The organism is Streptomyces sp. NPDC096193, from assembly GCF_040302905.1.
Classification (GTDB): Bacteria; Actinomycetota; Actinomycetes; order Streptomycetales; family Streptomycetaceae; genus Streptomyces.
Genome location: NZ_JBEOSJ010000008.1, coordinates 172439 through 230109, shown reverse-complemented (window position 1 = coordinate 230109; position 57671 = coordinate 172439). Strand labels below are relative to the sequence as shown.

47 protein-coding genes (1 of these 47 cut by a window edge) are annotated in these 57671 nt (G+C 71.9%); 26 read left to right on the top strand and 21 right to left on the bottom strand.

Annotated elements, in window-relative coordinates; genetic code table 11:
• Window positions 1–143: 143 nt before the first annotated feature.
• The gene (locus ABTX78_RS15190; RefSeq protein ID WP_352207250.1) at window positions 144–1157 is read right to left on the bottom strand and encodes a PadR family transcriptional regulator; all 1014 of its coding nucleotides are present in this window, start codon (window positions 1155–1157) and stop codon (window positions 144–146) included.
• A 1-nt stretch (window position 1158) separates the two neighbouring features.
• The gene (locus ABTX78_RS15185; RefSeq protein ID WP_352207249.1) at window positions 1159–2031 is read right to left on the bottom strand and encodes a DUF4097 family beta strand repeat-containing protein; all 873 of its coding nucleotides are present in this window, start codon (window positions 2029–2031) and stop codon (window positions 1159–1161) included.
• Between the two features lie 164 nt (window positions 2032–2195).
• Here ABTX78_RS15185 and ABTX78_RS15180 point away from each other — a divergent pair, with 164 nt between their 5' ends.
• The gene (locus tag ABTX78_RS15180) at window positions 2196–3002 is read left to right on the top strand and encodes a hypothetical protein (protein ID WP_352207248.1); all 807 of its coding nucleotides are present in this window, start codon (window positions 2196–2198) and stop codon (window positions 3000–3002) included.
• Window positions 3003–3086: 84 nt separating this feature from the next.
• On the opposite strand, the gene ABTX78_RS15175 is transcribed toward ABTX78_RS15180, so the two are convergent.
• Complete coding sequence (locus ABTX78_RS15175; protein ID WP_003961784.1) at window positions 3087–3269, bottom strand: DUF6104 family protein; 183 nt, start codon at window positions 3267–3269, stop codon at window positions 3087–3089.
• Window positions 3270–3424: 155 nt separating this feature from the next.
• Between ABTX78_RS15175 and ABTX78_RS15170 the strand changes: the two genes are divergently transcribed.
• From ABTX78_RS15170 to ABTX78_RS15155, 4 genes are all read left to right on the top strand, one after another.
• Window positions 3425–3970: a CU044_2847 family protein gene (locus ABTX78_RS15170; RefSeq protein ID WP_352207247.1), complete on the top strand. Its 546-nt coding sequence runs from the start codon at window positions 3425–3427 to the stop codon at window positions 3968–3970.
• Window positions 3963–5975 carry a VMAP-C domain-containing protein gene (locus ABTX78_RS15165; RefSeq protein WP_352207246.1) on the top strand — a complete coding sequence of 671 codons (2013 nt, stop codon included), beginning with the start codon at window positions 3963–3965 and terminating at the stop codon, window positions 5973–5975. The genes ABTX78_RS15170 and ABTX78_RS15165 overlap by 8 nt, the downstream gene beginning before the upstream one ends.
• 94 nt (window positions 5976–6069) lie before the next feature.
• Window positions 6070–7071, top strand: a complete 1002-nt coding sequence (locus ABTX78_RS15160; RefSeq protein WP_352207245.1) for an AAA family ATPase — start codon at window positions 6070–6072, stop codon at window positions 7069–7071.
• A gap of 4 nt (window positions 7072–7075) precedes the next feature.
• Entirely contained in the window at window positions 7076–10330 is a 3255-nt protein-coding gene (locus ABTX78_RS15155) for an SAV_2336 N-terminal domain-related protein (protein ID WP_352207244.1), read from the top strand.
• A 78-nt stretch (window positions 10331–10408) separates the two neighbouring features.
• Here the strand turns inward: ABTX78_RS15155 and ABTX78_RS15150 are convergent, their stop codons facing one another.
• The 4 genes from ABTX78_RS15150 to ABTX78_RS15135 all read right to left on the bottom strand — a co-directional run bounded on the left by ABTX78_RS15150 (window position 10409) and on the right by ABTX78_RS15135 (window position 17225).
• The gene (locus tag ABTX78_RS15150) at window positions 10409–14308 is read right to left on the bottom strand and encodes a multifunctional oxoglutarate decarboxylase/oxoglutarate dehydrogenase thiamine pyrophosphate-binding subunit/dihydrolipoyllysine-residue succinyltransferase subunit (RefSeq protein WP_352207243.1); all 3900 of its coding nucleotides are present in this window, start codon (window positions 14306–14308) and stop codon (window positions 10409–10411) included.
• A gap of 280 nt (window positions 14309–14588) precedes the next feature.
• Window positions 14589–15710 (bottom strand): HAMP domain-containing sensor histidine kinase, encoded by a 1122-nt coding sequence (locus ABTX78_RS15145; RefSeq protein ID WP_352207242.1) that lies wholly within the window; start codon window positions 15708–15710, stop codon window positions 14589–14591.
• Window positions 15707–16444 (bottom strand): response regulator transcription factor, encoded by a 738-nt coding sequence (locus ABTX78_RS15140; protein WP_352207241.1) that lies wholly within the window; start codon window positions 16442–16444, stop codon window positions 15707–15709. Before ABTX78_RS15140 ends, ABTX78_RS15145 begins: the two co-directional genes overlap by 4 nt.
• 91 nt (window positions 16445–16535) lie before the next feature.
• Window positions 16536–17225, bottom strand: a complete 690-nt coding sequence (locus ABTX78_RS15135) for a spermine/spermidine synthase domain-containing protein (protein ID WP_352207240.1) — start codon at window positions 17223–17225, stop codon at window positions 16536–16538.
• A 299-nt stretch (window positions 17226–17524) separates the two neighbouring features.
• On the opposite strand from ABTX78_RS15135, the gene ABTX78_RS15130 reads away from it, so the two are divergent.
• Window positions 17525–18400 carry a rhomboid-like protein gene (locus ABTX78_RS15130; RefSeq protein ID WP_352207239.1) on the top strand — a complete coding sequence of 292 codons (876 nt, stop codon included), beginning with the start codon at window positions 17525–17527 and terminating at the stop codon, window positions 18398–18400.
• Window positions 18401–18689: 289 nt separating this feature from the next.
• Entirely contained in the window at window positions 18690–21095 is a 2406-nt protein-coding gene (gene lon / locus ABTX78_RS15125) for an endopeptidase La (protein ID WP_352207238.1), read from the top strand.
• Window positions 21096–21177: 82 nt separating this feature from the next.
• Here the strand turns inward: lon and ABTX78_RS15120 are convergent, their stop codons facing one another.
• Window positions 21178–21996, bottom strand: a complete 819-nt coding sequence (locus tag ABTX78_RS15120; RefSeq protein WP_352207237.1) for a trypsin-like serine peptidase — start codon at window positions 21994–21996, stop codon at window positions 21178–21180.
• Between the two features lie 109 nt (window positions 21997–22105).
• Window positions 22106–23113 carry a helix-turn-helix domain-containing protein gene (locus ABTX78_RS15115; protein ID WP_352207236.1) on the bottom strand — a complete coding sequence of 336 codons (1008 nt, stop codon included), beginning with the start codon at window positions 23111–23113 and terminating at the stop codon, window positions 22106–22108.
• A 151-nt stretch (window positions 23114–23264) separates the two neighbouring features.
• Here ABTX78_RS15115 and ABTX78_RS15110 point away from each other — a divergent pair, with 151 nt between their 5' ends.
• Complete coding sequence (locus tag ABTX78_RS15110) at window positions 23265–26105, top strand: M4 family metallopeptidase (RefSeq protein WP_352207235.1); 2841 nt, start codon at window positions 23265–23267, stop codon at window positions 26103–26105.
• An 85-nt stretch (window positions 26106–26190) separates the two neighbouring features.
• Window positions 26191–27015: a pentapeptide repeat-containing protein gene (locus ABTX78_RS15105; protein WP_352207234.1), complete on the top strand. Its 825-nt coding sequence runs from the start codon at window positions 26191–26193 to the stop codon at window positions 27013–27015.
• A gap of 67 nt (window positions 27016–27082) precedes the next feature.
• Here ABTX78_RS15105 and ABTX78_RS15100 read toward each other — a convergent pair whose 3' ends face one another.
• A complete protein-coding gene (locus tag ABTX78_RS15100) occupies window positions 27083–27934 on the bottom strand; it encodes a lysozyme (protein WP_502993873.1) in 852 nt (283 codons plus the stop codon).
• 233 nt (window positions 27935–28167) lie between these two features.
• Between ABTX78_RS15100 and ABTX78_RS15095 the strand changes: the two genes are divergently transcribed.
• Entirely contained in the window at window positions 28168–28650 is a 483-nt protein-coding gene (locus ABTX78_RS15095) for a MarR family winged helix-turn-helix transcriptional regulator (protein ID WP_352207232.1), read from the top strand.
• A gap of 612 nt (window positions 28651–29262) precedes the next feature.
• Here ABTX78_RS15095 and ABTX78_RS15090 read toward each other — a convergent pair.
• Window positions 29263–30051: a protein phosphatase 2C domain-containing protein gene (locus tag ABTX78_RS15090; RefSeq protein ID WP_352207231.1), complete on the bottom strand. Its 789-nt coding sequence runs from the start codon at window positions 30049–30051 to the stop codon at window positions 29263–29265.
• Between the two features lie 365 nt (window positions 30052–30416).
• On the opposite strand from ABTX78_RS15090, the gene ABTX78_RS15085 reads away from it, so the two are divergent.
• The 5 genes from ABTX78_RS15085 to ABTX78_RS15065 are packed head-to-tail and all read left to right on the top strand — an operon-like array spanning window position 30417 to window position 35997.
• Window positions 30417–33197 (top strand): sensor histidine kinase, encoded by a 2781-nt coding sequence (locus ABTX78_RS15085; protein ID WP_352207230.1) that lies wholly within the window; start codon window positions 30417–30419, stop codon window positions 33195–33197.
• A complete protein-coding gene (locus tag ABTX78_RS15080; protein ID WP_352207229.1) occupies window positions 33194–33676 on the top strand; it encodes a roadblock/LC7 domain-containing protein in 483 nt (160 codons plus the stop codon). The genes ABTX78_RS15085 and ABTX78_RS15080 overlap by 4 nt, the downstream gene beginning before the upstream one ends.
• Window positions 33673–34074, top strand: coding sequence for a DUF742 domain-containing protein (locus ABTX78_RS15075; RefSeq protein WP_327680338.1), 402 nt, complete (start codon window positions 33673–33675; stop codon window positions 34072–34074). The genes ABTX78_RS15080 and ABTX78_RS15075 overlap by 4 nt, the downstream gene beginning before the upstream one ends.
• Window positions 34055–34720, top strand: a complete 666-nt coding sequence (locus ABTX78_RS15070; RefSeq protein WP_352207228.1) for a GTP-binding protein — start codon at window positions 34055–34057, stop codon at window positions 34718–34720. Before ABTX78_RS15075 ends, ABTX78_RS15070 begins: the two co-directional genes overlap by 20 nt.
• 20 nt (window positions 34721–34740) lie before the next feature.
• On the top strand, window positions 34741–35997 hold the full coding sequence (locus ABTX78_RS15065; RefSeq protein ID WP_352207227.1) for a styrene monooxygenase/indole monooxygenase family protein: 1257 nt from the start codon (window positions 34741–34743) through the stop codon (window positions 35995–35997).
• On the opposite strand, the gene ABTX78_RS15060 is transcribed toward ABTX78_RS15065, so the two are convergent.
• A complete protein-coding gene (locus ABTX78_RS15060) occupies window positions 35949–37241 on the bottom strand; it encodes a C40 family peptidase (RefSeq protein ID WP_352207226.1) in 1293 nt (430 codons plus the stop codon). The genes ABTX78_RS15065 and ABTX78_RS15060 overlap by 49 nt on opposite strands.
• A 129-nt stretch (window positions 37242–37370) precedes the next feature.
• Window positions 37371–37655 (bottom strand): DUF8847 domain-containing protein, encoded by a 285-nt coding sequence (locus ABTX78_RS15055; RefSeq protein ID WP_352207225.1) that lies wholly within the window; start codon window positions 37653–37655, stop codon window positions 37371–37373.
• A 229-nt stretch (window positions 37656–37884) separates the two neighbouring features.
• Here ABTX78_RS15055 and ABTX78_RS15050 point away from each other — a divergent pair, with 229 nt between their 5' ends.
• Genes ABTX78_RS15050 through ABTX78_RS15025 form a run of 6 tightly spaced genes read left to right on the top strand, consistent with a single transcriptional unit; the run spans window position 37885 to window position 43516 of the window.
• On the top strand, window positions 37885–39147 hold the full coding sequence (locus ABTX78_RS15050) for an ABC transporter substrate-binding protein (protein ID WP_352207224.1): 1263 nt from the start codon (window positions 37885–37887) through the stop codon (window positions 39145–39147).
• Window positions 39144–40091, top strand: coding sequence for a carbohydrate ABC transporter permease (locus ABTX78_RS15045; RefSeq protein ID WP_502993872.1), 948 nt, complete (start codon window positions 39144–39146; stop codon window positions 40089–40091). Before ABTX78_RS15050 ends, ABTX78_RS15045 begins: the two co-directional genes overlap by 4 nt.
• Window positions 40091–40894, top strand: coding sequence for a carbohydrate ABC transporter permease (locus ABTX78_RS15040; protein ID WP_352207223.1), 804 nt, complete (start codon window positions 40091–40093; stop codon window positions 40892–40894). Before ABTX78_RS15045 ends, ABTX78_RS15040 begins: the two co-directional genes overlap by 1 nt.
• Window positions 40891–41592, top strand: a complete 702-nt coding sequence (locus tag ABTX78_RS15035) for an amidohydrolase family protein (RefSeq protein ID WP_352207222.1) — start codon at window positions 40891–40893, stop codon at window positions 41590–41592. Before ABTX78_RS15040 ends, ABTX78_RS15035 begins: the two co-directional genes overlap by 4 nt.
• The gene (locus ABTX78_RS15030) at window positions 41589–42341 is read left to right on the top strand and encodes an amidohydrolase family protein (protein WP_352207221.1); all 753 of its coding nucleotides are present in this window, start codon (window positions 41589–41591) and stop codon (window positions 42339–42341) included. The genes ABTX78_RS15035 and ABTX78_RS15030 overlap by 4 nt, the downstream gene beginning before the upstream one ends.
• Window positions 42338–43516 (top strand): DegT/DnrJ/EryC1/StrS family aminotransferase, encoded by a 1179-nt coding sequence (locus ABTX78_RS15025; RefSeq protein ID WP_352207220.1) that lies wholly within the window; start codon window positions 42338–42340, stop codon window positions 43514–43516. The genes ABTX78_RS15030 and ABTX78_RS15025 overlap by 4 nt, the downstream gene beginning before the upstream one ends.
• An 84-nt stretch (window positions 43517–43600) precedes the next feature.
• Here the strand turns inward: ABTX78_RS15025 and ABTX78_RS15020 are convergent, their stop codons facing one another.
• Entirely contained in the window at window positions 43601–44599 is a 999-nt protein-coding gene (locus tag ABTX78_RS15020) for an LLM class flavin-dependent oxidoreductase (protein WP_352207219.1), read from the bottom strand.
• A gap of 81 nt (window positions 44600–44680) precedes the next feature.
• Here ABTX78_RS15020 and ABTX78_RS15015 point away from each other — a divergent pair, with 81 nt between their 5' ends.
• Entirely contained in the window at window positions 44681–45649 is a 969-nt protein-coding gene (locus tag ABTX78_RS15015) for a dihydrodipicolinate synthase family protein (RefSeq protein ID WP_352207218.1), read from the top strand.
• A gap of 97 nt (window positions 45650–45746) precedes the next feature.
• Here ABTX78_RS15015 and ABTX78_RS15010 read toward each other — a convergent pair whose 3' ends face one another.
• Genes ABTX78_RS15010 through ABTX78_RS15000 form a run of 3 tightly spaced genes read right to left on the bottom strand, consistent with a single transcriptional unit; the run spans window position 45747 to window position 48375 of the window.
• Entirely contained in the window at window positions 45747–46502 is a 756-nt protein-coding gene (locus tag ABTX78_RS15010) for an amidohydrolase family protein (protein WP_352207217.1), read from the bottom strand.
• Entirely contained in the window at window positions 46502–47254 is a 753-nt protein-coding gene (locus tag ABTX78_RS15005) for an amidohydrolase family protein (RefSeq protein ID WP_352207216.1), read from the bottom strand. The genes ABTX78_RS15010 and ABTX78_RS15005 overlap by 1 nt, the downstream gene beginning before the upstream one ends.
• On the bottom strand, window positions 47251–48375 hold the full coding sequence (locus ABTX78_RS15000) for a DegT/DnrJ/EryC1/StrS family aminotransferase (protein WP_352207215.1): 1125 nt from the start codon (window positions 48373–48375) through the stop codon (window positions 47251–47253). Before ABTX78_RS15000 ends, ABTX78_RS15005 begins: the two co-directional genes overlap by 4 nt.
• Before the next feature lie 133 nt (window positions 48376–48508).
• Here ABTX78_RS15000 and ABTX78_RS14995 point away from each other — a divergent pair, with 133 nt between their 5' ends.
• Complete coding sequence (locus ABTX78_RS14995) at window positions 48509–49741, top strand: hypothetical protein (RefSeq protein ID WP_352207214.1); 1233 nt, start codon at window positions 48509–48511, stop codon at window positions 49739–49741.
• Between the two features lie 42 nt (window positions 49742–49783).
• Window positions 49784–50860, top strand: a complete 1077-nt coding sequence (locus tag ABTX78_RS14990) for a mandelate racemase/muconate lactonizing enzyme family protein (RefSeq protein WP_352207213.1) — start codon at window positions 49784–49786, stop codon at window positions 50858–50860.
• Between the two features lie 56 nt (window positions 50861–50916).
• Here ABTX78_RS14990 and ABTX78_RS14985 read toward each other — a convergent pair whose 3' ends face one another.
• Window positions 50917–51645: a TetR/AcrR family transcriptional regulator gene (locus ABTX78_RS14985; RefSeq protein ID WP_352207212.1), complete on the bottom strand. Its 729-nt coding sequence runs from the start codon at window positions 51643–51645 to the stop codon at window positions 50917–50919.
• A gap of 215 nt (window positions 51646–51860) precedes the next feature.
• Window positions 51861–52796, bottom strand: coding sequence for an AurF N-oxygenase family protein (locus tag ABTX78_RS14980; RefSeq protein ID WP_313944130.1), 936 nt, complete (start codon window positions 52794–52796; stop codon window positions 51861–51863).
• A 130-nt stretch (window positions 52797–52926) separates the two neighbouring features.
• Between ABTX78_RS14980 and ABTX78_RS14975 the strand changes: the two genes are divergently transcribed.
• Window positions 52927–54045 carry a ferritin-like domain-containing protein gene (locus ABTX78_RS14975; RefSeq protein ID WP_352207211.1) on the top strand — a complete coding sequence of 373 codons (1119 nt, stop codon included), beginning with the start codon at window positions 52927–52929 and terminating at the stop codon, window positions 54043–54045.
• A 167-nt stretch (window positions 54046–54212) separates the two neighbouring features.
• Entirely contained in the window at window positions 54213–56237 is a 2025-nt protein-coding gene (locus tag ABTX78_RS14970) for an LTA synthase family protein (RefSeq protein WP_352207210.1), read from the top strand.
• A 42-nt stretch (window positions 56238–56279) separates the two neighbouring features.
• On the opposite strand, the gene ABTX78_RS14965 is transcribed toward ABTX78_RS14970, so the two are convergent.
• Together ABTX78_RS14965 and ABTX78_RS14960 are read right to left on the bottom strand one after the other, a co-directional pair.
• On the bottom strand, window positions 56280–57377 hold the full coding sequence (locus tag ABTX78_RS14965) for an amidase family protein (protein ID WP_352207209.1): 1098 nt from the start codon (window positions 57375–57377) through the stop codon (window positions 56280–56282).
• Window positions 57378–57381: 4 nt separating this feature from the next.
• A protein-coding gene (locus tag ABTX78_RS14960) for a penicillin-binding transpeptidase domain-containing protein (RefSeq protein ID WP_352207208.1) crosses the window boundary here: on the bottom strand, window positions 57382–57671 show its 3' portion. The gene runs 1168 nt beyond the window's last position; the window shows 290 of its 1458 coding nt (coding positions 1169–1458); its start codon lies beyond the right edge, outside the window — the gene reads right to left on this strand; its stop codon occupies window positions 57382–57384.

The following is a 57671-nucleotide window of genomic DNA, read 5'->3' as shown; positions in this document are numbered from 1 at the left end:
GGGGGTGTCCGGACTGCTTTCTCACCGCGCTTCGCGCGAGTTGCTGAAGCTTTGACGTCCGGACACCCCCCTCCGGAGAACCCGGCCCCCGCACCCACCCACACGCGGGGCGCAGCCGCACAAACAACAGGGGCGCACCGCCGTCACTTCCGCCGCAGCACCGCCGCCACATGCGCCGCCGCCGTCGACAAGTGACGCCGTGCCTCCCGCAGTTGCGCGTCCGTCACCCCGTTGTCCCGCGCCGCGTCCCGGATGTCGTCGCGGAAGCGGTCCAACAGGCGGTCCAGGTCACGGGCCGGTTCGCCCGTCGTCTCCGTCCCCGACGGCCACTCGGGATCGACCTGCACACCCTCGGTCCGCACATCTTCGGCCGGCACACGTTCGACCCGTACCCCCTCGGCCGGCGGAGCATCATCCGGCACCGGCTCGCGTTCCGGCTTCCCGTACGGCCACCCGCCCCCGCGCGCCAGCCCGCCGAGTTGCGTCGTGAGCTCCGAGAGCCCTTCCCGTACACCCGTCGGCCAGTCGCCCCGCGTGAAGTGGTCCTGCATCTGGTCCTGGACCTGCTTGGCGATCCGCTGCATCTCCCGGCGGGCGGTCTCCTGCGCCTCCTTGGCCTGGCGCCGTGCCTGCTGGGCGTCCTCGCGGGCCCGGCGCGACTCGTCCTTTGCCCGGCGGGCCTGCTCCTGCCACTCGTGGGTGACCTTGCGCAGTTCTTCCTTCGCCGAGCGCCAGGCGGCCGCGTCGCCCTTCTCCGTACCGGCGGACTGGCGCGTCTGGGACGCCGCCGCGCGCATCTCGCTGCGCAGCTTCCCCGCAGCGCCGCGTACGTCGTCGCGGATCTCCGCCGCCAGTTCGGACACGGACTCGCGGATCTCCAGCTCCAGGTCGGCCAGTTCGCCGCTGCGGCCGGCCAGTTCCTCGCGGCCCGCGTCGGTGATCGAGTAGACCTTGCGGCCGCCTTCGGTGGCGTGGGTGACCAGGCCCTCGGCCTCCAGTTTGGCGAGCCGGGGGTACACGGTGCCCGCCGAGGGCGCGTAGAGGCCCTGGAAGCGCTCCTCGAGGAGACGGATCACCTCGTAGCCGTGGCGCGGGGCCTCGTCCAGGAGCTTCAGCAGGTACAGGCGCAGACGGCCGTGGGCGAAGACAGGCGGCATGTCAGAGCACCTTTCCGGTCGGGGCGGCCTCGTGCGGTTCGTCGTCCTCGGGTGGCCGCCGCAGCAGGGCGATGGAGCCGGAGACGGTCGTCGCGCGGAGCGTGCCGGTGCCCGCCCCCAGCGTGCCGGTGATCTTCTTCGCACCCCACTGCCCGCTCACCCGGAGGTCGTCGAAGGCGTTGGACACGGCGCCGCTCGCCGTGTTGGCCTCGACCTGGGCGTCCGTGGGGTGTGGCAGCCGGATGGCGACCTCGCCGGAGACGGTCGTGAGCTTGATGTCGGTCGGCTTCGGCACTCCGTCCGCGTCGAGCACGGTGAGGTCGACGACCATGTCGCCGCTGACGGACTCGGCGCGGACGGAGGAGCCCGCGCCCTCGATGACCGTCAGATCGCCGGACACGGAGTTGTAGCGGAGTCCGCCGGTCACCGAGTGGGCCTCCAGGTTCCCGGAGACGCTCTCGGCGTGGACGTCTCCGGAGAGCCGCACCAGTGTGGTGTCTCCGCTGACGCCCCGAACCGAGGTCGCTCCCTTGATGCCGGAGACGACCGCTCCCGCGCCGACGACGCCGACCTCGACCCGTGCCCGGGAGGGAACGGCGAGGGAGACGACCGCCTTGCGGTGCCAGCCCTTGGGGTCGAGCCATTTGAGGAAGCCCTTCCAGGGCAGATCCTCGTACGCCACCGTGAGGGTGGAGCCCTCTCGGGTCACGATCAGCGGAGGGCCTTCGATCTCGCTGACCTCGAGGCGGGCGGAACCTTCGTCCGTGCCCACGACGTTCACCGTTCCGTTGACGATGCGCACATTGAGCGCCGTCACGGGCTCGTCGAAGGTGAGCTTCCTCGGCTCGGAGACTGCCCACGTCGACTCTGTCATGACCTGACCTCCCAGGGCGGTCCGCGACGCAACATATCGCGTCTTCTGGTCGATACGATATATCGCGAGATCGGGATGTCAAGCGTCTGTGCGAAGCCCACTGGAGGCCCACCTGACGGGACATGAGACGCCAAAAGCGGGCAAAGTGCCCTAGCGTGAGTCGCATGAACGCGACATCCCTGGGGGCGCTGCTGCTGTGCCGGACCGACCCCTCCGCCGTACGGCCGGCCGCCCAGTTGTTGCGTGAGCAGCAGCTTCTCGTCCCGGCCGGTGACGACTGGAGCGTCCTCGTCCCCGACGGAACACCCTGGCAGGAGGCCGGCGAGCCGGTCGACCAGGTGCTCGGCGGCTGGGCCTCGGCCGTCGCGATCGGCACGAACCGGCCGGCCCTCGCCGTGTGGTGGGACGGCGACCACGCCGGATTCACGCTCGCGTCCGGTTTCCGCAGGCCCGTGGGGTACGTCTGGCTCGCGGACGGGACACCGGTCGGCGAGGACGAGGCGATGCGGACCTTCGCCGCGCGGCTCGGGCTGGATCCCGTCCTCGATGTGCAGGCGCTGGAGCCGCTGACCCTGCCGGACCCCGTCGCGGACGCCAGGTCCCGGCTGCTCGGCCTGCTCGCCGTTCTGGCCAGGGCGGGTCTCGATCTGCCCGAGGGGCTCGCGCCGGGTGAGGCCGCCGGGCGGCTGCGGTCCGTCGCGCAGGCGATCGGCGCGGAGACCGTGGAGTGGTCGGGCTGGCGCGACGCGGTACGGGCGGAGTTCCACGCGGTCGAGGAGGGCGCGGGCGGCCCCCGGCGGCCGGGTCCGACGGTGCGTGTGGTGGGCCTGGTCGAGATGACGGCGGGCCTGCCGCTCGTGGCGTGGGGGCTGCGGCGCGGGAGCGGCGGCTGGCTGGTGGCCGGGGCCGTGCTGATCGTGCACGGGGCACTGGCGCTGACGTACGACCGTATCCGCGAGCAGCCGCGGTAGCCGCGGGCCCCCCGGAAACCGCGCACCCCGCCCCGTACCGCCCGGTCTGTGCAAGCCCTGCGGGGCGTCGTCACGCCCGTCCGGCTACTCGTCCTCGTCCTCGTCGTCCAGGCGCGCCAGCCACGTCGCCAGGCGCTCCACCGGGACCTCGAAGTCGGGGTTGAGGTCGACGAACGTACGCAACTGCTCGGCGAGCCACTCGAAGGTGACCTCCTCCTCGCCGCGCCGCTTCTCCAGCTCCTCGATACCGCGATCGGTGAAGTACAAGACATGCTCCTGGGACGGATGGGGGACTACCTCCTCAGATTACGGCGACTTCCCGCTCTCCCCCGCAACCGGACGGGCCGGTAACGTCGTCGCCCTTCGCACAGCGCTCAACTGCACCGGGACAGGGCCGAGTCGGCCGTCAGAACGGGGGAGCCGTGAACGGACGCATCCAGCGCATCGAACTTCCCGGGGGAGCCGTCGTGCTCGCCCGGCTCTCCACCGCGGGCGGGGGCTACGGCGAGGACGACGAGGACGTCGGCTTCGTGGAGAACGCCACCGCCAAGGTGCGGCAGCTCCGCGAGCTGATCACCGAGGTCGGGGCGTCCGTCCTGGAAGCCGCGGCGGCGGCCCGCCCCGACGAGGCGAGCGTCTCCTTCGGCGTCGAGCTGACCGCCAAGTCCGGCGTCGCGCTCGCCGTGCTCGCCGCGGGGGAGGCCAAGGCATCCGTGCAGGTCACGCTCACCTGGCAGCTCAAGGACCAGCCCGCACCGCCCGCCCCGGTCACGGCTCCCGCCGGTTCGCACGTGCCCGCGCCCGCCCCGCCCACGGCTCCCGCCGGTGCACACGTGCCCGCGCCCGCCCCGCCCACGGCTCCCGCCGGTGCACACGTGCCCGCGCCCGCCCCGCCCACGGCTCCCGCCGGCGCACACCCACCCGCCCCCACCACCCCGCCGCCCCCGCCCCCGGTACCGCATGAGTGACACCGACTCCGACTCCGTCATCGACGCCCTCACCCGCGCCGCCACCGTCCACTTCTCCTCCGCGCGCGAGGGCGAGACCGCCATGTGGGGCAGCGGCTTCTTCGTCGCGCCCGGCTGGGTGCTGACCTGCGCGCATGTGCTCGCGCCGCATCTGCGCGGCGACCGCGAACGCGTCTTCCTGCTCGGCGGCAGCGAGGTCAACGACGGCGAACCGCTGGAGGCCCGGCTCGACCGCTGGCTCCTCGACGGCGAGCCGCGCTCCGAGCAGCGGGTGCCCGTCGAGCAGGACCTCGCCCTCGTCCGGCTGCTGGACCCGGACGTCGAGCACGAGTGCGTCTGGCTCACCGACCGCACGGACTATCCCGGCGGGCAGGGTGTCGTCCAGGGCTACCGACCGGAGACCCAGGAGGAAGGGTCCGCCCCCCTCGTACGCAGGGCCGCGCGCTGGAAGGCGACCGCCAGGATCAACGGCTTCGACGACGACTACGGCATGCGCTTCCGGCCCGAGGCGGAGTTCCCGAAGGGTGGTTCCGGGTCGCCGGTGCTCGACGCCCACACGGGCGCCGTCGTCGGCGTCCTGAAGTCCCGCCGTGCCGGGCGGGACGGCGGGATGGCCATCGCGGCCACCGCCCTGCGCCGGTTCGGTCCGGCCTATCAGTCGCTGATGGCCGCGCACGACCGCTGGCACGGCCAGTCGCCGAAGATCGGGGGGCACAACTGGATCGAGCGGCAGCACCAGTTGCCCGGCGCGGGCGTGCACACCGGCGGCGACCAGTGGAGCCCCCGCGACCGGCGTGAGGCGCTGTCCCTCCTGTCGGGGGTGCGCCCGCCCGACGGCATCCGGCCCGTCGTCGAACTCGCCAAGAAGGCACGCGGCGGTGTCGCCGGGCCGCCCGGCCAACTGCTCCCGCACGCCTGGCGCGACGGACACGGCCTGCTGTACGAGGCGGGGCAGCCCGTCGCCGCCATCGCCGCGCTGCACTACCTCCAGCTGGTCGTGGAGTACGAACGCAGCCGCGGCGGTGACCCCGCGCCGCTCGCCGACTGGGTGGTGAACCGGCTCCAGGACGTCCCGCGGATCGTGCACACCGTCGTCACCCAGGCCACGCTGCCGCCCCGGCTGGTCCCTGCCCCGGGCCCGGACGGCCGGGACCGGGCCGTGGTCCGCTACCCGAGACCCGGCGACGGCTCGACCGTCGTCATCGTCGAGCTGGAACCCGTGTGCGACGCCCCGACGACCCGGTTCTACTGGCGCATCCGCGTCGACGACGGCCAGGACGTCAACGAGCCGCTGCACGAGGAGCAGACCGGCGAGGGTGTCCCGCCCGAACAGCTCGTACGCCGGCTGCGCGGACCGCTGGACGAGGTCTTCGCCTCGGTGGACGCCCCCGGCGCGCCCGCCCCGCTCGAAGTCGCCCTGCCCGTCGACCATTTCGACACCGCGGTGCACCGCTGGCAGCTCACCGAGATGGCGCGGCTGCACCATCCCGCGTATGTCGGTGTACGGCGGATGGTGGTGCTGCGTGACCTTCTGAGACGAGGCAGACCGGACGACACCTGGCTGGAGCGCTGGCAGGCGACGGTGGCCGCCGGGGCGCTGGCCGCCGTCCGTACGCCACCGCCTCGGCAGGTTCCACGGGCCCGCCACTTCGCGGACATGCCGCCGTCCGCGGTGCCCGTCCTGTGCAGACCCGCAGGCAGCGGCGTCGGACGCCGCGCGATCGGGCTCGCGCTGGACGCCGGGCACGGCGTCGCGCTCTGGCACACCGACGGTCATCCCGAGCACGGCTGCACCGATTTCTGCGAGGAGATGCACGACGGGGCGGCCGCGCTCCTCGCGCAGACGGCGGGCGTCCTGGAACTGCCCGACCGGTTGCGCCGAATCAGGGACGACATCAGCGGATCGAGGAACGGCGGACACTGGGCGGAGGGGGTGGCCATGCTGTACGACGACCCGACCCGGCCGCTGCCCGCTGACGACAACGGACCGGTGGACTCCCCATGAGGAGTGGCACCGGAGCAATGGGACGGCGGGTCGCTGGGTACATACCCGGCGTGGTCCGCCACGGTGCCCACCGGCCGCCGACGAGGAGCGAGCGATGGACGACTGGCTGATCTACCGAGGTGTCGGTGCACCGGATCCCGACCGGATCCGCAGGTTGCCGCCGCCCCCGCCCTGGCGCGCCTTCTCCGGCGAGCCGCTGCCCGATCCGCCGCCCCCCGTGGACAGTTCGTCCACTCGGCGGCTCGGCGCACGTGTCGAGGCGCCGGGCGCCCAGGACGCCGAAGCGCTCGAACTGATCAACGCCGCCCTCTACTTGCGCCGGCCGCTGCTCGTCACCGGTGAGCCCGGCTCCGGCAAGTCCACGCTCGCGCACTCCGTCGCGTACGAACTGGGCCTCGGCCGCGTGCTCCAGTGGCCCGTCGTCAGCCGCACCGAGCTCAGGGACGGCCTCTACACCTACGACGCCATCGGCCGGCTCCACGACGCCCAGCTCGCCGAGCGCCAGTCCGACGACATCGGCCGGTACATCAGGCTCGGGCCGCTCGGCACCGCGCTGCTGCCGTCCGAGCGGCCGCGGGTGCTGCTCATCGACGAGCTCGACAAGAGTGACATCGACCTGCCGAACGATCTGCTGAACGTGGTGGAGGAAGGCGAGTTCGCCCTTCCGGAGCTGGAGCGGATGGCCGACCGGCCGGGTCACGGCGAGGTCCGGGTGCTCACCGACGACGGCCGCAGGGTGCCCGTCCGGGACGGCCGGGTGCGCTGCGCCGCCTTCCCGTTCGTGGTGATGACCAGCAACGGCGAGCGCGACTTCCCCGCCCCGCTGCTGCGCCGCTGCATCCATCTGCACCTCGACCCGCCGCGTGACGAGCGGCTCGCCGCCATGGTGCAGGCCCACTTCGGAGCCGGCGCCGACGAGCGGAACCTCGATCTGATCGGCCGGTTCACCCGCGAGGACGGGGACGGCGAACTGCGCCCCACCGACCAGCTGCTCAACGCGATCTACCTCACCCAGCACGCCGTGCAGGCAGAGCCCGGGCGGCGGGACGAGGTCGCCGAACTGCTGATACGCCCGCTCGACATCCGGCAGCGGTGAAGCCGTGCACTCCGCGGCCCTGACCGCGCTCGTCGCGCGGCTGCGCGAGGCGGAACTGAAGCCGACCGCCGAGGAACTGGCGGACGCGCTGTGGTTGTCGCGGTACGTGCCCGCGGCCCGCGCCGGTACGACCGAAGCATCAGCCCCTGTCCTGCCACCCGGCCCGGCGGACCGGCCGTCCGCCGGGCCCCCGGAGCAGCCCGCCGTCTCCACACCCGGAGTCCGCCCTTCGTCGCGGCCCGGCACCGGTCTCTACGGGCCCGCCCAGCCGGACACCGTCGGCGGGTCCCTGCCGGACGGCGCCACGCGCAGCGTCCCGGTCCCGGCTCCCACGGCGCTGCCCGACACCCTCGACCTCCAGCGCTCCCTGCGGCCTCTCCAGCACTACCGACCGCCCATGCGGCTGGTGCGCAGGGAACTCGACGAGATCGCGACCGCGGACCGGGCCGCCGAGACGGGTCTGGTGGTGCCCGTGCTCCGCACGGTCCGGCGGCGTCAGGCCCGGCTCGCCCTCGTGATGGACGAGTCGTCGTCGAACGTCGTGTGGAGCACCGCGCTCGAAGAGCTGCGGGAGATCTGCGAACGTGCGGGGGCCTTCCGCGAGGTGGCCGTGCACCGCCTCGACGAGCACCGGCCCGTACCGGCCCAGCTCGGCGATCCCACCGGGCGGCAGCTGACCGTGGTGCTCAGCGACTGCGCGGGTCCGCTGTGGCGCAGCGGCCGGATGCAGCGGCTGCTGCACATCTGGGCGTCGACCGCGCCCGTCGCGGTCGTGCAGCCGCTGCCGCAGCGGATGTGGGGGCGCACGCATCTGCCCGCACGGCCGGGACTGCTGCAACGCCGCGAAGGACCCGCCGGGCGGTTGGAGTTCACTCCGCGGCTCGGTGCGCCCGGCCCGGCGGACGGTATCCCCGTCCCCGTTCTCGCGCTGCGCCGCTCCTCCTTCGAGGCCTGGACCCGGCTGATCGCGGGTGCGACCGGGCAGTCCATGAACGCCGCGGCCGCGCTGGTCCTGCCGAGGCACGAACCCGCCTCCGTCCGCCCACGCGCGGCCCGGCGCATCGAGCCGGCCGAACGGGTGCGGGCCTTCCGCCGAACCGCGTCGCCCGCCGCCGCGCAGCTCGCCGTCTATCTGTCGGCGGTTCCCCTGGTGCTGCCGGTGATGCAGCTCGTGCAGCGCGCGATGCTCGTCCGCAGCGGTCCGGACGTCCTGGCCGAGGTGCTCCTCAGCGGGCTGCTGCGAAGGGATCCCGACGACACCACGGGCCCTCGGGAGGGGGGTCCGGCGTACGCCTTCCTCGACGGCGTCCGCGAAGAGCTGCTCGGCCAACTGGGCGCCAGCAGCGCGTCGCTCGTGCTCAAGCATTGCTCGGAGTACGTCGCCTCCCGCTACGGACGCACCGTGCGCAACTTCCCGGCGATGGCCTCCGCCTTCCTCGCCGGATCGGTGGATCCGCACCCGCCGGCCCCGGCCACCGGAGACAACCGCGGACTGTGGGCCTTCGCCCAGGTCTCCACCCAGGTCCTGCGCCGCCTCGGCGGCCCCCAGCCCGCCGTGACACCGGGGCTGACGACGGAGGGCCCCGCCGCACTCGTCGCGAAGGCCCGCAGCTGTCTGGCGCACTTCGGCCAGTACGGCACCGTACGCGACCTGGACGCGGCCATCCGACTCCTCGGCTCGGCGACCCAGGCGGAGCGGCGGTCCGGTGAACGGGCCGCGCTCTACGGCGAACTGGCCGAAGCGCTGCTGCGGCGCTGGCTGGTACGCCCGCTGCCGGAGGATCTGCCCGAGGCACTGGAGGCGGCCCAGAACGCGATCTCCGGCGGGGCGCGGGCCTACCTCACGCTGGCGCGGGTTCTGGAGGCCATGGCGGAGGAGGTGTCCGCCGGGCGGCTCAGCCCCAAGCTGATGCCCGAGTGGGTGTGGGTGCAGGCGGGCCCGGCCGGTGACGACACCGATCTGGTGGCCGCCGTGCTGTTGTCGACCGCCGACAGCAGCCTCGCCGAACTCACCGGCGACCCGCCGCCGTGGGACACGCCGGCCGCTCTCGTGCAGGCGGCCGCGTCCGCCAGGATCCGGGTGCTGCGACGGCTGGCGGTGACCGGCGCGCCCTACGGACTGCGCGGACCGATCGGGCCCGCGGGCTTCTTCACCGAGACGCTGCACACCGCGCTCGGCGTCGTGGAACTGCTGCTGGACGGAGAGCGCCGGGAGTCGGCCCTGCTGCTGCGCGGTGGGCTCCTCCTCGACCTGGCCCGCCACCACCGCGGCGAGGGCCCTGTCCCGAGGGCCGTCGGCGACCACGACCTCGCCGCCTCACGGACCTTCGCGGAACAGGCGGACGAGGACCTGCACGAGGGCATCGACGCCATCGACTGGGAGACCGCCGAGCAGAGCGACCTGTGCCGCGCCTGGCTGGACTACGCCGACGCCATCGAGTTCGCCCACGAACACCTCGACGACGACGCCAGGCTCCGTATCCTCCAGGCCCTCGACCAGGCACGCCGGCACACCGGCCGCGACGAGGAGACCCAGGCCGACATCCTGCTGCGGATGGCCCGGGTGCTGGAGCAGCGGTACGTGTCCACCGGCGGCTGGGCCCACCGCGACTCCGCGGTCGCGGCCTGGACCGAGGCGCTGCCCCTGCTGCCGTGGCGGGACCCGAGCCGCGCGCTCGTCCTCACCTCCCTCGGCCGGCAGTTGACCGAGCGGGGAGTGGACAAGGACGCCCGGGCCGACATCCAGGCCGCCGTACGGGCACTGCGCGGCGCGATCGAGGAGACCCGGCCCACCGACCCCGAACTCCCGCGCCGGCGCGCCCTGCTGGGCCTCGCCTACATCGAGCGGTTCCGGGCCGAGGGCACGGTCGCCGACCTCCACGAGGCGGACTGGGCGCTCGGCGCGGCGGCCCGGGCGGCGACCGACGCCGAACTCGCCGCACACGCCTGGTGGCACCGCGCGGTGGCGGCCGCCCTGCTGTCCGGTCTCCGCGAGGGCCCGGCGTCCGCGCACCCACTCCACCGCGACGCCGTCGCCCACGGCCGCCGGGCCCTCGCGGAGGCCGGCCCGGTCCTCTTCGACCGGTTGGTCAACGCCCAGTGGCTGCGGACGGGCCGGCTGGAACGCACCGCCGGTCCCGAGCGCGCCCTGGAGGAACACCGGGCGGTGGCGGCGATGCTGGCGCGGGTCCGGCCGGCGGACGCGCCGGGTGTGGAGCCGTTCCTGCGGGAGATCGAGCGGCTCGAAGACGGTGGGTGAAACGCCGGAGGGCCCGGTCCGCGTCGAGTGACGCGGACCGGGCCCTCCGGTCGGAACCGGGCCCGAGAGGCCTTGCGACTAGGCGTCGAAGACCTCGTCGACCAGCTGCTGCTGCTCCGCCTGGTGGCGCTTGGCCGAGCCGACCGCCGGGGACGAGCCGTGCGGACGCGAGATGCGGCGCAGACGCTCGCCGTGCGGGATGTCCGCACCGACGGCCAGGTCCAGGTGGTCGATCAGGTTCAGCGCGATGAACGGCCACGCACCCTGGTTCGCCGGCTCCTCCTGCGCCCAGAGGTACTTCTCGGCGTTCGGGAACTTGGCGATCTCGGCCTGGAGCTCCTTGCCCGGCAGCGGGTACAGCCGCTCCAGACGCAGGATCGCGGTGTCGGTGACGCCGCGCTTGACCCGCTCGGCCTCCAGGTCGTAGTAGACCTTGCCGGAGCAGAAGACGACCTTGCGGACCGCGTTCGGGTCCACCGACTCGTCGCCGATCACCGGGCGGAAGCCACCGTTGACGAACTCCTCCGCCTTCGACGCCGCGGCCTTCAGACGCAGCATCGACTTCGGCGTGAAGACGATCAGCGGCTTGTGGTGCGGGTTGTGCACCTGCCAGCGCAGCAGGTGGAAGTAGTTCGACGGCAGGGTCGGCATCGCGACCGTCATGTTGTTCTGCGCGCACATCTGGAGGAAGCGCTCGGGTCGCGCGGAGCTGTGGTCCGGGCCCTGGCCCTCGTAGCCGTGCGGCAGCAGCAGCGTGACGCCGGAGGTCTGGCCCCACTTCTGCTCGGCGGAGGAGATGAACTCGTCGACGACGGTCTGGGCGCCGTTGACGAAGTCACCGAACTGCGCCTCCCACATGACCAGCGCGTCCGGCCGGGCGAGGGAGTAGCCGTACTCGAAGCCCATCGCCGCGTACTCGCTGAGCAGCGAGTCGTAGACGTTGTAGCGGGCCTGGTCCTCGGCGAGGTACAGCAGCGGGGTGTAGTCCTCGCCGGTCTCCTGGTCCACCAGCACCGCGTGGCGCTGGCCGAACGTGCCGCGGCGGGTGTCCTGACCGGACAGCCGGACCGTGGTGCCCTCCATCAGCAGCGAGCCGATGGCGAGCGTCTCGCCCATGCCCCAGTCGATCGTGCCGTCCTCGACCGATGCCGCACGACGCTGCATCTGCGGCATCAGCCGCGGGTGCACGGTGACGTGGTCGGGGATGTTGACCTGGGACTCGGCGATCCGCTTCACGACCTCCTGGGAGACCGCGGTGGTGACGGCCACCGGGAACTCGGCCTGCGCGTCCGGGACATGCGCCGGGGCCGGCAGGCTGGTCGCCTCGCGGACCTCCGCGAAGACCTTCTCCAGCTGGCCCTGGAAGTCCTGGAGCGCCTGCTCCGCCTCTTCCAGCGTGATGTCGCCCCGGCCGATCAGCGACTCGGTGTAGAGCTTGCGCACCGAACGCTTCTTGTCGATCAGGTTGTACATCTGCGGGTTGGTGAACTGCGGGTTGTCGCCCTCGTTGTGACCGCGGCGGCGGTAGCAGATGAGGTCGATCACGACGTCCTTGTTGAACGTCTGGCGGAACTCGAAGGCCAGCCGCGCGACGCGGACCACGGCCTCCGGGTCGTCGCCGTTCACGTGGAAGATCGGCGCCTCGATCATGCGGGCCACGTCGGTCGCGTACATCGACGAACGCGACGACTCCGGGGAGGCGGTGAAGCCGACCTGGTTGTTGATGACGATGTGGACCGTGCCGCCGGTGCGGTAGCCGCGCAGCTGCGACATGTTCAGCGTCTCGGCGACGACACCCTGGCCGGCGAAGGCCGCGTCACCGTGCAGGGCGACCGGCAGGACCGTGAAGTCCGTGCCGCCCTTGTTGATGACGTCCTGCTTGGCGCGGGCGACACCCTCCAGCACCGGGTCGACCGCCTCCAGGTGGGAGGGGTTGGCGACCAGCGAGACCTTGATCTGCTCGCCGTCCAGGCCGGTGAAGGTGCCGTTGGCGCCCAGGTGGTACTTCACGTCGCCGGAGCCGTGCATCGACTTCGGGTCGAGGTTGCCCTCGAACTCCCGGAAGATCTGCGCGTACGACTTGCCGACGATGTTCGCCAGCACGTTCAGCCGGCCGCGGTGGGCCATGCCGATGACGACCTCGTCCAGCCGGGACTCGGCGGCGGAGTCGATGACCGCGTCGAGCAGCGGGATGACGGACTCGCCGCCCTCCAGCGAGAACCGCTTCTGACCGACGTACTTGGTCTGCAGGAAGGTCTCGAACGCCTCGGCGGCGTTGAGCCGGCGCAGGATGCGCAGCTGCTCCTCGCGCTCGGGCTTGGTGTGCCCGCGCTCGACGCGGTCCTGGATCCACTTGCGCTGCTTCGGGTCCTGGATGTGCATGAACTCGATGCCGGTGGTGCGGCAGTACGAGTCGCGCAGGACGCCGAGGATGTCGCGCAGCTTCATCATCGACTTGCCGGAGAAGCCGCCGACGGCGAACTCGCGCTCCAGGTCCCACAGCGTGAGCCCGTGCTCGGTGATGTCCAGGTCCGGGTGCTTGCGCTGGCGGTACTCCAGCGGGTCGGTGTCGGCCATGACGTGGCCGCGGACCCGGTAGGAGTGGATCAGCTCGAAGACCCGGGCGGCCTTGGTGACGTCGTCGTCGTGGCTGGCGTCGATGTCCTTGAACCAGCGGACCGGCTCGTAGGGGATCCGCAGCGCCTGGAAGATGTCGTCGTAGAAGCCCTGCTCGCCGAGCAGGAAGTTGGCCACGACCCGAAGGAACTCGCCGGAGGCGGCGCCCTGGATGACCCGGTGGTCGTACGTGCTGGTGAGGGTCATCACCTTGGAGATGCCCAGGCGGTTCAGGGTGTCCTGGGAGGTGCCCTGGAACTCGGCCGGGTAGTCCATGGAGCCGACGCCCATGATGACCGACTGTCCGGGCATCAGACGCGGCACCGAGTGGACGGTGCCCAGGCCGCCGGGGTTGGTCAGCGAGACGGTGACGCCGGTGAAGTCGTCCATCGTCAGCTTGTTGTTCCGGGCGCGGCGGACGATGTCCTCGTAGGCCTGCCAGAACTCGAAGAAGTTGAGCGTCTCGGCCTTCTTGATGGCCGCGACGACCAGCTGGCGGTCGCCGTTCGGCTTCACCAGGTCGATGGCGAGACCGAAGTTCACGTGCTCCGGCTTGACCAGGGTGGGCTTGCCGTCCTTCTCCGCGAAGGAGTAGTTCATCGACGGCATGGCCTTGAGGGCCTGCACCATCGCGTACCCGATGAGGTGGGTGAAGGAGACCTTCCCGCCCCGGGCGCGCTTGAGGTGGTTGTTGATGACGATGCGGTTGTCGAAGAGCAGCTTCACCGGGACCGCGCGCACGGAGGTGGCCGTCGGCAGTTCCAGCGAGGCGTTCATGTTCTTCGCGACAGCGGCCGAGGGGCCGCGCAGCGTCACGTACTCGGGACCCGAGGGGGCCTCGGTGTCCGGTGCGGCCTTCGCCGGCTCGGCCTTGGCGGGCGCGGCCTTCGCCGGCTCGGCCTTGGCCGGAGCCGGCTGTGCCGCCTTGGCCTCGGGCGCGGCGGCCGGGGCCGCCTTCGCCGCGGGAGCGGCCTGGGCCGGTGCGGCGGGCTGGGCGGCCGGGGCCTTCGCGGCCGGTGCGCTCTGCGGAGCGGCGTTCACGCCGTTCGCGGTGGCACTGCCGGTCTGACCGGCGGTACCCGCAGCCCCCGCGGCTGCGGTACCGGGCTGCGCGGGGGCAGCGTCCGCGGCCGTGCTTCCGTCGGAGGGCTTCGCCGCCGTGGCGGCGGAGCTGCCGCCGCCCGGCTTGTAGTCGGCGAAGAAGTCCCACCAGGCGCGGTCGACGGAATTGGGGTCCTGGAGGTACTGCTGATAGATCTCGTCGACGAGCCACTCATTGGGCCCGAATGCGGCGGCAGGGTTCTTGCCCTGCGCGCCTTGGTCGGTCGAGATGCTCGAGTTACTGGGGGACTGAGACGACACGGCGGCAACCGCCCTCTTCCGCTTCACAAGGTGATGGACAGCGGGAATCAAGGCTACGCCTCCCCGGCCGGGAGATGCAGGCGGGGCTGGTCATCGTCGCGCAAGTCACACCGAAAGGCGGGTTTCGGGGCTGACAATGGCGGGAAACAAGCACGGTTCGACCCCACCACGGGTCGGCGACACCGCGGCCATGGCCCTCCGGCCCGCCTCGTGAGCGGCCGCGCGGGCCCGTCCTCACGGATCACCACGCAGAACGGCCGCTTCCGGTTCGAACCCTACGTCAACCGCGGGGTGACGGAATTCCCGGAAGAGTGACCCGGATCCGGCAGCCGCGGGCGGATTCGGCCACGCCGATGCGCCCGCCGTGCAGATCCACCGCCCAGCGAGCGATGGCCAGGCCCAGACCCGTACCGCCGTCGCTGCCCTTGCCGTGCGGGGCCAGGATGCTGCCCCGGTTGAACCGCTCGAAGACCCGGTGGCGCTCCTGCTCGGGAATGCCCGGGCCCTCGTCGACCACTTCCAGGTCCAACGACTCCGGCTGGGTGCCGCGGCGCGCCCGTACCGTCACCCGGCCGTGCGGCGGCGAGTGCTTCACCGCGTTGTCGATCAGATTGGCGACCACTTGGTGCAGCCGCTCGGCGTCCGCGTGCGCGGTCAGCTCGGGCGGCGAGACATCCAGATGGAGATGCACGTCGGTACGGGTGTGGTTGCCCGAGCCCGAGGCCACACGGCGCTGGGCGGCGGCCAGATTGGCCTCCTTCAGCACCCCGGAGAGATACGGCCACACCTCGAAGCGCCGGGCCCGCAGCGGCACGACCCCGTTGTCCAGCCGGGACAGGTCCAGCAGCGTCTCGACCAGCCGGCCCAGCCGCTCGGTCTGCTTCAGCGCCGTGCGCATCGTCTCGGGATCGGCGGCGGAGACCCCGTCGACCACGTTCTCCAGGACCGCGCGCAGCGCGGCGATGGGGGTCCGCAGCTCGTGCGAGACATTGGCGACCAGCTCCTTGCGGTGCCGGTCCACCGCCTCCAGGTCGTCCGCCATGCGGTTGATCGTCGAGGCGAGGTCGCCGAGCTCGTCACGGCGGTCGGCGCCGCTCACCCGGCGGGTGTAGTCGCCGTGCGATATGCCCTTGGCCACGGTGTTCATCTCGTCCAGCGGCGCGGTCAGGCCGTGCGCCACGAACTGGGTGATCAGCAACGTGGCTATCACCGAGAAGACCGTGATGAAACGCAGCTCGGTCTCCGTGCGCAGGGCGACGACGAGCAGCCCCGTGGTGATGAAGACCGAGACGACGACGAGCGCGCCGAGTTTGGTCTTGATCGAGATCGACAGGGAGGCGGAGCGCAGCCTGTTCAGCCGGTCGGGGCGGCCGGGCGGCTCGTCCCGGAGGCGGCGCCTCATGGGGCAGGCGTCTCCAGGGCGTATCCGACGCCGTGCACCGTACGGATCCGCTCGGCGCCGATCTTCCGGCGCAGCGCCTTGATGTGGCTGTCGACGGTGCGGGTACCCGAGGCGTCGGCCCAGTCCCACACCTCCGCGAGCAGCTGCTCGCGGGACAGGACGGCGCGCGGGGTGTTCGCCAGGCACACCAGCAGATCGAACTCGGTGGGCGTCAGGTGCACGTCGTCGCCGCGGACGCGTACCCGGCGCTGGGCGTGGTCGACCTCCAGCTCGCCGAGACGCAGGATCCCGCTGCGCGGCGTCACCGCGGCGAGCGCGGCCCGCTCCACCCGGCGCAGCAGCACATGCACCCGGGCCGCCAGCTCGCGCATCGAGAACGGCTTCGTCATGTAGTCGTCGGCGCCGACGCCCAGCCCGACGAGCATGTCGGTCTCGTCGTCGCGGGCCGTGAGCATCAGCACCGGGACCGGGCGCTGCGCCTGGACCCGGCGGCAGACCTCGAGACCGTCGAAGCCCGGAAGCATCACGTCGAGGACCATCAGGTCGGGCTGCCAGGCCTCGGCCGCGTCGACGGCGGCGGGGCCGTCGGTGGCCGTCTGGACGAGAAAGCCCTCAGCCCGCAGTCTGGCGGCGATGGCGTCCACGATGGTCGAGTCGTCCTCGACGACCAGCACCCGGCGCTGAGCGCCTGGCGTGGCCGCGACGCCGTTGTGCGTGGTGTGTGTCTGCTCCATCGCCCGCCCCTGTACGCGTTCTCGCGAGTTGCATCTGGTTATTTGATCCGGTGTGTAGGTGAGCAGCGTAAAGGCAGTCGCGGCGTCCCGGCTACGCAGGGCTAACGGCGAGATGGACCACGTCAGGTACGCCTCGGGCAAGGCGGATCTCTTCGGTTCTTACCCCGCTGAATCCGGCATTCCGCAACGCATCCTCAAAAGCCGGGGAAGGCTGGGCCGACCACACGGCCAGAACTCCGCCGGGCGTCAACCGGTCCTGGCAGGCGGCGAGTCCGTCCGGGGAGTAGAGGCTTTCGTTGTCGTCCGTGACGGTCCAGTCGGGCCCGTTGTCGATGTCGAGGCACAGGGCGTCGTAGTGGTCGGCGGACTCACGCAGATGCGTGAGGAGGTCCGTGTGCAGGATCACGCAACGGGGGTCGCCGAGCGCCTCACCGGAGATCCGGGCGAGCGGTCCCGAGCGGTGCCAGTCGATGACCGCCTGCTCGCGCTCGACCACCGTGATCCGGCGCCAGCGGGGGTCGGCGGCGGCGTGGGCCAGCGAGAAGCCGACCCCGAGTCCGCCGATGAGCAGGGCGGACGGGTGTTTGCCGCTGGCCGTGAGCGCCTCGCTCGCCGCGTCCACCAGCAGCCGTTCGGAGCGCCCGTCGGAGGTGTCCATCAGGAAGCATCCGTTGGCGATGATCTCGTGGTGCTCACCGCGCTGCCGCAGCACGATCTCTCCGTAGGGTCCCTCGCGCCGGTCGAGGGTGACGGGAGTTTCGGCGTCGGCGTGCAGCGGCATGGCAGTACCTCCGGATGGCTGGCCGTCGATGGCGTCGACCATGCTTGCGGGACGGCGCGACCGGGACAAACCGATATTCCGGAGCGCGGGCCCGATGGGCTCCTGCCCCGGGGCGGCGTCCGCACGCGTGCCGTGTTCGCGCCGACGGCGAACACGCGGGGCGCGGACGGCGGGGTGCGCGGCCCGCGACGTACGGGCGAGGACGCAGGTTGCCTCGTGTGGCGTACGTCATGGACGCGGGTCACGCTGATCGCTTGGGTGGGGTTTGTTCGGGGGCTTGGCGAAAGGGGCCTCACGCCGTGCACCAGCACCCGAAGGGCGACCGGACCAGGCGCGACCGGACCACCGCGGGCGACGGAGTTCAGCGCACCATGCCGGAGCGGGCTCAGGAAGGCCGTCCCGACGAGGTGCTCGGGGAGCAGGCCGCGCTCACGGAGCTGCTTCCCGCCATTCCGGCGCAGCGGACCGGGCCCGTACGCGCCGGACAGCCTCCCGCCGTGCCCTTCCCGGCCGCCGACCCGCTGCGGACGCCCCGGTGGCGGCAGGCTCTGCGGCTGCTGCCCACTCCGACCGGTGCCCCCTTCACCTTCGGGTACCTCCTCGTTCTGCTCGCGACCTCCCTGTTCGCCCGCTACGCGGACCCCGCCACTGTCTCCGCGCTGCTGCACGGATCCAGCACCGATGTCGCCCATCTGGCGGACAGGCCGCTGCTGGTTCTCGGTGCGAGCGCCCTGTGGATCGCCGGCGGTCCGGCGTCCCCGTACGCCATCGCCTTCGTCGTCGTGCTGACCGCGCTGGAACGCCGCATCGGCGGTTTGCGCACCGCTTTCGTCTTTCTCGTCGGCCATGTCGGGGCGACCCTGGCGACCGAGGTCCCGGTCGGTGTATCCGTGGCGGTCGGCCATCTGCCCGCCACCTCGCTGCACCGGCTCGACTACGGCATCAGCTTCGGGCTGATGGCGAGCGTCGGCGCACTTGCCGGACTGCTGAGCCCCGTCCTGCGGGTCACGGTGCTGGGCTTCGTCGCGATGACGCTCCTGCGGGACCTGCTCGCCTTCACGGACCCGCTCACCGACTGGGGCCATCCGCTGGCTCTGCTCGCCGGTCTCGCCTGCCTGCCCGTCGTCCGCCGCTGGGCGGGACGCTCGGGCGGCCGTACGCCGGTGCCTGCCTGATCCGTGAACGTGTACGGCCCGGGGGCCGGTCCTGCCGCTCTGGCGGGGCCGCGATCACCTCGCGCAGCCTCGGCACCTCGGCGGTGTCGTCCGTCGTGACCGTGTGACCGGCGTGGGTTCCGGTGGGTGATTCCGTCCACGCCGTGCTGCGGAGGGTGCGCGGCGGGCGGCGGTGAGGGCTGCGGAGGGGGAGGGGCTGATCGCTGAGAGCGAACAAGAGGCGGGGAACATCTGCGGCGCCCCAATCATTGAGTCCACATAGCTCAACTTCACTGCCTAAGGGGAGATCATGGCTTTGTCGTCCACACCACTCACCCTGCCCGTGCTGCCGCTCGATGACGAGGTCGTGCTGCCCGGAATGGTGGTGCCTCTGGACCTTTCCGACACCGATGTACGAGCCGCGGTGGAGGCCGCACAGGCCGCTGCCCGTTCCAGTGGGGCAAGCAAGCCACAGGTGCTTCTTGTTCCTCGGGTCGACGGCCAGTACGCCGCCACCGGCGTGCTCGGCACGGTCGAACAGGTCGGCCGGCTCTCCGACGGCGACCCCGGTGCCCTGATCCGCGGCCGCGGCCGCGTGCAGATCGGCGCGGGCACCACCGGCCCCGGCGCCGCTCTGTGGATCGAGGGCACCCAAATCGAGGAGACCGTTCCCGACCCGCTGCCCGGACAGGTCGCCGACCTGGTCAAGGAGTACAAGGCGCTCGCCACCGACTGGCTGAAGAAGCGCGGGGCCTGGCAGGTCGTGGACCGTGTCCAGCAGATCGACGACGTCTCGCAGCTCGCTGACAATTCCGGCTACTCACCTTTCCTGACCACGGCCCAGAAGATCGAACTGCTCGACACCGCCGACCCGGTGGCCCGCCTCAAGCTCGCCACCGAGCAGCTGCGGGAGCATCTGGCCGAGCAGAATGTCGCGGAGTCCATCGCCAAGGACGTCCAGGAGGGCGTCGACAAGCAGCAGCGCGAGTTCCTGCTGCGCCGACAGCTCGAAGCCGTGCGCAAGGAGCTGCGCGAGCTCGACGGCGACGGCGCCGAGGATGAGTCCGACGACTACCGGGCCCGTGTCGAGGCCGCCGACCTGCCCGAGAAGGTCCGCGCAGCGGCCCTCAAGGAGGTCGAGAAGCTCGAGCGGTCCAGCGACCAGAGCCCTGAGGGCTCCTGGATCCGGACCTGGCTCGACACCGTGCTCGAACTGCCGTGGAACGAGACGACCGAGGACGCCTACGACATCCAGGGCGCCAAGGCGATCCTGGACGCCGAGCACGCGGGCCTGCAGGACGTCAAGGAGCGGATCACCGAGTACCTGGCGGTGCGCAAGCGCCGTGCCGACCGAGGACTCGGAGTGGTCGGCGGACGGCGCGGGGGCGCGGTGCTGGCACTCGTCGGCCCGCCGGGCGTCGGCAAGACCTCGCTCGGCGAGTCCGTCGCGCACGCGATGGGACGCAAGTTCGTCCGGGTCGCGCTCGGCGGCGTACGGGACGAGGCGGAGATCCGCGGCCACCGGCGCACCTACGTGGGCGCGCTGCCCGGCCGGATCGTCCGTGCCATCAAGGAAGCCGGGTCGATGAACCCGGTGGTCCTGTTGGACGAGATCGACAAGGTCGGCTCGGACTTCCGGGGCGACCCGGCGGCCGCGCTGCTCGAAGTCCTGGACCCGGCGCAGAACCACACGTTCCGCGACCACTACCTGGAGGTCGAACTCGACCTGTCCGACGTGGTGTTCCTCGCCACGGCGAACGTCCTGGAGGCCATCCCGGAGGCCCTGCTCGACCGTATGGAGCTGGTCCGGCTGGACGGCTACACCGAGGACGAGAAGGTCGTCATCGCCAGGGACCACCTGCTGCCGCGCCAGCTGGAGCGGGCGGGCCTGCAGCCCGGCGAGGTCGTCCTGGAGGACTCGGCACTGCGCAAGCTGGCCGCCGAGTACACCCGTGAGGCGGGCGTGCGGAACCTGGAGCGTTCGGTCGCCAGGCTGCTGCGCAAGGTGGCGGCCCAGCACGAACTGGGCGAGCGGGAACTGCCGCTCACCGTCGGTTCCGAGCAGCTGCGCGCCCTGGTCGGACGGCCGCACCACGTGCCCGAGTCCGCGCAGGACCCGGCCGAGCGCCGTACCGCGGTGCCCGGTGTCGCCACCGGCCTCGCCGTCACCGGCGCGGGCGGCGACGTGCTCTTCGTCGAGGCGTCGCTGGCCGACCCGGAGACGGGCGGCTCCGGACTGACCCTGACCGGTCAGCTCGGTGACGTGATGAAGGAGTCGGCGCAGATCGCGCTGAGCTTCCTCCGCTCGCACGGCGCCGAACTGGAGCTGCCGGTCGCCGACCTGAAGGACCGGGGTGTGCACATCCACTTCCCGGCGGGCGCGGTCCCCAAGGACGGCCCGAGTGCCGGTATCACGATGACGACGGCGCTGGCGTCGCTGCTCTCCGGACGGCTGGTTCGTACGGACGTGGCGATGACCGGTGAGGTGTCGCTGACCGGCCGGGTGCTCCCGATCGGCGGTCTGAAGCAGAAGCTGCTGGCCGCCCACCGGGCGGGTACCACGACGGTCGTGATCCCGAAGCGGAACGAGGCCGACCTGGACGACGTCCCGGCCGAGATCCTCGAGAAGCTGGAGGTGCACCCGGTGACGGATGTCCGCCAGGTGCTGGAGATCGCGCTGGCCCCGGCGGAGGTCGCCGTGCCCGCGGCGGCCTGACGGAAGTCCGGTGACGCGAGAGCCCCGGGCGGAGGGAACACCCCTCCGCCCGGGGCTCCGTGCTGTCCGCCCGCCCCCGGCTCTAGCCCTTCGCCGCCTTGTCGTACAGCCTGCGCGCATCCGCGCCGAAGCGGACCGCCGTCGACTCGCGGTCCGTCTGTCCGCCGCTGGTCACGCCGATGATCCGGCCCGGGTGCTCGGCGTCGCGGTAGTCCGCGAGCCAGGGACCGCCGCTCGTGCCGTCCCAGAAACCGGCGCACTCCATCCGCAGTGACACCGCCGGCTCCGGGTCCTGCCGGGTGTCGGTGGTGCAGGAGATGGGCCGGTTCTGCGGGTTGTGGTCCGCGTTGGGGTGGCCGACGACGGTCACCCGGCGTTCGGCCGGGGAGGCCCAGTCCGCGGGGGTGCCGCCCACGACGTCCTGCACGGCACGGCCCTTCGCATCGGGTTCGAGCGTGAGGAAGGCGTAGTCGACGGCATCCGAGACGTCGGTGTTCCTGCGCCAGCGGTCGTCGACCTGGATGGCGCGGACCTTCCACCGTCCGTAGGGCGCCTTGCCGTTGCCCGGGCCGGTGAAGCCGGGGGCGAAGGTGACGTTCTCCATGTAGCTGCCGTACTCGAAGACGCAGTGGGCCGCGGTGGCGACGACATTGCCCCGCGGGCTGTCCACGACGCTCGCGGAGCAGTAGTGCACGCCGTCCTCGTCGAGCAGCACCCCGGCGGAGGCCGGCCCGGCGAACGGTGCCGCCGACGACTGCGGCGAGGGTCCCGGCGGCAGGGGCGACGGGCCGTCACCCGCGTCGGGATCGGCCGAGACCGGACCTCCGCACGCCGTGACGGCCGTGAGCAGCGCGAGGGCCGGCCACCTCGGCAGCCTCTTCGGGAGAGCGAACCACGTCATCCGGCCATCTTGCCCGCCGTCGGGGAGGAGTCCAGTGATCTCGGCAGAGCCGGTGATCACACTCCACGAACGCCTCTCAACGCGACGGTCCGCGCCGGCCCCGGCTCCGTCAGTGGAGCCAGCCCCGCAACGTCGCCTGCGCGCCCGCCTGGAAGCGGGTCTCCGCGCCCAGCGTCTGCAGTAAATGGCTGATTCTGCGGCGGGCGGTGTGCACATGGACCCCGAGCCGGCGGGCGATCGCCTCGTCCTTGAGGCCGGCCGCGAGCAGCCCGAGGAGTTCCTTCTGCGCCTTCGGGAGCGTGCGGTCCTCGCCGTCCGGGCCGCCGAGGGGTGTGGCGCGTTCCCAGACCGTCTCGAAGAGGGGGACCAGCGCGTTGTGCAGAAGGGCGTCACCGATGACCAGGGCGGTTGCCCTCGGATCCGCCGCGTCGGTCGGCGGGAGCAGGGTGATCCGGCGGTCCACGCAGATCAGTTTGGTGGGGACGGCGGTCGCGACCCGGGCCCGCAGCCCCCGTTCGACCAGACCGCTCACCGAGCCCATCCGGCCCGGAGTCGCCAGTCCGTCCCGGTCCAGGACGGTCCGCACCTCGATCTCGCGGTCGAGGAGCGCTTCGATACCGAGCCCGGCCTGCCCGGCACTGCCGTCGCGCGGGCCCTTCACATACGGCGGGCGGTCGAGGATCGCGACCTCGCGTTCCGCCGCCGCCAGCAGGTACTCCGCCCGTTCGCCGATCGCCCGCGGTCCCGTCACCACCTCGATCCCGCCCTCCGGGGCGGTGGGTGAGCCGGACATCAGCCGCCCGGCGATCCGGTCCGCGGTCATGCGTAATCGCTCCAGCTCGGCCGAGCGCAGATGCAGTTCGGCCTGGCGGCGGTGGATGAGCGTACGGATCGCGGCGGCGGGCGCCGCGGGATGCGGCAGCGCGCCGTCCCCGTCGCCCGGGACGGCCAGCCCGTGTTCGACGAGGTGCCCGAGCGCCAGGTCGAGACGGTCGCGCGGCAGTCCCAGGAGACGGGCCAGCTCCTCCGCTTCGAGCGCCCGTTCCTTGAGCAGTGCTTCGTAGGTGCGTTCCTCGGCGGCCCCCAGGCCGAGGGTCCGCAGTTCCCCCTCGCTCATGCCCGGGATTCTCACCTTGTCTTCACGGGCCACACAAGTGTGCGTGTCCACTTGTCAACGCGTCGGCCACATTGTTCGGTTGGCGCCTCACGGGTTTGCATGGCCATGACCACCTTTACGGCTTGACCAGCACGTGGGAGGGGTACGAACTGTGCGCAAGGCCAGAACAAGCACACGGAGACCGGGAGTTGCCAGGGGGACCGGTCTCGCCGCGCTGCTCGGCGCGGCAGGGTTGCTGCTGACGGCGGTACCGGCTCAGGCGGCCACCCCGCCGGCGGCCGCACCGCCCGCCGACGTCCTGCCGGGGGCAGGAACGGCCACCCCGTCGCTCGTCGACGGCATCAGGGAAGCGGCGGACGCCGGGGCGAGCCCCGCGGACGCGGCCCGTGGCCATCTGGACGCCAAGGAGAGCCGCTACCGGATCGCCGACGCCCGGCGCGACCTCGCTCCGCTCGCGACCGTCGAGCGTGGCAAGGAAGAAACCGTACGGCTCCAGCAGAAGCACCACGGGATAACGGTGTTCGGCGGGCAGTACGTGGTCCGCATGGAGCACCAGGGCGGCAAGCGGGTCGTCACCGGCACCTCCGGCAAGTACTTCACCGGTCTGAAGACCGGCACCACGGCCACGGTGAGCAACGAGACCGCGGTGCGACGGGCGGTCGCCGCGACGGCGGCCCAGCTCGGCGGCAAGACGCTGAGCAAGGCGGACGTCATCCGCGCCAAGGGCGCCGAGTCCGCCCGCGCGGCCGCGCTCACCGGCTCGGTCGCGGGCCTCGTGGTGATACCCCGGGGCGAGGGCGTCCTGGCCCACCAGGTGACCGTGCGCGGCGCGAACCCCGCCACCGGTGAACCCGTGCTCCAGCAGGTCTTCATCGACGCCCGCGCCGGCTATCCCGTCCTTCGGTTCAGCGGCATCAAGACGCTGGCCGAGCAGCGCAACGGCGCGTCCGGCGAGGCCCCCAAGGCGGCCGCGCGAGGAGCGGGCTCCGCCACGGCGGACGCGATCCCCGGCACCGAGGGCACGGGCGTCAAGCTGGACGGGACCAGGGTCGGCCTGAATCTCGTCTTCGACGGGAACGCCGCCACGTACCTGATGAGCGACACCGAGCGCATGGCGGCCGGCAGCAAGAACACGCTGACCACCTGGGACGCGCGGCAACTGGACGTCAATGACGTCCTGGGCGTGTGGCCCGGCGGCATCAAGGAGTTCGCCGACCCGTCGAAGGACGTCGGCAAGGACGCCACGGACGCCGGCGCGGTCGACGCGCACTGGGCCGCCGGCCGGGTCTACGACTACTACCGCGACGCCCACGGCCGCGACAGCCTCGACGCCCGCGGGATGACGGTCAACTCCCTCGTCGGCGTCACCAGTTTCGGCTTCCCGTACGTCAACGCCTTCTGGGACGGCCAGAAGATGGTCTACGGCGGCGGCGACGAGGAGTACAAGCCGCTCTCCGCCGACCTCGACGTGGTCGGCCACGAGATGACCCACGGCGTCGTGGAGAACACCGCCAACCTGGTCTACGCGGGCCAGTCCGGCGCCCTCAACGAGGCCGTCGCCGACTACTTCGGCAACGCCATCGACCTGGCCGCCTCCGGCGCCTCCATGGACGACCCGGACTCGGGTCTGATCGGCGAGGACCTCTGCCGTACGGCGGCGCCCCGCGCCTGTGCGCTGCGCGACCTCAACGACGGTGCGAGCACCTCGAAGAACTTCCTCGGGGTCACCTACTCCACCGACAACGGCGGAGTGCACCTCAACTCCACGATCTTCTCCGGCGCGCTCTGGGACCTGCGCCAGGACGTGGGCGGCGAACTCACCGACCGGATCGTCTACAAGGCGCTCGCGGAGTACCTGACCCCCCTCGACGGCTTCACCGACGGCCGCAACGCCGTCCTGGCCGCCGCCAAGGACCTGGGTGCCGACGCCAAGCAACTGAACGCCGTGAAGCGGTCGTTCAACGCCCACGGCATCGTGGCCGGCTGGGAGGACGCCCTCGGCGTCGACTCCGACCAGCTGCTTGGCAAGATCAACACCACCGGCACCGGCGCCCAGGCGGGCGGCGGCCAATGGGTCGTCTCGCAGTCCGACGACGAGGGCTCCGAGCCGTACTCCGTCTACACGGGCCGCACCGACGGCAGGGGCGCGGTGAAGCCGGTCAGCCCGAACGACGGCCGCTACCACGTCTACCCGGCCACCGACGGCAAGACCGTCGTATGGGCGGCGTACGGCACCACCAGCCTGGACATCCTGTCCCGGCCGGTCGCCGGCGGCCGGATCAAGAAGCTCTACACCTCGTTCAGCGACATCAGCGGACTGCGGGTGGAGAACGGTGTGGTCGTCTTCGAGACGTCCGGCATCTTCGGCGACCGCCATGTCGGCTATCTGCGTCCCGGTGACACCCGGCCCACGCTCGTCGACGGCGGCGGCTTCGACATCCTGACCGCACTGCCGGCCATCAGGAACGGCAAGCTCTCCTACGCCAAGCTCTATCCGACCCCGGACGACTACAAGCTCGGCGTCGAGATCCTCGACCTGAAGACCGGCAAGGCGGCCCTGGCCCAGCAGCTCGGCGAGCCGCAGGTACTCGGTCAGACCGGGGTGAACGCGACCCACGCCTTCTGGCTCGTGGACGAGAACCTGAACGACGACGGCCGGATGGGCATCCGCAGGTCGGCGCTGGACGGCACCGGCACGGTCGACATCAGCTCGGAGCGCAAGCCGAAGGCGCTGGTCTCCTTCGACCTCACGGTCTCCGACACCGCCGTCACGGTCAACAGTCAGGTGCCCGACCTGGCGCTGCGCAACGAGACGCTGCCGAAGATCTGGCAGCTGACCACCGACGGCTCGCGCCAGGAGCGGCTGTCCTGCAACCGCGGCGAGCAGATCTCCCCGGCCGCGGTCTCCGGCCGTCAGGTGGTCTGGATCGACGGCACCACCGGCTGGACCGACCTGGTCACCCGGGACCGTCCCGCGGGTCAGTGCGGCTGACCTGCTCGCACGGATGACGTGACCGACAGAGGGACCCCCGGCGCCCGTGCGCCGGGGGTCCCGTCCGGTCCGCCACAATAGAGTGATGAACACGACGCCCCGGCAGGCCGGGAACGGCGAGCTGCGGGCGGACTGCGGGAACTGCTTCGGGCTGTGCTGTGTGGCCCTGCCCTTCACCCGGTCCGCGGACTTCGCGCTCGACAAGGACGCCGGCACCCCCTGCCCCAACCTCGCCGCCGACTTCCGCTGCGGCATCCACACCCGACTGCGGCCGAGCGGCTTCACCGGCTGCACGGTCTACGACTGCTTCGGCGCCGGGCAGAAGGTCTCGCAGGCCATCTTCGGCGGCAAGGACTGGCGGGCGGCCCCCGACACGGCCGCACAGATGTTCGCGGTGTTTCCCGTCGTCCGTCAGCTCCACGAGCTGCTCCGGTATCTGAACGAGGCGCTCACCCTGGAGCCGGCCCGCTCCCTGCACGGCGAGATCCGGGGCCTGTTGACCGAGACCGAGGCCCTCACCGAGCTCGGACCCGACGCCCTCGTGGAACTGGACGTGGCGGCGCACCGGCAGCGGGTCAACATGGTCCTGCTGCGGACCAGCGAGCTGGTACGGGCCGGAGCGGGCCGCGGGAGGAAGGACCGCAGGGGAGCGGACCTGCTGGGCGCCCGGCTGAGGGGTGCGGACCTGCGGGGCGCCAGCCTGCGCGGCGCGTATCTCATCGCCGCCGACCTCGGCGGCGCCGATCTGCGCCTCGCCGACCTCATCGGAGCGGACCTGCGGGACGCGGACCTGTCGGGGGCGGACCTCAGCGGCAGCTTCTTCCTCACCCAGCCGCAGCTGAACGCGGCCCGGGGGGACGCCTCCACCAGGCTGCCGGGAACACTGGACCGCCCCGCGCACTGGTCCTGAGACCGGGGGAGACGCGGGGCGGTGAGGGTCGCAGGGCCGTTCCGGCGGTTGCCGGACGGTACCGGGGTCAGCCGTTCGCGAGGGCCACGACCCGGTCGTAGGCACCGTTGAACCGGTCGTGGTCGCCCACGGTCGGTCCGGACGAGGTGTACTGCCACATGGTGTGGGTGCCCCAGCCGGCGGGGAGAGGGCCGGGAGTGGTGTCGTAGCGCGCGATCCACAGCGGATTGCTCGTGCCGAAGCCGGCGTAGTTGCCGGTGCACTGGGTCCACCAGGTGGTGGCCGTGTAGATCACCGCGTCCCGGCCGGTCAGGACCTTGTAGCGATTCAGGAAGTCCCGGATCCAGGTCACCATGCCTGTCGGGGACTTGCCGTAGCAGGCGTCGCCGTAGGGATTCCACTCGATGTCCAGCGCGCCGGGGAGGGTGCGGCCGTCCTGGGACCACCCGCCTCCGTTACTGACGAAGTAGTCGGCCTGGGCGGCACCGGTCGTCGTGTCGGGCGTGGCGAAGTGGTACGTGCCGCGGATCATCCCGATGTCGTACGAGCCGCCGTACTGCTGGGTGAAGTAGGGGTTCCGGTAGTAGGTGCCCTCGGTGGCCTTGACGTAGGCCCACTGCACACCGCTGCTCCAGAGCGTCGGCCAGTCGACGTTGCCCTGGTGGCTGGAGACGTCGACGCCTTCCGACTGGGCGGCGCGGCTGCTGCGCGGCACTCCTCCCTGGCCGTCGTGCGCGATGACGCCCATGCCCAGATAGGCGGAGCCCCGAGGGGGGACGTCGTCGGCGCCGGCGGTGCCGGGGAGGGTGAAGAGGAGGGAAAGGACAGCGAGGAGTGCGCCGGACACTGCGATGAGGGAGCGGCGGGATCTCCTCGCGGGGCGGAGGGGAACGGTCGTTCCGGATCTTTGCACGGGCACAAGCGTGCCTCCGAAGATCTCGGCGGGGGGACCTGAGGACGCGCCGCCAGGCGGCCGTCCCAGGCATATGATGTGGACATGACACGCGGCAGGCCGCGCACGTGGGGCGGCCCGGAGGAAGAGGGGCGGGGAGCTGCCATCGGTCTACACCTGCGAAATACTGGTGGAGCGGCGAAGGTGTGAATCGTTGACAGAAGAAACCGGGATCGGGAAAGCGCGCGAGGGGTGCTGACGTGCACAAAAGCGGTACGAGCGGGGAAGCGGGCCCACAGGCCGAGAACGGCGTGGACCACGAATTCCTGGCTCTGGAAAGGGAGTTGGCTGTCTTTCTGCGTCGGGCGAGGGCGTCGTCCGGCGAGATGGCACGTGAGGTCCACCCCGAACTGGAGCCCGCTGCCTACGGCCTGCTCGTCCGGCTCGACGAGACGGGACCGCAGCGCGCCACCGACCTCGCGGTGTACTTCGGCGTCGGCAAGGCGACCATGAGCCGGCAGTTGCACGCCCTGGAGGAGCTCGGTCTGGTGACCCGCGAGCCCGATCCCGCCGACGGCCGCGCGTCACTCGTCCGGCTCACCGAAGAAGGTCTCGCGCGATTCCGCCGAGTGAGGGACGCCCGCCGTGACCGCTACGTCCGCAAGCTCGCGGGCTGGGACCGCGGCGAGATCGCGGAGCTGGCGAGGCTGCTCCATCAGCTGAACGCGCGGGCGGAGAGCTAGATTTCACCCCCGGCCGCTCGCCCGGTGGGATGACCGCTGACGCCGAACGAGTGGCCGCGCCCGCGAGTCCGCGCACGGCCGGGGTCTGTCGCCTGCCGCCGCCGAGCGGGTGGCCGGGGCCGTGGTGCCTGCCTGCGTCGTACGGATGGACTGCTGCCGCTGCCGCCGCCGCTGCTGCTTCCGCGGCCGGACGGGCGGCCGGTCCCGGGTTGCTCTCGGAGCGGCGCTGTTATGGGGATGTTCGGCATCTTCGAGGGCGGGATTCCGTTCGCTGCCGCCCGGCCCGCGCAGGTGATACCGGCGAACATGCTCGGTGGTGCGGTGGCCGGCGCGATCGCCGGTGTCGCCTCCGTCGAGGACGCCGTACCGATCGCACGCCGGACGGGTGGTCGTCCTCGGTTGCTCTCGGACGTCGGACGGCCGGTCCCGGGTTGCTCTCGGACGTCGGACGGGTGGCCGTCCTCGGTCGCTTCCCGACGTCGAACGGGTCGCGGACCCGGCTCCCCGACGCGGCCGAACGAGTGGCGGGCGCCGCTGATCGGACCGGCGGGCCCGCCCCCGTTCATCGGACCGGCTTGCCCCCGCTCATCAGACCGGCGGGCCCGCCCCCGCTCAGAGCTCCGCGAAAACCACCGCCGCGTCGTCGTGCAGCTTCCAGCGGATCACTTCCGTACGCTCCTCCGCCTCCGCCTCGACCGCCCGGACCCGGTCGATCAGGCCCTGCGGCCCCTCCTTGCGCAGCAGCGCCACGCACTCGGCCCAGGTCCCCTCGGCGAACATGTCGACCCACCGGGAGGCGCCGTCCGTCAGTGCGGCCACCGCGCGGACCTCGGCCCGGGGTGTCCGGCCGGTCACCGCACGGGCCGCCACGGCCGGGTCGGCCGCGGCGGTGAAGAACCCGCCCTCCGCATTGCGCAGGAGATCCGCCGTGGCGTGCGTCCGCAGCTGATCCCGCGGCAGCCGGTCGATGCGGTCGTCCAGCACCGCCCGCACCTCCCCGTCGGGCGACTCCAGCAGCAGCGCCGAGTCGGAGAGCACCAGATGCTCCACGTCGTCCTGCGGGCCGCCCCAGCGCACCATCACCACGGTGGCCTGCGGCGTGCGCACGTGAGAAAGGTCACAGGTGTCGCGGTGGGCGTCGGCGGTGCGCCGGATTGCCGCCGAGAGGGCATCGGCCAGTGTCATATCCCGGAGTGAACCGGACAGTTCGATCAGCGCGCCGCCGAGCCGTGCGGTGAACCACGGCACCCCGTGCACACATCCGAAATCCGACACCGGGGGGGTCACGCCGTCCAGTACTACCAGCGTTCCCCCCTGACCCGAGGCGGGAAGGGCGACCGACGCCCAGTCCTCGTTGGGGCGTTCGGGCGAGCCGGGTGCGGTCGCGAGTTCGATACGCATGATGCCCAGTCTGCACGACTCGTTCACGATGCCTGCACCACTGTCGAAATGCCCCGTACCGGCAGGTCAGGGCATGTTTCTGGGGGACGGGCCGCCCGGCGGCGAAGCTGCGGGCGCGCATCTTGCCAAAGCCCGGCCGGAAGATCCAGCCGACCGCCCGGAGAGGGCCGATCCGCGGACGGGCGCGAGTTGTTTGCCAACTCCCGATTGCTGTTCACTCGTTCAGGTGGCGGAGCGGCCGATGCGCGCCTCCCTCCCAGGAGCACTGCAATGGTCTGAAGCCGTGCAGGGGGCGGGAACTCGCGTGTGACCGGTCGTCATCTCTGCTGCAAGGGCGGACAAGTCAAGCAGGATTGCGAGCACCGGTGCAGAAGAAGCGGCCTCAGGCCCCCCTGGTCCCTGAGACGTTCCCGGCACAGGAGACCTCGCCGGATCCCGCCGCGCGCGGCCGCACGAAGCGGGTGCGCAGCCGGCTGGTCGCGGGCGTCGCCGTCGTCGGCCTCGTCGTCATCGCCGCGGGAACCCCGGGCATCCTCAACGCCTCCGCCGAACTGAACGAGTCCCAGCGCCTCGTCACTCTCGCCGGACTCAACCGCCAGGCCGTCACCCTCGCCCACTCGCTCGCCGACGAGCGCGATGAGGTCACCTCGTACATCGCGGCCGGACGCGAGGACCAGGAGGGCGAGGAGAAGGACCGGCGGGTCATCTCCGACAGCACGAGCGCCCGCGTCGACCGGCAGATCGACGAGATCGGCAGCCTCATCTCCGGCGACCACGCCGGACTGGGGCGCGAACTGGCCGCCGTGCCCTCCGTGCGCCGCACCGCCCTGACGGGCAAGGGCACCGCCACCGAGGCCCACCGGGCGTACTCCGCCGTCATCGCCCATCTGCACGCGGTCGCCGACGAACTCACCGAGAAGACCCCGCCGCGGGCCTGGGGCGAGTCCCGGAGCGCGTCGGGTGGCGACACCCGCGCGCCCGCCGAACTCGGGCTCGCCGTCGAGCAGGCATCCGCCACCCGCGGGCTGCTGCTCGCCGCGCTCGCCGTGCCGGGCAAGGGCACCACCGAGACCATCGACCCGATCACCGGCTTGCCCGTCCAGGAGGAGGAGGCCGACGCGCCGGGCGACGCCCTGCGTAACGGCCTGAGCGGCGCGGCCCAGCAGGCCCGCGTACGCGAACTCGCCGCGCTGGCCGACTTCGACCAGGCCGCGGGCAAGGGCGCCCGCGACTCGCTGGCGGCCACCGTCACCGGACCCGAGATCAAGACCGCCGAGAGCTATCTCGCCCGTCTGACGGACCAGCCCGTGCTCTCCAAGGGCGAGCGCAAGTCCGACCACGAGAAGGTCGAGGCCTCGCTGACCGCCCGCATCGAGCAGATGCGCAGCGTCGAGTCCTCTCTCGCCTCCGGCCGGATCACCAGCTTCGAGAAGCTGCGGGACGACGACGTCACCGCCCTGGAACTCCAGATCGCCCTCGTCGGCGGTCTGCTGATCCTCGCCATCGGCGTCTCCTCGGCCGTCGCGCGGACCCTCACCCGTCCGCTCGCCGTCCTGCGCATCGGCGCGGCCCGCCTCGCGGCGGCCCCCGAGGTGGAGGAGCCCGTACGCTTCACCGGCCGCAACGACGAGTTCGCCCAGGTCGTGCGGTCGCTCAACACCCTGCACGGCAAGCTGCGCGAGCTCTCCCTGCGCGCCGAGCGGCTGGAGGGCGACCGCGGCGACCTGGCCGGTGCCCGTGACGAACTGGCCGCCGAACTCGCCACCGGCCGCGCCGAACTGCAGCACCGCACCGAGCAGCTGACCGCCGAGCTCACCCGGCTGCGCACGACGATCGACCACACCTTCGTCAACCTCTCGCTGCGCACCCTCGGCCTCGTGGAACGTCAGCTCGGCGTCATCGAGAAGCTGGAGGACCGCGAGCAGGACCCGGAGCGGCTCGCCACGCTCTTCAAGCTCGACCACATGGCCACCGTCATGCGCCGGCACAGCGAGAACCTCCTGGTCCTCGCCGGCGCCGAGCACGGCCACGCGAACCCCGGTCCCGTGCCCCTCGTCGACGTGCTGCGCGCGGCCGTCAGCGAGATCGAGCGGTACGAGCGGGTCGTCATCCAGTCGCTGCCGCCGCACGCCCAGGTCGCCGGCTTCGCCGCCGACGACCTCAGCCACCTGATCGCCGAACTGCTGGAGAACGCCACCTCGTTCTCCCCGCCGGACGCCCAGGTCGAGCTCTCGGGCTGGCTGCTGGAGAGCGGCGAGGTGATGCTCTCCGTGCAGGACAGCGGCATAGGGATGACCGGTGGCCGGCTCGCCGAACTCAACGAGCGGCTGGAGAACCCCGAGGGGTACGAGACCCGTCCGGACAAGGACGGCGACGGCCTCGGGCTCCGGGTCGCCGGTCTGCTGGCCGCACGCCACGGCGTACGGGTCCAGCTGCGGGAGCAGAAGCAGGGCGGCATCACCGCGGTGATCGTGCTGTCCAGGGGCCTGCTGCCCAAGGAGCCGCCGGCCGAGCAGCACACCGCGAGGACGGCGGACGCCACGCCCGCGGTCCAGCAGCCGGGCTCCGTCGCCGAGGCCAACTCCAACGCCCTGCCCAGCAGTCCGCGACAGCTCGCCCACTCCGCCGACCCGCTGGTGGCGGCCGCCGAGGCCTCCGTCCGGGCGGCCGAGGCGGACGCGGAGGCGGAGAGGCACGAGCGCACGCCCGACGGTGAGCCGGAGACCGTCGGGACGGACCAGGCGACGTTCGAGATGCGTCTGCCGGAGACGGCGGAGCCGGCGCCGCAGGCACCCTCCCCGGTTCCCGCCCAGGCCCCTGCCGAGACTCAGGACTGGACCCAGGCGCTGCCCGCCGAGCCCGAGTCCCGGCCGCGGCCGGAGCCCGTCGGCGACCGGCCCGCGCCCGTCTGGGACCGCGTCACCGACAAGGGCCTGCCCAAGCGGACGCCCAAGGTCGTCCAACCCGCCACCACGCCCGGCGAGCGCACCGGCAGCATCGATGCCGACGCCCTGCGCCGCAGGCTCGGCGGCTTTCAGCAGGCGGCCGAGGAGGGCCGCCGCGATGCGCAGTCGGAGATCGAGCGCACCGCACCACAGACAACAACAGAAGATGCGGGGGACACAGTCGAGGAGGCACGCAGTTGACTGCGACCGGGACGTTCGGCCTGAGCAGTGAAGCCCGCAATCTGCACTGGTTGCTGGGCAATCTCGTGGAAGAGGTGCCGGGCGTGCGCTCGGTCGCCGTCGTCTCGTCGGACGGACTGCTGCTCCTGTCCTCCGACCCGGCACAGAACGCCGCCCCCGCCGAGGCCCCCCGCCGGGAGGGCCCGCGGGGCTCCAGCGCCGACCTCGCCACCATCGTGTCCGGCATCGGCAGCCTCACCGTGGGCGCCGCCCGGCTGATGGACGGCGGCGGTGTGAAACAGACGATGGTCGCCATGGAGGAGGCCAGCGTCTTCGTCATGTCGATCAGCGACGGCTCGCTGCTCGGCGTCCAGGCCGACGCCGACTGCGACATGTCCGTCGTCGCCTACCACATGGGCATGTTCGTCGGCCGCGCCGGACACGTCCTCACCCCCGAACTCCGCAACGAACTGCGCCAGTCGTTGGAGGGCTCCCAGTGACGTCCGCCCGCAAACTTCCGGTGCGCGGCGAGAACCGCCGCCCCGCCCGCGTACGCCCGTACTCCCTCACCGGAGGCCGCACCCGCTTCGGCCATGTGCTGCTCGTCGAGACCTTCGTCGCGGCGCTGGAGGCGCCCGCCGAACGCAGACAGCTGCCCCAGGGCGACCTGTCCTCGCGGGTCATGCCCGAGCTCCAGGCCATCGTCGAGCTGTGCCGCCGTATGCGTACCGTCGCCGAGATCTCGGCGATCCTCAAGATGCCACTGGGCGTCGTCAGGGTCCTTCTCAGTGACCTCGCCGACCAGGGAAAGATCCGTGTGTACGGCACCGGGCACGGGCCCGGACGGCCCGAACGCGCACTGCTCGAAAGGGTGCTGAGTGGACTCCGCCGCCTCTGACACGCTTCCCGTCCGGCCCGCCCCGGAGCCGGAGACCGGCCCGCCGCCGGCCGCCGACGAGGGACTCAAGGACTGGCAGCTCGACCACACCCGTGCCCCCACCGCCACCAAGGTCGTGGTCGCGGGCGGCTTCGGTGTGGGCAAGACGACCTTCGTCGGCGCGGTCTCCGAGATCACACCGCTCCAGACCGAGGCGCTGATGACGACGGCGAGCGAGGAGACCGACGACCTCACCTCGACGCCCGACAAGACGACCACCACCGTCGCCATGGACTTCGGCCGGATCACGCTGGACGACGACCTCGTCCTGTACGTGTTCGGGACACCCGGCCAGCAGCGCTTCTGGTTCATGTGGGACGACCTGGTGCGCGGTGCGATCGGGGCGATCGTCCTCGCCGACACCCGAAGGCTCCAGGACTGCTTCCCGGCGCTCGACTACTTCGAGAGCAGCGGGCTGCCGTACATCGTGGCCGTCAACCACTTCGAGGGGTCCGAGCTGTTCGAGGCCGAGGACGTGCGGGAGGCCCTGACGGTACCCCTGCACGTGCCGGTTGTGATCATGGACGCACGCAGCCGGATCACCGTGATCGAATCGCTGCTCGCGCTGGTCGCCCACGCGCTCGAAGCAACCCCCGAACAGTCCTGACAGACGAAAGAGACTCCCCGATGCGGAAGATACTCATAGTCGGAGCCGGCCAGTCCGGTCTCCAGCTCGCCCTCGGCCTGCAGTCGCAGGGCTACGAGGTCACCCTGATGTCCAACCGCACGGCCGACGAGATCCGCTCCGGCCGGGTCATGTCGACGCAGTGCATGTTCCACACCGCGCTCCAGCACGAGCGTGACCTGGGCATCAACTTCTGGGAGTCCCAGGCCCCGCGCATCGAGGGCCTCGGCGTCTCCGTCGCGGGACCCGAGTCCCAGAGAGTGATCGACTGGGTGGGCAAGCTGGACGGCATCGCCCAGTCCGTCGACCAGCGGGTGAAGATGGCCGGCTGGATGGAGACGTTCGCCCAGCGCGGCGGACAGCTCGTCATCCATGGTGCGGCCGTCTCCGACCTGGACTTCTTCTCGCGCACGTACGACCTGGTGCTCGTCTCCGCGGGCAAGGGCGAACTGGTCTCCATGTTCGGCCGGGACGCCTCCCGTTCCCCGTACGACGCCCCGCAGCGCGCGCTCGCCGTCGCCTATGTGCACGGCCTCGGCCCGCGCCCGGAGCACCCCGACTTCGACGCGGTGCGCTGCAATCTGATCCCCGGTGTCGGCGAGCTCTTCGTGATGCCGAGCTTCACCAACAGCGGACGGGCGGACATCCTGTTCTGGGAGGGCATCCCCGGCGGACCGCTCGACGCCTTCCAGGGCATCAAGGACCCGGCCGAGCACCTCTCCCTGACGCTCGAACTCATGGAGAGGTTCACGCCCTGGGAGTACGCGCGGGCCACGAAGGTCGAACTGACCGACGCGGGCGGCACGCTCTCCGGCCGCTACGCCCCGACCGTACGCAATCCGATCGGCCGGCTGCCCGGCGGCGGCCTGGTCCTCGGTGTCGCGGACGTCGTCGTCGCCAACGACCCGATCACCGGCCAGGGCTCGAACTCGGCGTCCAAGTGCGCCGCCGCGTACCTCTCCTCGATCGTCGAGCACGGTGACAAGCCGTTCGACGAGACCTGGATGCAGTCCACGTTCGACCGCTACTGGGACACGGCCCGGCACGTCACCAAGTGGACGAACGCCATGCTCGGCGTCCCGCCGGAGCACGTGCTCAACCTGATCGGCGCCGGCGGGCAGTTCCAGCCCGTGGCCGACCGCTTCGCCAACGGCTTCAACGACCCCGCGGACTTCGAGAACTTCTTCTTCGACCCCGCGCTCACCGAGGCCTATCTGGCCGAGGTCGCCGGAGCCTCCGGGGCCCCCGCCTCCGAGTAACCGGTGTCCGGCCCCGCCGTGGCGCCCTCAGGGAGCCGCGGCGGGGTGTACTCCTCCAGAGGGCTGCCCTTCGGGTCGGGCCGCACCGCGCCGATCAGCGGGTTCGCCGCGATGGGGGAGACCTTCACCGTCGCCCCGGGACGCGGTGCCTGGATCACCATGCCGTCGCCCAGATAGAGGGCCACATGGGTGGCCCCGGCAAAGTAGACCACCAGGTCACCCGGGCGCAGTGAGCGCAGAGGGACCTTGGGAAGCTTCTCCCACTGGGACTGGCTGGTGCGCGGAATCGTGCGTCCCGCCGCCGCCCAGGCCTCGGAGGTCAGCCCCGAGCAGTCGTACGAAACGGGACCCTCCGCGCCCCACAGATACGGCTTGCCGATCTGCTCCACCGCGTACCGCAGCGCCTTCTCGCCCTCCTCGGTCGGCATCCGCTCCCCGTCGAGCACCCCCGAGGCGAGGATCTTCTCCTGCGCCTCGGCGGTGTCCGACTCCTCCAGCGCGGTCAGTGCGGCGATCTCCTCGGGGGAGAGCGAGGCGAGCATCTCCTCGACGGCCTTCAGCCGGACGGCCGCCGTGTCACGGGCCCGCTTCTGCCGGGCGGCGAGCGTCTGCTCCTTGTCGAGCGCCGCACGGGAGGCCGCCGCGAGCGCGGACGCCCGCCGGGCGCCCTTCTCCAGCCGGTCGGTGGTCGCCAGCCGGTCGGCCGCCGCACGCTCCATCAGATGGTCCTCGTCCAGGGCGTGCTGGGGGTCGCGGGCGAGGAGGAGCCGCACGTAGGCGGAGAGTTCGGAGCGGCCCTGGTACTGCTGGCGGGCGAGCCGTCCGGCGTCGCCGCGGCTGTCGGCGAGCGCGTTGCGGGCCCTGGCGAGCTCGCGGCCGACGGCGGCGGTCCGGGCCTGCTGGGCCTTGAGCTGCTCCTCGGTGGCGTTGTACGCCTCGCCGGCCTCCTCGGCCTGCTGGTACAGCGTCCGGAGCCGGGTGAGCATCTGGGGGACCGTGGTGGGCAGGGCACCCGCCGCGCCCTCCGCGGTGTCGTCGCCGCCGGTCCCCGGCCCTTCGGTCTCCGGCCCCGCGGTCTCGTCCGCCGGCTCGTCACCGGTCTCGTCCCCCTGCCCGGTGACCGTCCCGGCCGCGTGCCCGGCCGGTGGTTCCGGTACGGGTTCCGCCGCGGCCGGTACCGCCGCGATCACCGTCGCCGCGGCCAGGGCCGCCGTACAGACCGTGCGCAGCAACCTGCCTGACACCTCATCACCTCCGGCTGACGGGCGGGCACTCCGCCCCACAGCCGATCGTGGGAGCCCGCAAGCCAGAGCGCGCCGCGAGTGGTCGATTCAGCGCAATGCCGTCATCCGTCGAGGGGGAGTGCGCGCGACCTACGGCGTGTCGGGGCGGCGGCCGGGCTTCGACCAGGGCCACTTCAGTTCACGGCGTTCCTTGCCGCCCGGTGCGTACTCGTACTTCCAGCCCCGCTGCAGACCGAGCCGCTTGGTGTAGCCGGAGGGGACACGCCGGTACGTGTGCACCGCCGGCGGGGCGCCGTCGTCGTCGGGCACGGGGACCTGGTACCACTTCGGCGGATGTCCGGTCGGTCCCACCAGGACCGGCAGTACCCGCCCGTCCAGCGGCCCGCCCACGAAGGGGGTGTTCTCACTTCTCACCCGGTCAGTGTCTCCCGTCCCTCCGGCCCGTCCGTCACCGGGCGCGCCGCGGCGCGCCCCGCACCCGCGGGAGCGCGGCCGGGCCGTACGGCGGACACCGAGCACTGTTTCGAACGGATCCCCGTACCTGACTCATTGACAGGCCAAATCCCCCGCGACTACTTTCGGCCCAGGCCGAAACAGCCGGGCTCCCGTCGCTCCCTTCTCAGCAGGCCTTCCGGAGGCCCCCATGAAGACAGGCTTCACGCGCGCCACCGCTCCTCTCGCTCTGTTCATGCTCGCCGCCTCGCTCTCCGCGTGCGGGGGCGGCGGATCGGGCTCCGACTCGGACGGCGTCACCGTCTGGATGTACCCGGTGATCGCCGACCCCAAGGCCAACGCGGCCTACTGGGACGGAATCGAGAAGGCCTTCGAGAAATCGGCACCGGGCACCGAGCTCACCGTCGAGCAGCAGCCGTGGGACAACCGCGACCAGAAGATCGCCACCGCGTTCGGCGGCGGCAAGGGCCCGGACGTCGTCCTGCTCACACCGGACCAGATCCCGCAGTTCTCCGCCGGCGGCGCCATCACGCCCGTGGACGCGGCGCTGAAGAACAGCGCCGACAAGTTCCTGCCCGCGACCCTGGCCGCGATGAAGCAGGACGGGAAGATCTACGGCGCCCCGATCTACCAGACCGTCACCACCACGGTCTACAACAGGAAACTGCTCACCTCGGCGGGGATCGCCACACCGCCCGGCACCTGGGACGAGATCAAGGCGGCTGCCCCCAAGCTCAAGCAGAAGGGCGTCGCCATACTGGACTACTCGGCGAGCCCCGAGGCCTCGCTGAACCTCAACTTCTACCCGCTGCTGTGGCAGGCGGGCGGCACCGTGTTCGACGAGTCCGGCAAGAAGGCGGCGTTCAACAGCCCCGCCGGTGTCGAGGCGCTCACCTTCCTCACCGACCTCTGGAAGGCCGGCTCGGTCCCGAGGTCCGCGATGACGAACACCAACCTCCTCGCCGATCACGCGCTCGGCAAGCAGGAGGCGGCCATGGGCTTCTCGGTCGTCCTCGCCGACGCCGAACTGGCCGCGAAGACCTGGGGAGCGGACAACGTCGTGGTGGGCGCCCCGCTCAAGGGCCCGGCCAAGGAGATCGCCTTCGGCATCCCGGGCGCTCTCAGCGTCAACGCCAAGTCGAAGAACGTGGCCGGTGCGCAGAAGTTCCTGGAGTTCATGACCCAGCCGGAGCAGATCCGGTCGCTCGGCAAGGCCAGCGGCTACTTCTCGCCCCGTACGGACGTCAGTGTGCCGAACACCTCGCCGTACGCCAAGCAGTACCAGGCGGCGCTCACGGCGGTCTCGCCCGGTGAGCCCAACCCGGCGGCCCGCCAGTTGATGGGCCTGCTCGCACCGGAGATCCAGGCGGCGCTGACCGGCAAGAAGAGCCCCAAGGAAGCGCTGGACGACGCGGCGAAGGCGGCCGACGACCTGCTGGCACGGCAGCGTTGAGCGAGGCGGCCACGGGCAAGGCCCTCCCGCGCACCACCGAAGCGCACGAGAGTGTCGCGCCCCGGCCCGGACGACGTCAGGGGCGGCGGCGCGAGGCTCTCGTGGGCTTCGCGTTCCTCGCCCCGATGCTCGTGCTGTTCGTCGTCTTCCGGTTCGGGCCGACGATCGGCGCCGCCTTCCTCTCGCTCACCGACTACCGGCTCAGCGGTGAGTGGGAGTTCATCGGCGCCCGGAACTACACCCGGCTGTTCGGCGACGCCCTGTTCTGGGAGAGCCTCGGCGTCACCGCCGTCTACACCGCGGTCTACGTCCCGCTGACGGTGCTCCTCGCCCTCGGCACGGCAGTGCTCCTGCATCGCACGGTCTGGATGCGGGGCTTCTTCCGCGGAGTGTTCTTCCTGCCCTACGTCACCAGCATCGTGCTGGCCGCCGTCATCTGGAAGTGGATCTACGAGGTCGACGACGGCCTGCTGAACACAGCCCTCGGCGCCATCTCGCTGGGGCCCGTGGACTTTCTCGGCGACGAGAACCTCGTCCTGCCCTCCATCGCCGCCACGGCGGCCTGGAAGGGCTTCGGCTACACCATGCTGATCCTGCTGGCGGGGCTCCAGTCCATCCCCCGCGAGGTCACCGAGGCGGCCACCGTCGACGGCGCGAGCGCCTGGCAGCGCTTCCGCTGGGTGACCCTGCCGATGCTGCGGCCGGTGCTGTTCTTCGTCCTCGTCATCGAAGCGATCCAGGCCTTCCAGGTCTTCGACGCGATGTACGTGATGACCGGCGGCGGACCCGTCCGCGCCAGCTACTCGCTCGTCTACTTCCTGTACGACTCGGGCTTCAAGTACTTCGACTTCGGCTACGCCAGCGCGGTCGGCCTGATGCTCTTCGTCGTCGTCCTGGTCTTCTCGCTCATCCAGCGCCGGCTCATCGGCAGAGAGGTGGACTGATGGGCCGGCTGAGACTGCCCGTGCTGCTGGTCCTGGTCGCCTTCGTCACCGTGGCGCCCTTCGCGGTCATGGTGCTCGTCGCCTTCGCCCCGCCGGAGGGCTCGACGCTGCCCGGCGCCCTGGACGTCACCCGCGCCACCTGGCAGAACTTCACCGACGTCCTGGAGGGTGCCGACGTCACCCAGTGGGCGGTGAACTCGCTGATCTACTCGCTCGTCTCGGTCGTGCTCATCCTGCTGTTCTCGTCGATGGCCGGGTACGCCTTCGCCAAGAAGCGCTTCCCCGGCCGCGAGGTGCTGTTCTGGGCCTTCCTGGCCACCCTGATGGTGCCGTTCCAGGCGACGCTGATCCCGTACTACATCCTGGTGTCGAAGATGGGCGGGGTGGACACCTACTGGGGACTGATCGTGCCGACGCTGGCCAACTCCCAGGCGGTGTTCCTGATGCGGCAGTTCATGTACCAGCTGCCCGACGAGCTCTTCGAGGCCGCCAAGATCGACGGAGCGTCCGAGTGGCGCATCTACACCACCATCGTGATCCCGCTCATCCGGCCGATCCTCGCCACCCTCGGCGTCTTCGTCTTCCTGTGGCACTGGAACGACTTCCTCTGGCCCCTCGTCATCGGCCAGTCCTCGGACATGCGCACCCTCACGGTGGGCCTCGCCACCCTCGCCGGCCAGGACGTCACCATCAACCAGATCATGGCCGGCGCGACCATCACGGTGATCCCCTGTCTGCTCGTCTTCGGGCTGCTCCAGCGCTATCTGACGGACTCGATCGCCACCTCCGGCCTCAAGTCGTGACCGTCGTCGACATCAACCGGATGCTCGGCCCGCTGCCGTACGACGAGGTGGCGAGCCGGGACCCGGAAGGACTGGCCGCGGAGCTCGACCGTCTGCACATCGACAGCGCCTGCGTGGTGCACACGCACGCCGTGTACGGCGACCCCCGGGACGGCAACGCCTCCCTGGCGGCGGCGCGGAACCCGAGACTGCGGCCGGTGCCCGTGCTGATCCCCGGCCCGCTCGGCACCGGGGACGTCCCCGCCGGACGCGTGGTGCGGCTGTGCCCCGGCGAACACCGCTGGTCCCTCACCGGCGAGCACTCCCTCGCGCTGGCGGCCGAACTGGCGGGCAGGCGCGCCAGCGTACTGCTCGCCTGGGAGACGGTGACCGCCGCCGAGGTGCGGTGGTTCGCCGACGCCCGCCCGACCCTGCGGATCGTCCTCACCGGCACCGGTTACCGCAGCATGCGGGAGCTCGCCGAACTCATGGACGTCCACGAGGAACTGTCCGTGGACACCTCCACACTCGCCGGGCACCTCCAGGTCGAGTGGTTCGCCGGGCGCTACGGGGCCCGGCGCGTCCTCTTCGGCACCGGCGCCCCGGTCACCGACGACGCGGGACCGCGCTACCAACTGGACACCCTGGACCTGCCGAAGGCTGACACGGCCCTCATCGCCGGCGGCAACGCCCTGCGGCTGCTGGGTGAGCACCCGTGAGCGTGATCGACGCGCACGGCCACCTCGGACGCTGGCCCGCGTTCGCCGTCACCGACGGCTCCGCGCGGAGCCTGCTGGCCGTGATGGACCGCTGCGGCGTCACCACCGCCTGTGTCTCGCACCTCCTCGCGGTGGGCCCCGACGCCCGCGCCGGCAACGCCCTCCTGCTCGCGGAGCTCGCCCGCCACCCCGGCCGCCTCCTCGGCTACGCCGTCTTCAACCCCCACGACCCCGAAGCACCCGAGCGGCTGCGGGACCTCCTCGAAGCCCCCGGTGTCATCGGCGTCAAGCTCCACCCCGAGGTCCACGAAGTCCCGCTCGACCACCCCGCGTACGCCCCCGCCTTCGAGATCGCCGCCGGGCGCGGGCGCATCGTCCTCGCGCACAGCCAGTACCGCTCCGCCTGGTCCGACCCCGCCCGATTCGCGGCCGTCGCCCCCCGCTACCCCGAACTGCCCCTGCTGATGGGCCACTCGGGCCTCTGGACGGACGGCTTCGCACCCGCCGCCGAAGCGGCCGCTCACTGCCCCAGTCTCGTCCTGGAGACCTGCGGCTCCCGGATGACCGCACGCCATCTCGTCCGGCTGGTCGCCGAGGCGGGCGCCGAACGCATCGCCTTCGGTTCCGACGCCGTCTTCCTCGACCTGCGCGTCGGGCTTGGCCGGGTGCTGCTCGCCGGCCTCGCCGCCGCCGACCGGCAGCAGATCCTGCACGGCACGATGAACCGCCTGCTCCAGGGGTTGCGATGACACCCGTACGCACCGAGGGCTGGCCGCAGTGGCCACCGCCGGCCACCGACGAGCAGCGCGAACGACTGATGCGGGTCCTCGACGGCGGCCGCTGGGGAGCGACCGCGGGCCAGGGCGACGACTCCCTGGTGGCGCGGTTCGCCGCGGACTTCGCCACCGGCGTCGGCGCCGCCCACGGGGTGTGCACGGTGAACGGGACCGTGGCGCTCTTCCTGGCCCTGCGGGCCCTCGGAGTACGGCCCGGCGACGAAGTGATCGTGCCCGCCTACACCTTCGTCGCCACGGCCACAGCCGTCGTCCTCGCCGGTGCGGCGCCCGTCGTCGCCGATGTCACCGACACCCTGCACCTCGACCCGTCGGCCCTCGCACGGCTGGCCGGGCCGCGGACCCGGGCCGTCGTGCCGGTGCATCTGGCCGGCGCACCCGCGGACACCGAGGCGTTGAGGTCCGCCGCCGAGCACCACGGTCTCGCCGTCGTGGAGGACGCCGCCCAGGCCCATGGCGCCCGCCGGCACGGACGCCCCGCGGGGACACTGGGGGACGCGGCCTGCTTCAGCTTCCAGTCGAGCAAGGCGATGACCGCGGGGGAGGGCGGCATCGTCGTCACCGACGACCGGCGGACCCACGAAAAGCTGTGGGCGCTGCACAATGTCGGACGCGGTTCCGAAGACGGCTGGTACGAACACCCGGAGCTGGGCTGGAACCTGCGGATGACGGAGTTCCAGGCGGCCGTCCTCGGCCCTCAGCTCCCGCTGCTGGAGGGCCAGATCGACCATCGCGAGGCACGGGCGGCCGCGCTCGCCCGGGCGCTGGACGACGTCGAGGGACTCTCGCCGGTGCCCGAGCCCGCCGGGACGACCCGTCACACCCGGCACCTGGCCCTGCTGCGTTACGAGGCGGCGGCGTTCGGCGGCCACCCCAAGGCGGTCTTCCTCGCCGCCATGAACGCCGAGGGGGTGCCACTGGACACCGGGTACCGCTCCCTCACCCGGGAGCCCTCCCTCGCGCCGTACGCCGTGCGGACCCGCCCCTGTCCGGTCGCCGAGGCGGCCGAGGACTCGGTGGTCTGGGTGCGCCAGCCGATGCTGATGGCGGACGACGCGGCCATGGCGGACATCGCGCAGGCGGCGCTGGTGGTCCAACGCGCCTTCAGAAGACGGCCGCTCAGGCGGTGAGCCCGGGAGCAGGCCGGTGCTCAGGCGTTGAGCCACGGGCGCCCGTCGGCGCTCAGGCGTCGAGCCGCGGGTGCCCGTCCGCGCTCAGGCGTTGAGCCGCGGGAGCACCTCGGTGCCGAACGCCTCGATCGCGCCCAGCGCGTCCTTCTGCGGCATCCCCGGTGGCTGGATGCGCAGCACCACCCCGTCCGCGCCCATCTCGCCGTACGCCCCCAGCCGCTGCACGCACTGCTCCACCGAGCCGATCACCGAGCGCGCCTCGATGTCGTCCCACTGCTGGGCGTAGCGCGCCGCGTCCGCCGAGGTGCGCTTCCAGTCGCCGTACGCGTCGTACAGCTCCCGCAACGGCGCCTCCAGGGCCCCGCGGGCCTGCTGCGAGGTGGCGGCGGCGAAACCCTCGCGGCAGACGATCACCTCGGAGCCGAGACTCGCCGCGCCGCGCGGGTACGAGCGGTACTCCGCGATCTTCTCGGGCAATTCGGAGTCCAGTTCGTTGAAGGACGTCGTCCAGCCGTCGCACATGCGGGCCGTGCGCTCCAGAACCGCCGAGACCCGACCGCCGTTCCAGATCCGCGGGCGCGGCGACTGCACCGGCCGCGGCGAGAGGAACGCCTGGTCCAGCGAGGTCCAGCGGCCTTCGTGGGTGACCTCGTCCTCGGTCCACAGCCGGGTCACCAGCTCCAGGCACTCCTCGAACCGGGAGACGCGCTCGCCCGGCCGGGTGCCGTACAGCGCGAACTCCTCCGGCCGGTAACCGAGGACGAACCCGGCCGTGAGCCGGCCGCCCGAGAGCACGTCGATGTGCGCCAGCGTCTCCGCGAGCCACACGGGCTGGTAGACGGGCGCGATGAGCCCCGCGGTGGCGAGCCCGATCCGTTCGGTGTGCGCGGCGAGATACGCCAGTGAGGTGACGGCCTCGTGGTAACCGGGCCGGTGCAGATGGCGCTCACCGAGCACCACCCAGTCGAAACCCGCCTGCTCGGCCAGCCGGACCTGCTCCACCGCGTCGGCGAGCCGGGGCCGGTCCGCCTGGTCCGCGTAGAGATTGACGTACAGACCGAGACGCATGGGGCGCTGGGACATTCTGGCTCGCCTTTCCTTTACGGTCCGGACCGTAAAGGCTAGCGTGTCGGGAACGACCGCAACAGACGGGAGAGACCGCCCATGTCTGCGACCCAGACCCTGGTGCGCGGACTGCGCGGCACCGTGGTTCCGGCAGTGGCCACACCCATGGATGCCCGGGGAGCCGTGGATTTCGGTGCGCTGCGCGGCTACGCGGAACGGATCGCGGCCGCCCGCATCGGAGGCGTCGCCGTCTGGGCGCACACCGGCCGCGGTCTGTATCTCTCCGAACCGGACCGCGCGGAGGTTCTGCGGATCTGGCGGGAGACGGTCGACGGGCCGATCGTGGCAGGCGTGGGGGTGCCACGATCGGTCCGCGCCACCACGCTGCGGGAGGCGTGGGACGCCACCCTCACCATGGCCGTGCAGGCGGCCGGACTGGGCGCCGACGCGGTCATGGTCTATCCGCTGGCCCAGTTCGCCGAACGCCCCGAGGGCGAACGGGAGGCGGTACGCCTGCACGAGCGGGTGGCCGAGGCCTGCGGGCTGCCCGTGCTCGGCTTCTTCCTCCACGGCGAGGCGGGCGGCTACCCCTATCCGCCGTCCCTGATCCGCCGGTTGCTGGCTCTGCCGTCGGCGGTCGGCGTCAAGCTCGCCACCCTGGACCGCGCGATGGCCTGCCAGGACGCGATCCGCGCGGCCGAGGGCAGCGGAAAGCTCGTCGTGACCGGCGAGGACCGGATGTTCGGCCCGTCCCTGATGTGGGGCGCAGACTCGGCTCTGGTCGGCATCGCCGCGGCGCGCGTGGGTCTGACGAACGCGGTCCTGGACGCGTGGACGGCGGGTGACCACACCGCGTTCGTCCGCGCGTCGGGCCGCCTCGACCGGTTCGCCGAGGCCACGTTCACGGCCCCGATCGAGGGTTATGTGCAGCGGATGCTGTGGGCGGCGGTGTGGGAGGGCCTGCTCCCGGAGTCGGCGGCGCACGACCCGTACGGGCCGCGGCTGCCGGAGTCGGAGCGGACGACGGTCGTCAGGTGCCTGGAGTCCCTCGCGCAGGAGAAGGACTGAGGCCGGTCCTCACCGCACCCGGCCCCTGGCCCTGCCCCTGCCGACCGTCTCGGCCGGGCTGAGGCCTGTCCGACCGCGCGGCACCACGCCGGCCCGGCTACGGCGTGGCCGCCATGGCCGGGCGCAGCGCCGGGAAGAGCGTCAGCGCGTTGCGCCACAGCACCATCTCCCGCTCCTCCTCCGTGAAGCCCGCATCCCGGATCACACCCAGCGACCAGCACGGGTCGATCAGCGTCGCGTCCGTGCCGAACAGCATCCGCTCCACCGGCACCCCCGCCTCCCGCGCGTAGGCCACCCGTCCCGAGTCCGCCGCCGTACGGCAGTGCTCGAGGTAGAGCCGGTCGCAGCCCGCGGCCGCGTGCGCGGCCTCACGCCACGCGTCCCCGCCCGCGTGGCCCATGATCACCCGCAGTCCAGGGCGCTCCGCCAGGAGTTCGGGCAGCAGGGTCACCTCGCGGCCCCAGGTGTGCAGCAGGAGCGGTACGCCCGCTTCCGCGACCACGTCGAAGGCCTCCGCCATCTCGCGGGTCCCGGGCAGCCGCCCGGGGTAGTGGGTGTGGATCTTCGCCCCGACGAACAGCCCGGTGCCCAGGCAGCGCTTGAGGTCCGCCGCACTCTCCTCGATCCGGTTCGGGTTCACCACCGCGTACCCCCGCAGCCGCGGACGGGTCTCCAGGACCTCCCGCAGCGCCGCGTTCCCGGCGACCGCGTCGAAGACCACCGCCTCCGACGCCGACACCAGCTGGACGTCGATGCCGTAGCGGTCCATCTGGCGCAGGTTGTTGTCCGCGTCGCCACAGGTCAGATGGAACTGCCAGCGGCCCACATGCGCGTGCACATCGATGATCGGCATCAGACGAGCAACTCCTCGATGTTCTTGGTGGAGATCGCGGCACGGTCGTCGTCGGAGATGTCCGCGTAGCGCAGCCGCAGCGTCAGGGGCGAGATGTCCATGAAGGGCGTGCGCGAGCCGAAGACCAGATGGCGGGAGCCCACCCCGTCGACGACCCGCTCGATCGAGTCGCAGCCGGACAGCAGACGTGTGGTGACCCGGAACCCCGGCTCGTCACGGGCCATCAGCAGGAAGTCCGCCAGCAGATACGCGTGCAGATCCAGGAAGATCACCTCCGCGCCCCGGTCGGCGAGCGCCGGTCCGAAGCGACGCGGGTCACCGTCGTGCAGGAGCACCATCCCGCGCTCCAGGGCCAGCTTCACCACCCGCCGGTAGCCCGGGAAGCCGGGCTCGGCCGCCTGCTCGACGGTGAACAGCCGCAGGAACCGCACCCCGTCGGCGGCCAGTTCGTCCAGACGGTCCTCGGCGGTGAGCGCGTCCCGGACGTCGACCGTGCCGACGGGCAGCAGCTCCGGGCAGTCCGCGAGGTCGCGCACGGTCTCGGCGTTGCCCGCGCCGTCGTGGAAGAGGGGCCCCCGGGTGGAGAGCGCGAGCGCACCGGACACCGGGGAGCGGTCCAGGACCGAGCGCACTTCCGCGAGCCCGAGATCCCGCTGGTGCCGCGGCCAGGGCCCGTACAGCACGTCCACGTCCCAGCCGATGTGCTCCGCCGGTGTCGGACGCAGCCACTCGTACGTCTGTGTCGCGCTCATCGTGCTCCCACCTCGCACAGGGCCCGCGCGATGCGGTCCACGTCGTCTTCGGTGTACGCCTCGTTCCACGGGAGCACGAGCAGCGTACGGTCGATCAGCTCCTCCGCCCGGGGGCACAGGCCCGGCGGATACCCGGGCATGGCCGGGTTGGCGTACAGCGGCCGTTCCAGATAGCCCGGCACCGACGGGATGCCCAGATCCAGGAGCCGCTTGCTCCAGCGGGCGTTGTCGTCGACCAGGAGCGGCACCACCCACCAGGCGTGCCCCTCCCGGCGCTCCGGCATCCGGCAGTCCCGGAGGCCCTCGACCGCGGCGGCCAGCTGCCCGGCCCGCCGGCGCCGGCGGGACACCACGTCCGCCACCTTGCCGAGCTGCGCCCGCGCGACCGCGGCGACGAGCTCCGGCATCCGGTAGTTGAGACCCATCGTGCGGTGGATACGGCCCTCGGCGCGGTCCCAGCCCTTGTCCATGAACAGCCGCATCCCGCGGGCGAGCTGCGGGTCGTCGGTGACGGCCAGTCCGCCGTCGCCCGCGGTGATGTGCTTGAACTGCTGGAGGCTGAAGCAGGCGATGTCGCCGAGCGTGCCGAGCAGTCGGCCTTCCTCGTCCTCACCCAGCCAGGCCTGCGCGCAGTCCTCGATCAGCACGAGCCCGTGCCGGTCGCAGATCCCGCGCAGCGCGACGGTGTCCGCGGCGGCGCCGAAGAGATGGACGGCGATGACCGCCTTGGTACGGGGGGTGATGGCCGCCTCCACCGCCGCCGGGTCGAGATTGCCGTCCTCGGCCCGTACGTCGGCGAACACCACCCGCGCGCCCTGGGCCATGACGGGAGCCACGGTGCCGAAGTCAGAGATGGGCGTGGTGACGACCTCGTCGCCCGGCCCGGCCCCGGCCGCCGCGACCGCCAGGTGCAGAGCCGCCGTACCCGAACTGCAGGCGACGGCCTCCCGCCGGGAGTACAGGCGCGACATCTCCGCTTCCAGGGAGCGTGCTTCACTTCCGAAAGAACTGCACAGCACCGCGGAGTCGAGGACCCGCAGCACCGCGGCCCGTTCCTCCTCGCCGAAGGTGCGGCCGCGCGGATCGAGATCTGTGGGCAGTGGCATTTCCCGTTCGGGCATCGGGGCACTATCCTCTCCGCAAGTGTGCGGTTATGGCCTGGGCCGAAATTAGGGCCGTGGGTTGGTGGGCGTCAACCTCCGGCCGAATGTGTCGTACCCCCTCCCACCACTCCAGCAGAACGGAGACCGGCCGATGGCTCTCACGGTCGGCGTCATCGGTCCCGAGGACCTTGTCCACAAGGTGGTCGCGGTCGGCGGCGCGTCGGGCGCCGAGCGCCTGGTGCCCCTCGCGTACCGGCACGAGGACGAGACCCTCGACATGGTCACCCGGGCCCAGGCGGAGGCCGACGCCCTGCTGTTCACGGGCGTCGTCCCGCACACCCTCGCCGCGGCGGCCGGCCTGCTGGACCGGCCCGCGATGTACGTCCCGTACAACGGCGCGACGCTGCTGCGCGCCCTGGTGGAACTGCTCCGCCTCGGCCACGACGTCTCCCGTGTCTCCATCGACACCCTGCGCCGCAGCGAGGTCATGGAGACGCTGACCGAGGCCAAACTGCCCACCGAGCATGTGCACGTCCTGCCCTACCGCCCGGGGCTGACCTCGCAGGACCTCGCCGACTTCCATCTGAACGCGCGCGACAGGAAGCAGGCACGGGTCGCCATCACCTGCCTCGGTTCGGCGTTCCACCTCCTCGAACACGAATTGCACGCCGTCCGGCTCGCCCCCTCGCGGCATTCCATACGCTCCACGCTCCAGGCGCTGGTCCTCGCCACCGCCGGAGCGCACAGCGGCGACGCGCAGATCGCCCTCGGCATCATCGATCTGCCCGCGGACGACCGGGAACTCGCCGCCGACCTGCGGGTGCTCGGCGGAAGCCTCGCCGGGCTGCCGGACGGCGCGCGGCTGGTCGTCACCACCCGCGGGGTCCTGGAAGAGGTGAGCGAGGAGTTCACCCGGCTCCCCTTCCTCGCCGATCTCGCCGCACGGCACGGCACCGCCCACGTCGGCTTCGGTCTCGGACGCACCGCCGCGGAGGCGGAGTCCCTGGCCAGACGGGCCGTCAACCGGGCCCGCTCGGTGGGCGCGGTGGCCGGAGTCGTCTCCATGACCGACGATGTCGACATCGTCATCGACGCGGAACGCACCCCGCCCCTGAGCCCCGCGACGGGTCCGGAGAGCACGGCCACGCTGGCCCGCCGCGTCGGACTCAACCCTCGGACGCTGGACCGGCTGCGGGAACTGGCCGCCGAGGAAGAGGAGGACGGCATCACCGCGCACCGCGTCGCCGAACACCTCTCCGTCCAGCAACGCACCGCCCGCCGCATCCTCAAGCGACTCGAACGCGCGGGTGTGGCGGTCCCCACCGGCAGCCGGCAACTGGGTCGGACCGGCCGCCCTCCGATCGTCTACCGCGTACGCCTCTGAGCCCGTGCTTACGGCCCGGGCCGTAAACCGAAGGAGCCGTGCTTGAAGATCGCCTCGGTCCACACGCGCGTCGTCAGGGCCCCCTACCGACGCCCCTTCGTCATCAGCAGCGGCACCAGCCCCGAACTCGTGAGCCTCGTCGTCGAGGTGCGCACGGCCGACGGGCTGTCCGGCTTCGGCGAGGCCTCCCCGATGACCGCCTACACCGGCGAGACCCTGGCCGGACTCGAAGCCGCGCTCACCGACCACGCGGCGCCCGCGCTCATCGGCCGCGATCCCCGCGATCTGGCCGGAGCCCATCTGGCCATGGACAGCGCCATCCGCGGTCAGCACCTCGCCAAGGCCGCGCTGGACATCGCCCTGCACGACCTCTCCGCGCGTGCCGCCGACCGGCCCGTCCATCTGCTGCTCGGCGGCTGCGTACGGCCACACGTGCCCACCACCTGGGTGGTCGGTCTCGGCACCGTCGACGAGATGGTGAAGGAGGCGGCGGAGTACGCGACCCGGGGTTTCACCCATATCAAGGTCAAGGGCGGCGAGGACCCGGACCTCGACGTCCAGCTGGTGCGCCTCGTGCGTGAGGTGCTGCCGGACACGGCCGAACTCTGTCTCGACGCGAACGAGGGTTACGACCCCGGCACCGCGGGCCGTACCGTCGCCCGGCTGGCCGACGCCGGACTGGACCTGGTCGAACAGCCGCTGCCGCGCTGGGACCTGACGGGCATGGCGGCGCTGAGGAGCAGCGGTGGGGTGCGGGTGATGGCCGACGAGAGCATGCAGTCGCTGCACGACGCGATGGAGATCGTGCGGAGGGGGGCGGCCGACGTCCTCAACATCAAGATCCTCAAGGTGGGCGGGCTGCACCGGGCCCGGCAGATCGCGGCGCTCGCGGAGGCGGCGGGCCTGTCGGTGAAGCTCGGCACGATGCCGGAGCTGGGTGTGGCGACCCTGGCGGCAGCGCATCTGGCCGCGTCGCTGCCGCACGCCACGGTCCCGGCGGATCTGGTGGGTCCGCTCCTGGTCTCGGAGGAGCCCCTGGCCCCGACGGCGTTCGCCCACACCGCGGACCAGGGCCGGCTGGCGATCCCCACGTCGCCGGGTCTGGGGCACGACCTGTAGGAGCGCCGGGCAGACGGTTCATGCGCGGGGCCCGGTGCTCCGGCCGCCCTGCCCGGCTACAGCAGGCGCGTCGCGTCGTCCATCACCGGGACGACCCGGCGCGCCAGTATCCCCACGGGCCCCTCGGCCCGCTCCAGACCCAGCAGCGCCGTCACCGCCCCCGCGGTCTCCGTGTCGGTTGCCGCGGTCGCCGTCAGCAGCGCGATCAAGTGGTCGATCAGCCAGTCCCGAAGCTCCTCGGCGGCGGGTTGCTTCCCCTCGTCCAGCCAGATCAGCGACGCCGCCTCGACCGCCGCGATCCACGTCCGCACCATCATCCGCAGCCGTGGGCCCGGCCGGTCCACGCCGAGGTGGACGAGGATCTGCTCGGCGGCGGCCCGCCGCACCTCGTCCACGATCGCCGTCGTACGCGAGGTCTCGGCCACGCTGCCGCCGCGCAGCAGCGCGCTGAACCCCGCGTCGTGCTCGTCGACGAACGCCAGATAGCGGTCCAGCACCCGCGAGAGCCGCTCCGTCGGCGGCCCGGACGGCGGTTCGGTGAAGCACAGCTCCAGCTCGTCGGCCGCCGAGCGCAGGGCCGCCTCGTACAACTGCGGTTTCCCTCCCGGGAAGTAGCGGTAGACGAGGGGCCGGGACACCCCGGCCGCCTCGGCCACGTCGTCGAGCGAGATCTCGCCCGGCGGCTGGTGCGCGAAGAGGGTGAGGGCCGCCGCCAGGAGCTGCCTGCGGCGTTCCTCGACGCTGAGCCGTCGGTACGCACGGGTCGCCGGAGCGGGACTGGTCATGCTCGCAGCGTAACCGCACGGCTCCGGCGGCAGGCGGCGAGCGGGGAGGCCTGACACGGGCCCGGCCACCTTTCCGGCGGCCGGTGGCGCGACGCGGACGGCCCGCACGGCCGGGCCGTCGGCCGCGCCGACGTGCGTGGCCGTACCGTTGACCCTGCCCACCCGCGTGGCCGCACCGCTGACCGTGCCCGCCCGCGTGACCGGGCGGCCGTCCACTACGCCAGCAGGCCCGAGCTCTTCCACAGCCTCCTCCCCGGCCCCCTCAGCACGCCGATGTCGTCCAGGAAGTCCGTGAGCCGCTTGGCACCCGACTGCATCACCTCACGACGGTGGCCGCTCGCCTTTACCTGCGCCACGGCCTCACGGCGGTCCAGCCCGACGTTCGTGTAGACCTGCGGATTGATGAAGCACACGGAGAACACCTTGGCCGCCTCGCCGCAGCTGAGCCGGGTGAACTCCTGTTCCCAGCGCGGCGCGGTCACCATCTGGCGCCGCAACTCCTCGCGGGCGTACCGGACATGGCGTGCCTCTTCGACCACATGGATACGGGTGACACCGCGCACCAGGGTCTGGACGCGCTCGTCCGGGAACGTCAGCCGCTGCATCCAGTCGAGGATCTCCTCGCCGAGCAGGGTCGCCGCGAACGAACCGGGCGTCGTCGACACGGTCTTCAGGACGCGGGCGAGATTGTGGTAGACGCGCGGCACCGGGTAGGCGGGCGCTCCACCCTTCTGGATCATCCGGGCGAACATCATCGAATGCCGGCACTCGTCCGCGATCTCGGTGAGCGCGTACCGCACATGGTTGCTGGTCACGGACTTGTCGTAGATGTGCCGCACCAGCAGCTGCATCAGGATGATCTCGAACCAGATGCCCAGCGAGGCCAGTGAGGCCGCCTCGTGCCTGGCCAGGTCCATCCGCTGGTCCTCGGACATCTTCCGCCACAGCGGGGTGTCGTACAGCGACACCAGCTCCGGCGGCCAGAACCATTTGTCGTCCTCGACGGGGGAGTCCCAGTCGAGCTCCTTGTCGGGGTCGAAAGAATGCTTGGCGGAGGATTCGAGCAGGCGCTCGGCGACCTGTTCACGGTCCCTCAGAGGGCCGAGTGCATCGCGCAGCAGCCGCAAGTCGCGTTCGGTCACGGTCGTCATGGCAGTTATGAGACTCCTTGTCAGTAAGCTCGTCAATCCCCTGCGCACGACTTGTTGACTCTCCGTCTACCAACGTGTGAGCCTGCCAAGTGGCCTTCGGTATACGGGATATGAGGCGAAGGAGTCGCCGGTGTCGACGTACGACCGCTACACGAACGCCCCTGAAAGCCTCCAATGGCAGGTCCCGGCCTCGGGCGCGGCCCGCTTCAGCTGGGAGTACGACGACGGCCGCGACCGTCTTCTGGCCCTGTACCAGAAGGGCAAGGACAAGCAGTGGGACGGCGCCAAGCGCATCGACTGGGACCTCGAGGTCGATCCGTACGACCCGCTCGGCACCCCCGACGAGGCGCTGACCCTCTACGGCTCGCGCCACTGGGCAAAGCTCACCGAGAAGGACAAGGGCGAGCTGCGCAAGCACTACACCTCCTGGCAGTTCAGCCAGTTCCTGCACGGCGAGCAGGGTGCGATGGTGTGCGCCGCGCGCATCGTCGAGTCGGTGCCCGATCTGGACGCCAAGTTCTACTCCGCCACCCAGACCATGGACGAGGCCCGGCACGCGGAGATCTACGGGCGCTTCCTGCACGAGAAGGTGGGGATGCTGTACCCGGTCAACGACAACCTCCAGGGGCTGCTCGGCGACACCCTGCGCGACTCGCGCTGGGACATGCCCTACCTCGGCATGCAGGTCCTGATCGAAGGGCTCGCTCTCGCCGCGTTCGGCCTGCTCCGCGACACCACCGACAAGCCGCTGCCCAAGCAGATCCTGGCGTACGTCATGCAGGACGAGGCGCGGCACGTGGCCTTCGGGCGGATGGCGCTGCGCGACTATTACACGCAGCTCAGCGACGCGGAACTGCGCGAGCGCGAGGAGTTCGTGATCGAGGGCTGCTATCTGATGCGCGACCGCCTCAGCGGTGTCGAGGTCCTGGAGAACTTCGGCATTCCCCGGCGGGAGGCCGCCGAGCTCTCCGAACAGTCCGAGTTCCTCCAGCTGTTCCGCAAGCTGCTGTTCAGCAGGATCGTGCCGTGCGTGAAGGACGTCGGGCTCTGGGGCGAGCGGCTGCAGAAGGCGTACCTGGACATGGGCGTCTTCGAGATGGGTGACGCCAACCTCGACCTGCTGATGACGCAGGACGAGGAGATCGCGGAACAGCTGGACCGTGAACGGTTCGTGGAGGAGGAGCGGGCCAGGGTGGCGGAGGTCGCGGAGGTGATCGCGGACGGCGGGGACAGCCCAGCGCTGTCCTGAGAGACACCGGGCCGTCGGCCGGTGCAGCGGGCGGGCGTACGCTTCCCGCGCGGACGACCTGCCGGTTGAACCGGGAACGCCTGCCGGCCGTACTCATAGCCGGCGGCCCGGTCTCCCGAGCCCGGTCCGCCGTGCCACCACCGCGCTTCGCACGGAAGGACCTTCGGGTGCCGCTCTTCACGCGCTCTCGTCAGCTGCTGCACAAGGACGCGGCGACCACCGATGAGGACCCGAAGCCGACGGCGGGTGACGCGGCCGACTCCGAAGGGGACGATGCCGCCGATCCCGAAGCGGAAGCCGGCCCCGACGCAGACGCCCCGGACCCCGACGCAGGCACCCCGGACCCCGAGGCAGGCACCCCCGGCCTCGGCGCAGGCACCCCGGGCCCCGAGGCAGGCACCCCCGGCCTCGGCGCAGGCACCCCGGGCCCCGACGCAGACCTCCCCGGCCCCGACGCAGGCACCCCGGACCCCGACGCAGACACCCCCGACCCCCACTCGGACACCCCCGACCCCGAAGCGGCCCCGGCCGGCGGGCGGAAGCACCCGGGCCTCGCGCGCGCCCGCTCGTCGACGACGACCGTGCTCGCCGCCCTGCTCGTGTTCGCCGCGCTCGTCGTCCCCAACGAACTCACCCGCCTCACACCCGCCGCCTTCACCCGCATTCCCGTCGAGGCGATCTTCGGTGCCGCCCTGCTGCTGGTCCTGCCGACGCCGGCGCGACGGGTGACGGCGGTCCTCGCCGGGGCGTGCCTCGGTCTCGTGACCGTCCTGAACCTGCTGGACATGGGGTTCTACTCGGTGCTCGACCGGCCCTTCGACCTCGTACTGGACTGGATCCTGTTCGACGACGCGAAGGCGTTCCTCCAGGACTCGGTCGGCACGGCCGGCGCGATCGGCGCCGTCATCGTGGTCATCGCCCTGGTCTTCGCCCTCCTCGTCCTCATCACGCTGGCGGTCGTCCGGCTGACCCGGCTCGTCGCCGAGCACAGTGCGGTGGCGACCCGTTCCGTCCTGGTGGCCGGGACCGTCTGGGTCGGCTGCATGGCGCTCGGGGTGCAATACGTCGGCGTCCCCGTCGCCTCCCTGGCCACGGCCGACCTGGCCAAGCACCGCCTGTACACGGTGCGTGCGGGCATCGAGGACGAGCGGGCGTTCGCCAGGGAGGCGGCCGTCGACCGGTTCGCCGACGCCCCTGCCGACCGGCTGCTGACCGGACTGCGCGGCAAGGACGTCATCTTCGCGTTCGTCGAGAGCTACGGTCGCAGCGCCATCGAGGACCCGGCGATGGCGCCGCAGATGAACGAGACCCTCGCCGAGGGCACCGGCCGGCTGAAGGCGGCCGGGTTCTCCGCACGCAGCGGCTTCCTCACCTCGCCCACGTTCGGCGGCGGCAGCTGGCTGGCGCACTCCACGTTCATGTCGGGCCTGTGGGTCAAGAACCAGCAGCGGTACCGCAGTGTCACCTCGAGCGACCACCTCTCGCTCACCGGCGCCTTCCAGCGCTCCGGCGCCTGGCGGACGGTCGGCATCATGCCGGGCGTCACCCGCTCGTGGCCGGAAGGGAAGTTCTACGGCCTCGACACCGTCTACGACTCCCGCGAGCTCGGCTACGAGGGCCCGAAGTTCAGCTGGGCGCCGGTCCCCGACCAGTACAGCCTGTCGGCCTTCGAGCGCCTGGAGAACAGCAAGCCGGGCCGCAAGCCGCTGATGAGCGAGATCATCCTCGTCTCCAGCCACAACCCCTGGGCGCCCATCCCCAGGGCCATCGGGTGGGACGAGATCGGTGACGGCTCGGTCTACGAGTCCATCAGCAAGGAGGGCAAGGACCCGAAGGAGGTCTGGAAGGACCCGGACCAGGTCCGTACCGAGTACCGGCGTTCCGTGGAGTACTCGGTGAACAGCCTTGTCTCGTACGTGACGGAGTACGGCGACAAGGACACCGTGCTGGTCCTCCTCGGCGACCATCAGCCCGCGAAGATCGTCACCGGCGAGAACGCAGGCCGGGACGTGCCGATCTCGATCGTCGCGCACGACCCCGCGGTCCTCGACAAGATCGCCGGCTGGGGCTGGCACGAGGGCCTCAAGCCGTCCCCGGACGCGCCGGTCTGGCCGATGGACATGTTCCGCGACCGCTTCCTGACGGCGTACGGCCCGCAGCCCCCCGCTCCGGCGACGCCACCGGCGCGCTAACGGGCTCGCGGGCTCGCGGACGAGGCGGCCTGTACGCCGGGTTCAGTCGCCCGGGGTCGCCGCGCCACCGTCGGGCGTCCGTGTCGGCCGGCGTACGGCCGCCGGCCCGTCCTGTGCCGCCACCGCCATCTCGACCAGCGCCACGTCCGCCCCGCGCGCCGCGACCAGTTGGAGGCCCACCGGGCAGCCGTCGTCCGTGAAGCCCGCCGGGACACTGGCCGCCGGATGGCCGCTGAGATTGAACGCCCAGGTCAGCGCCGTCGAGTAGGTGTCGCCCGGGCCGTCGTGGCCGTGGGGGCGGTTCGGGGTCGCGGGGGTCAGCAGCAAGTCGGTCCGGGCGAACACGGCATCCAGGCGGCGGTCGTTCTCCGCGCGGACCGCCGCACCGGCGGCCGGGCGGCCGCCCCGGATCGCCTGCCAGGCATCCCGCGGGTCGAGCAGTTCGAGACGGCTCCGGTCCAGGCGTACCACCCCGGTTGCCTCCAGCCGCTCGGCCGCCGCCCGCGCCACCGACTCCACCTGCGGGTCCGTCCGCGCGAAGCCCAGATCGGGTGACCAGCGCGCCCGCAGTGGCAGGACGAGGCGTACCTCCTCATACGGGTCGAGCACCGCCCGCAGACAGGTCCGCGCGTCCGCGGCCGTCGGGGTGAGCAGACCCGCCGAGGCGAGACCGGTGCGGTCGGGCGACGGCAGCAGGCCGTTCGTGGTCTTCAGCCCGAACACCCCGCACCAGGCCGCTGGGATCCGTACCGACCCGGCGCCGTCGCTTCCCGTGGCGAGAGCGGCCATGCCTGTGGCGACCGCCACCGCCGCGCCCGCCGAGGAGCCCCCGGGGGTGCGGTCCGCCCGGTACGGGTTCACCGTCCGGCCGTGCCGGCCGAGACCCCAGGTCTGCCAGTACGTGCCCGGCCCCGGCACCGCCGTGGACCCGACCGGCACGGCACCCGCGGCGATCAGCCGCCGGGCCGCGTACGCGCGGATGCCGGCCGGCCCCTTCACCGCGAACGGAACCCCCGCCAGCGCCGCCGCAGGATCGGACTGCCGGCCCGGCGCCCGCTCCGGCCACACATCGAGGAAGGCGCAGACCTGCCGGTCCAGCCGTTCGATCCGCTCCAGAGCCACAGCCAGGGCCACCGTCATCGGATCAGTCTCGCAGGGCCGCCTCCATGACGGCGCGCGCGATCGGAGCCGCGCTGCCGCCGCCGCTGACGGCCCCGCGCACCGCCGTGGCGTCCTCGACGACCACGGCGACCGCGACCGCCGGCTCGGTGGCGCCGCGCTTCTGCGCCCAGGAGATGAACCAGGCGTAGGGCGTACCCGAGTTGCCCAGTCCGTGCTGCGCCGTGCCGGTCTTGCCGCCCACCGTCACCCCCTTGATCGCGGCCTTCCCACCGGTTCCGTCCTCCACCACGCGCACCATCAGCCGCTGCAACT

Excerpts from the sequence above, each read along its gene's own strand:
- ABTX78_RS15190 (WP_352207250.1), bottom strand. The coding sequence starts at position 1,157 with ATGCCGCCTGTCTTCGCCCACGGCCGTCTGCGCCTGTACCTGCTGAAG.
- ABTX78_RS15185 (WP_352207249.1), bottom strand. The coding sequence starts at position 2,031 with ATGACAGAGTCGACGTGGGCAGTCTCCGAGCCGAGGAAGCTCACCTTC.
- ABTX78_RS15180 (WP_352207248.1), top strand. The coding sequence starts at position 2,196 with ATGAACGCGACATCCCTGGGGGCGCTGCTGCTGTGCCGGACCGACCCC.
- ABTX78_RS15165 (WP_352207246.1), top strand. The coding sequence starts at position 3,963 with ATGAGTGACACCGACTCCGACTCCGTCATCGACGCCCTCACCCGCGCC.
- ABTX78_RS15160 (WP_352207245.1), top strand. The coding sequence starts at position 6,070 with ATGGACGACTGGCTGATCTACCGAGGTGTCGGTGCACCGGATCCCGAC.
- ABTX78_RS15145 (WP_352207242.1), bottom strand. The coding sequence starts at position 15,710 with ATGAGGCGCCGCCTCCGGGACGAGCCGCCCGGCCGCCCCGACCGGCTG.
- ABTX78_RS15140 (WP_352207241.1), bottom strand. The coding sequence starts at position 16,444 with ATGGAGCAGACACACACCACGCACAACGGCGTCGCGGCCACGCCAGGC.
- ABTX78_RS15135 (WP_352207240.1), bottom strand. The coding sequence starts at position 17,225 with ATGCCGCTGCACGCCGACGCCGAAACTCCCGTCACCCTCGACCGGCGC.
- lon (WP_352207238.1), top strand. The coding sequence starts at position 18,690 with ATGGCTTTGTCGTCCACACCACTCACCCTGCCCGTGCTGCCGCTCGAT.
- ABTX78_RS15120 (WP_352207237.1), bottom strand. The coding sequence starts at position 21,996 with ATGACGTGGTTCGCTCTCCCGAAGAGGCTGCCGAGGTGGCCGGCCCTC.
- ABTX78_RS15115 (WP_352207236.1), bottom strand. The coding sequence starts at position 23,113 with ATGAGCGAGGGGGAACTGCGGACCCTCGGCCTGGGGGCCGCCGAGGAA.
- ABTX78_RS15105 (WP_352207234.1), top strand. The coding sequence starts at position 26,191 with ATGAACACGACGCCCCGGCAGGCCGGGAACGGCGAGCTGCGGGCGGAC.
- ABTX78_RS15090 (WP_352207231.1), bottom strand. The coding sequence starts at position 30,051 with ATGCGTATCGAACTCGCGACCGCACCCGGCTCGCCCGAACGCCCCAAC.
- ABTX78_RS15065 (WP_352207227.1), top strand. The coding sequence starts at position 34,741 with ATGCGGAAGATACTCATAGTCGGAGCCGGCCAGTCCGGTCTCCAGCTC.
- ABTX78_RS15050 (WP_352207224.1), top strand. The coding sequence starts at position 37,885 with ATGAAGACAGGCTTCACGCGCGCCACCGCTCCTCTCGCTCTGTTCATG.
- ABTX78_RS15040 (WP_352207223.1), top strand. The coding sequence starts at position 40,091 with ATGGGCCGGCTGAGACTGCCCGTGCTGCTGGTCCTGGTCGCCTTCGTC.
- ABTX78_RS15025 (WP_352207220.1), top strand. The coding sequence starts at position 42,338 with ATGACACCCGTACGCACCGAGGGCTGGCCGCAGTGGCCACCGCCGGCC.
- ABTX78_RS15020 (WP_352207219.1), bottom strand. The coding sequence starts at position 44,599 with ATGTCCCAGCGCCCCATGCGTCTCGGTCTGTACGTCAATCTCTACGCG.
- ABTX78_RS15015 (WP_352207218.1), top strand. The coding sequence starts at position 44,681 with ATGTCTGCGACCCAGACCCTGGTGCGCGGACTGCGCGGCACCGTGGTT.
- ABTX78_RS15010 (WP_352207217.1), bottom strand. The coding sequence starts at position 46,502 with ATGCCGATCATCGATGTGCACGCGCATGTGGGCCGCTGGCAGTTCCAT.
- ABTX78_RS15005 (WP_352207216.1), bottom strand. The coding sequence starts at position 47,254 with ATGAGCGCGACACAGACGTACGAGTGGCTGCGTCCGACACCGGCGGAG.
- ABTX78_RS15000 (WP_352207215.1), bottom strand. The coding sequence starts at position 48,375 with ATGCCCGAACGGGAAATGCCACTGCCCACAGATCTCGATCCGCGCGGC.
- ABTX78_RS14995 (WP_352207214.1), top strand. The coding sequence starts at position 48,509 with ATGGCTCTCACGGTCGGCGTCATCGGTCCCGAGGACCTTGTCCACAAG.
- ABTX78_RS14985 (WP_352207212.1), bottom strand. The coding sequence starts at position 51,645 with ATGACCAGTCCCGCTCCGGCGACCCGTGCGTACCGACGGCTCAGCGTC.
- ABTX78_RS14980 (WP_313944130.1), bottom strand. The coding sequence starts at position 52,796 with ATGACGACCGTGACCGAACGCGACTTGCGGCTGCTGCGCGATGCACTC.
- ABTX78_RS14965 (WP_352207209.1), bottom strand. The coding sequence starts at position 57,377 with ATGACGGTGGCCCTGGCTGTGGCTCTGGAGCGGATCGAACGGCTGGAC.